This is a genomic window from Massilia sp. 01N410 (assembly GCF_056399665.1).
Genome location: NZ_JBFTRV010000013.1, coordinates 57,262 through 112,623, shown reverse-complemented (window position 1 = coordinate 112,623; position 55,362 = coordinate 57,262). Strand labels below are relative to the sequence as shown.

The following is a 55,362-nucleotide window of genomic DNA, read 5'->3' as shown; positions in this document are numbered from 1 at the left end:
CACGGTGGCGGCGATCAGGCGCTGCTGCTCGTCCGGGAAGTGCGGGTTGTTGCGCACCACGTCGCTCAGCGGATGGCGGGAGAGGATGGCAACCCCGTTATACGTCTTCTGGCCGGTGAAGGCGACCTCGTAGCCGGAGGCGTTGATCTCTGCGACGGGGAATTTGTCGTCGGTGAGCTTGGTTTCCTGGATGCAGAGCACGTCGACCGGATTGGCGGCAAGCCATTGCAGCAGGTGCGGCAGGCGCACTTTGAGGGAGTTTACGTTCCAGGTGGCAATTTTCATTAATGTGGGCGTCGAAAGATCAAACAGACCTGCATCTTAATAGCTCAACCGGCTTATGAGAACGTCTTTAGTCGATGCCTGTCGGAATTACTTACAGGACAGCGGAAATCCTTTAAAGGGAAAACGCTAACTATTTGATTTTATGAAATTTCTTCAAGGAGGAATGAATGTTGCTTTACCTCGGTTGCGAGACGGTAAGGCAATTTCAGCTACCTGTTGTATTTGTGGAGGGTTTCCTTTTGAAACCATGCGCAATTGCAATAATTTGTAGAAAATGCAATGGTGATGACGTAAAATCATTGCTCGATAAGAAAAACATATGACAGGTCTGGCAAACACGGCCTGACTGTGACAAGATGTAACAATCGGGGCAAGACGCGGAACGATTTCGTATCTTTTTTCATTCGGGAAGAAAAAGTTGCAGTAGGCCAATTTTAGTGTAGTATTTGCACATTTCTTTGAAGTCAAGTATCTCCTGGCAATTCATTGCTTTGTTAGGGTTGCCCGGGCCGGAACCGCTCCGGCCACTGGCAGGTGTGTAACGATCGCGGATCCGCAAGCAGGATTTGCACACAGCTTTTGTAAAGGACAGCAATGCGTCAAGCATTCGAAGCATGGGCCCAACGCGATGGCCACATTGTCCGGCGCCGTGAGGATAAGCCGGAAGAGTACCTGGTATATGAAACCCAGCGCCGCTGGTTGATCTGGCAGGCCGCGCTGACGCACGGCAGCAAGGCCCTCGAGGCGCAGCAGGCCCAGCAGGTGCAGAAATTCGCGCCGGCCGAGGACAAGGCCCCGGTCATGCTGGCCGACGAGGCTGCGGTGCGCAACCGCGTGCTGAACGAGGTCCTGGATGCCTTCAGTGCGCTCGACGAGAGTGCAGGCGTCGAAGGCATCGTGCGGGTCATCCAGAGCCTGAAGAAAAAGAGCCAGAGCCAGAACCAGAACCAGAGCCGCCAGGTCGCAGAACAGACCTGATGCGCTACCGCCACTACAAGGGCGGGGTCTACGAGCTGGTCTGCGAGGCCGTGCTCGAGGCGGATCATACGCCGGTGATCGTCTACCGTGGCGAGGACGGCAGGACCTGGGTCCGGCCGAAGCACGTCTTTTTCGAAACGGTCGAGGTCGACGGCGTGCGCCTGCCGCGCTTTGCCGCGGACGGTGCATGAAGAAAGTTTTATTGCTTGCGCTGGGCGCCTGCCTGGCGGGCTGCGTGGGCAGCGGCGGCATCAACGGCGACTCCCCGGAGCAGCAGGTGGAGGTGCACGCCATTCTCGAACATCGCGAAGTGACCGGCGTCGGCTGCCTGCTGGCGAACGACATCGGCCGCTGGTTCGTGGTCGCGCCCGGACGGGTGACGGTGACCCGCAGCAGCAAGCCGCTGGCCGTCTACTGCAAGCGCGACGGCGTCGGCAGCGCCGATGAGTGGTGGGGCGCCCACTACAAGGCCAACCGCCTGGTCGGCAACATCCTCTTTACCGCGGGCCTGCGCGACTATGTCGAGAACAACTACGCCTATGCTCCCACCCTGACGGTGTTCATGCGCCCGGCTAAGCCTGGCGAAGGGGAGCATGGGGTGGGGGATTCCGCTACGCCCATTTTCTGAGAAAGTGCGTCGTCCCCGCGCAGGCGGGGATCCAAGTTTATACGCATACCGCCAGCTTCAAACGTAACCAGGGCACTACGAACTTGGGCCCCCGCCTGCGCGGGGGCGACGTCGCGTGGGGCGGCGTAGCAATTACACGCGGTTCAACAGGAAAGTCGTCAGCAGCGGCACCGGACGTCCGGTGGCGCCTTTCGCCGCGCCCGACTTCCAGGCGGTGCCGGCGATGTCCAGGTGAGCCCAGGTGTAGTTGCGGGTGAAGTTCTCCAGGAAGCAGGCCGCGGTGATCGAGGCGCCGCCCGGGGTGCCGATATTGGCCAGGTCGGCGAAGTTCGACTTCAGCTGCTCGTTGTACTGCTCGCCGATCGGCAGGCGCCAGGCGGTGTCGCCGGTCTGCTTGCCGGCGTCCATCAGCTCGTCGGCCAGGGCGTTGTGCTGATCATCGTCGCGGGTGAACAGGCCCGAGGTGTGGTGGCCCAGCGAGACGATCACGGCGCCGGTCAGGGTCGCGATGTCGATCACGGCGGCCGGCTTGAAGCGCTCGGCGTAGGTCAGGGCGTCGCACAGGATCAGGCGGCCTTCGGCATCGGTATTCAGGATCTCGATGGTGGTGCCGTTCATCGCGGTGACGATGTCGCCCGGCTTGGTGGCGTGACCCGACGGCATGTTCTCGCAGGCGGCCACGATGCCGACCACGTTCAGCTTCAGACCCATCTCGCCGATCGCGCGGAAGGTACCCAGCACCGAGCCGGCGCCGCACATGTCGTACTTCATTTCGTCCATGTTCGGACCCGGCTTCAGCGAGATGCCGCCGGTGTCGAAGGTGATGCCCTTGCCGACCAGGACCACCGGCGCCTCGTTCTTCTTGCCGCCGTTGTGCTTCAGGACGATGAACTTGGGCGCTTCGTCGCTGCCGCGGGTGACCGACAGGAAGCTGCCCATCTTGAGCGCCTCGAGCTGCTTGCGCTCCAGGACTTCGATGTCGAAGCCGTGGTCGGCGGCCAGCTTCTTGGCGGTGTTGGCCAGGTAGGTCGGGGTGCAGACGTTCGGCGACAGGTTGCCCAGTTCCTTGGTCAGGTTCATGCCGTTGGCGATCGCCTGGGCCTGGGCCAGCACGGTCTTCAGCTGCGCGTTCGCCTGCGGGGCGGCGATGGCCAGCTTGCGCACGCCGGAAGGCAGGGGATCCTTCTTGCTCTTTTGCGCGTCGGTGCGGAATTCGGCCTCGTTGGCGGCAACCACGATGCTGCGGATTGCCCATGCCAGGTCGCGGTCTTTCACATTCTCCAGTGGGAATGCGATAATGGCATCCTGCGCGCCCAGCGTGGCGAAGGTCTTCAGGGCGGCGCTGACGGCGCCGGTGAAGCTCTTCTCGCTCACGGCTTCGTCGGCGCCCATGCCGACCAGCAGCACGCGGGCCGCGGTAACGCCGGCAACGCCGCGCAGCAGAAGGGTGGTGCCGGCTTTGCCGGAGATATCACCCGACTTGACGGCGGCAGCGATCTCGCCGTTCAGGTCGAGGGCTTTGGCGGCCTCCGACAGTTTCTTGTTTTCGAACACTGCGACTGCGACGCAGCCGGATTTGGCTGCGGCCAGCGTGTTTTTTGTGTCGAATGCTTTTATGCTAAAGTCCATTTGGTTCTCCGTTTGTCTATTCGAGGCCGCGGCATGCGAATCGGCGATGCGCGCGTCAGTGCCTAACCTGCAATTATAACTATCGAATGATCTTCCGACGCGCCCTACAGCGTGAATTGGCCAGCGTCGCCGGCGCAACCTTCACCGTCCTGTTTTCCATCCTCGTCACCTGGACCCTGATCACCATCCTCGGCCGGGCCGCGGGAGGCAAGGTCGCATCGGGCGACGTGCTTGCGCTGATCGCTTTTGCGGTGCTGAATTATCTGCCAACAATCCTGATCCTCACCAGCTTTATTTCGGTGCTGGTCGTGATCACGCGCAGCTACCGCGACTCCGAAATGGTCGTCTGGTTCGCCTCCGGCCAGTCGCTCACGCGCTGGATCGCGCCGGTGCTGATCTTCGGCCTGCCGGTCGCGATCCTGGTGGCGGGACTGTCGCTGGTCGCCATGCCCTGGGCCCAGCTCAAGAGCAACGAGTTCACCGAACGCTTCGAAAAGCGCGAAGACCTGCAGCGCGTCGCGCCCGGCCAGTTCCGCGAATCGGTCGCCGCCGACCGCGTGTTCTTCGTCGAAAGCTCCGCGGGGCGTTCCTCGACCGTGGTGCAGAACGTGTTCGTCAATACCATCGACCAGGGTGTGAACACCACTGTGGTCGCCAAGGAAGGCCAGATCGAACCGGACGGCAAGGGCGGCCAGTACCTGGTGCTGAAGAACGGCCGGCGCTACCAGGGCACGCCCGGCAAGCCGGACTTCCAGTCGATGGAATTCGAACGCTACCGGATGCGGGTCTCGAGCCAGGCCCCGGTGATGGGCGACCTCAAGGTCGAGAGCCTGTCGACGCCGGCCCTGATGGCGATGCCGCGCAACCAGTACGCCGATGCCGAACTCCAGTACCGCATCACCGCGCCGATCATGTGCCTGGTGCTGATGCTGCTGGCGATCCCGCTCGGCTTCGTCAACCCGCGCGCCGGCGCCTCGACCAACCTGATCCTGGCGCTGCTGATTTTCTTCACCTACCTGAACCTGACCAAGGCCGCCGAGCAGGCCGTCAAGCAGGCCAAGCTCGCCTTCGGCATGGGCTGGTGGCCGCTGCATGCGCTGGTGCTGCTGGCCGCGCTGGGGCTGTTCGCCTGGCGCCTCAACATCCACCACCGCTGGCATCCGCTGCTGCTGGCGAACGCCTGGAAGCGCCGCCGCCTCCTGCAGAGCGGCGTCGCGAAGGAGGGCGCGAAATGAAGATCCTCGAGCGCTACTTCTTCGTCAACATCGCCCAGGCCGTGGCCTTCGTGCTGGTGGCCTTCCTGGCCCTGGCCGCCTTCATGGACCTGACCGGCGAACTGCCGGCGGTGGGCAAGGGCGGCTACATGATCCAGCACGCGCTGCTCTACGTGCTGATGCTGGTGCCCGGTAATATGTACCGCGTGATGCCGATCGCGGCCCTGCTGGGCACCATCTACACGATGGCGCAGTTCGCCCAGACCTCGGAATTCACGATCATGCGCGCCTCATCGATGTCGACCCGGATGACGGCCTGGATCCTGTTCAAGATCGGCGTCGTGTTCGTGGTCGTCACCTTCATCTTCGGCGAGCTGGTCACGCCGCGCACGGCGCCGCTGGCCGAGCGCCTGCGCCTGTCGGCCAAGGGCGCCACCGTGTCGGCCGAATTCCGCTCCGGCATGTGGACCAAGGACACCATCCACGAGGGCGGACCGAAGGGCCCGGTGACCGGTTCGCGTTTCTTCAACGCGCGCCAGATCCTCCCGGACGGCCAGCTGCAGGACGTGCGCCTCTACGAGTTCGATAACAATATGCGCATGCGTGCGCTGATCACGGCCGCCAGCGCCGTCTTCGGCGGCAACCACACCTGGCGCCTGCAGAACGTGACCGAGACCCAGTTCACCAACAGCCGCACGCTGCCCGCACCGGGCGCGCCGCTGCCGAACGGCCAGACCATCCAGAACAGCTTCGGCCAGGACACCGCCGCCGTTTCCACGCGCAAGATCCCGACCCTCGACCTGGAATCGGAGATCACGCCGAAGATCCTGTCGGTGTCGCGTTCCGATCCGGAGCGCATGTCGGCCAACGAACTGGCCGTCTACACGCGCCACCTGGCCGAGAACCGCCAGGAAACCGAGCGCTTCAAGATCGCCTTCTGGCGCAAGCTGATCGGCCCGCTGTCGATCTTCGTGATGATGGCGCTGGCGCTGCCCTTCGGCTACCTGCAGGTGCGCAGCGGCGGGGTCAGCTTCAAGATCTTCGTCGGCATCATGATCGGCGTGAGCTTCATGTTGATCGACAACCTGTTCTCGCACATCGGCATGCTGTCGACCTGGCCGGCCTTCATGACGGCGGTCGCGCCCAGCCTGCTGTTCCTGCTGCTCGCGCTGGGCGCCCTGCGCTGGGTCGAGCGGCGTTAGGGAGACCATCGTGGAACCGCATTCCGATCGTGCCCTGATCCTGTTCGCCCACGGCGCCCGCGCCGCTTCCTGGGCCGCGCCTTTCCAGCGGCTGCGCGAGCTCACCGCCGGGCAGCGGCCCGACGTCGCGGTCTCGCTGGCCTTCCTCGAGCTGATGACGCCCAGCCTGCCGGAAGAGGCGGCGCTGCTCACCGCGCGCGGCATACGCGAGATCACCATCGTTCCAATCTTCCTGGGGCAGGGCGGCCACCTGCTGCGCGACCTCCCGCGCCTGGTCGAGGAACTGCGCGCCGCCCATCCCGACGTAAGCTTTTCGACAGTGCCCGCGGTCGGCGAAGACCCGGACGTGCTGGCGGCCATGGCGGCCTATTGCGTGGGCGCCCTTCCTGGTTGATCCATCTATGCTGTTCGTTAACTGACTTGCAGTCGATGCAATCTTTTTCGCTAACTGAGTTGTTTCCAGGCTAATCTTTCGTTGGTTTTCGGTGAACTTCCCGCACGGAAAACAATTTCCTCATTGAATTTAAATTTGCCGTAGGGAATCATAGCGGATATCGCCCCGCTCCTGATTCCCATGACCTCCCCCTCGACCACCATCTACGTCCGCCCGACCTGGGGCAGCCCTGCCTGGACCTATGCCGGCACCACCGTGGCATCGGGCGCATCGTCTTCCGCCGTGACGGCGGTTGCATTCGATATCGCCAGCGCCGCCGGGCAGCAGCTGTCGCGCGGCCAGCTCCAGTACAGCTACGACAACGGCAAGACCTGGAACCCGTACACGCTGCCGGTCGACGGCCAGGGCAGCTATGTCCAGGCGAGCGGCACCCTGTGGCGCTTCCTCGACGGCAGCACCGACACGACCTCGTCGAACACCTTCAGCGCCCACTACAAGCTGGCTGACGGCAGCGTGGTCTCGAGCGACAACACGGTCATCGTCGACAATGCGCCCGGTGGCCTCACCGGCGAAAACGACACGATGTTCTCGACCATGCAGGCCGGCGCGGTGGTCGACCAGCTGTCCCCGATCGACACCGGTTCGCCGACCGGCGGACGCTGGGTGATCGACAGCCAGTCGACTCCCGGCCTGTTCTCGATCGCCTACAACCCGGCCACCGACTCCTCGGCGCGCCTGGTGATCGCCGATGCCGCCCAGCTCCCGGCCACCGGCCTGTCGGCGACGGTGACGGTGCATTACTACGACCGCTACCAGCTCGACGCCAACGGCAATCCGAAAGCGGGCGAGGGCGTCGCCAGCATCCTGAGCTATACCGTGCAGGATGGCATTACGCAGGACCTGACGGGCTTCGGCAACGACCTGAAACTCGGCGCGGCCAGCAATGCCTGGGCCGCCAATCCGTCGCTGGCGACACTGTCGAACGGCGGCTTCGTCGCCGTCTGGCAGGGCGGTGACACCGCGGCCGGCGCTCCGGTGGCGGGCGGTCTGGGGGCCGGCCTGTGGGCGCAGATGCGCGATGCCAGCGGCGCCGCCACCGGTGCGGCCTTCGCGCTGACGCCGAGCGGCGACGCCAAACTCGAAGGCGAGCCGGCGGTGACGGCGCTCGGCAACGGCCGCTTCGTGGTCGCCTATTCCGTGAACGACGGCAGCGCCACCCGCATCGCCTACCGCGTGATCGAGGCCAACGGCAGCGCCGGCGCCGAACACGTGCTGGACGGGAGCGCCAGCTTTGATGCCGCCATGCCGGCGCTGACCACCCTCGCCGACGGTTCCTTCGCGGTCGGCTGGCGCAGCGGCGGCGCAGTCCACGTGCAGTTGGCCGCCGCCGACGGTTCCCTGGCCGGCGCGCAGAAAGACTACGGCGCGCTGTCCTCGGCCTTCAGCCCGAGCCTGTCGGCGCTGAAGCAGGGCGGCTATGTGGTGTCCTGGGGCGAGATCAACGACGGCAATGTGTACGCCGCCACCAGCGCCTCGAACCAGGCCTTCGTCGTCAACGGCGACGGCTACGCGGCCAGCCTGGCGACCGCGGCCCCGCTGCCGCACCTGACCACGCTCGCAAACGGCAACTTCGTGGTGGCCTGGGACAGCTATGTCAACGAGCCGCTCGGCTACTCGATGAGCGACATCTTCTTCAAGGTCTACGACAGCACCGGCCACGCGCTGGGCGCGGCGACGCAGGCGAACATGCAGTCCGGCGGCGGCCGCTACGACGCCGCGGTGACCGCGCTGCCCGACGGCGGCTTCGTGGTCGCCTGGCAGTCGCAGAGCGGCGACTACGACGGCAGCGGCATCTTCGGCCGCCGCTTCGGCGCCGACGGCAGCCCGGTCGACGTCCAGGAATTCGGGATCAACCAGATGCGCGCCGGCGACCAGACCAGTCCGGACCTGGTGGCGCTGGCCAACGGCGGCTTTGCCGCGGCCTGGGTCGACAGCCAGGCGGGCGGCGTGTCGGTCGAAGCGCGCGTCTACTCGGGGACGCCGGCCGCGCCGGTGCAGGACAGCGCACAGAATTCGCATGCCGGCGACACCGCCGGCGACCCGGCATCGACAGTCACCACGCCGGTGATCCCGGCGACGCCGGTGGTGAGCACGCCGCCGGCACCTGCCCCGGTCGTGACCGTCCCCAGCGCGCCGGCCGCGACCACCCCGGGTACGCCGGTGGCGATCACGCCGAGCCTGCCGGCGGCATCGAACCTGACCGGCACGGCCGGCAACAACATGCTGGCGGCAAGCGGCGGCGGCGGTCTGCTGGACGGCAAGGAAGGCATCGACACGGCGGTCTTCGCCAACACGCGCACCAACTACAAGCTGTGGACCGACGGTGCGAATGTCTCGGTGTACGACTACGTGAACGGCAGCACGACCATGCTGGCCAATGTCGAGCGCGTGCAGTTCAGCGACAAGACCCTGGCGCTGGACATCCAGGGCAATGCCGGCGAGGCCTATCGCCTCTACCAGGCCGCCTTCAACCGCACGCCGGACAAGGGTGGCCTGGGCTACTGGATCGATTCGATGGACGGCGGCCATACCCTGATGCAGGTGGCGAACAGCTTCATCGAGAGCGCCGAATTCCACGATAAATACGGCGCCAACCCGAACGATGCCCAATACGTGGAAGCGCTGTATGCGAACGTGCTGCACCGCACGCCGGACGCCGCCGGCTACGATTTCTGGCTGCATTCGATCCAGCTCGTATCGCGCGCCCAGGTGCTGGTCGACTTCAGCGAGAGCGCGGAGAACCAGGCGCAGGTGATCGGCGCTATCCAGAACGGCATCGACTACACGCCCTGGCACGGCTAAAAACTCCCATGGCGGCGTTGCATTTGGCTCGTCGTACTAGCGTACTGTCCTCGCCAAATGCGCCTTGCCCTGGGAGTTTTTAGTCGGGGGGACTTGTATGGTGGCGTTGCATTTGGCTCGCCGTGCTAGCGTATTGTCTTCGCGGTCCGCCGCTGCGGCGAATGCGCCTTGCCCTGGCAGTTTTTAATCTGGGGATTGGTGGGGCCGGCGTTGCAGGGCTTCGCCGATCATCACCAGCACCGGGCCGTGGGCCATGTCCAGGCCGTGGGCCAGGTCGGACAGGGTCAGGCGCAGGATGCGCTGGTCGGGGCGGCTGCAGTTTTCGATCACGACCACCGGCAGGTCGGGGCGGCGCCCCTGGCCGAGCAGGCGCTCGGCGGTGGCGGCGGCTTCGCGTCCGCCCATGTACTGCACCATGGTGTCGGTCTCGGGAAGGGCGGCATGTTCCGGCTGGTCGGGCGCGGTGCTCGAGGTGAAGAAGGCGACGCTGCGCGCCACCCCGCGCTTGGTGAGCGGCTGCCGGGTGGCCGCCGCCGCCGCCACCGCCGTGGTGATGCCGGGGACGACCTCGACTTCGATGCCGGCTTCCTCGAGGGCGCGCAACTCCTCGTCGGCGCGCCCGAACAGCATCGGATCGCCACCCTTCAGGCGCACCACCATCCGGTAGCGCCGCGCGCATTCGACCAGCTGTTCGTTGATATGGACCTGGGCGGTGGAGCGCTGGCCGGAACGCTTGCCGACCGAGATCTTCTCGGCCTCGGCGCACAGTTCCAGCATGTCGGGCGTGACGAGGGCGTCGTACAGCACGACGTCGGCCTGGGCCAGCAGGCGTGCGCCGCGTACGGTGATGAGGTCAGCCGCGCCGGGACCGGCTCCGATCAGATATACCTTTCCCAGCACTGCCATGTTTTCTCTTGGTTCCAGTTGGTAGCCGTCGTTGCAAATTATTCGCTCAAGCGAATCATACCCGCAGCCACCGTCTGATGGGTCACTTCATCGATCAGGATGAAAGCCCCGGTCGCACGAATATCCTCATACGCATCCGCAGCCAGCGGCTGCTGCACGGCCAGCTCGATGCGGGCGATGTCGTTCAGCTTCAAGCCTTCCGCCGCATGACGCTGCTGGGTGTTCACGTCGAGGATGTTCTCGATTGCCTTCACCTTGGCCATGGTCTGGCGGGTGCCGTGCTTGATCCAGTATTTGCGGCGCACGTCCAGCGGCTCGTCGGCCATCCAGCAGACGTCGGCTTTCACCTGCTTGAGCAGGGTGGCCGGTTGTGCGGCCCCGGCCAGCACGTCGCCGCGCGAGATGTCCACGTATTCGTTCAGCAGCAGGGTGATCGACTGGCCGGCCACCGCGGTCTTCAGGCCGCCGTCGAAGGTCTGGATCTCCTTGACCGTGGCTTCGACGCCAGACGGCTGCACCACCAGCTTGTCGCCCACCGAGACCTTGCCCGACTCGATGCGGCCCATGTAGCCGCGGAAGTCGTTGGCTTCGTGGCCGTTGTGGCGCGCCACCAGCTGCACCGGGAAGCGGAAGGGAGCGTCGTGGGTTTCGTCGTAGACGCTGATCGATTCCAGCAGCTCGATCAGGGTCGGGCCTTCGTACCACGGCATGTTGTCGGTCTTCTCGACCACGTTGTCGCCGGCCAGCGCCGACAGCGGGATCGCGGTGATGTCCTGCAGGCCGAGGCTGTTGGCGAATTCGGTGTAGGCGCCGACGATGCGGTCGTAGACGCTGCGGTCGTAGTTCACCAGGTCCATCTTGTTGACGGCCACGATCACGTGCTCGATCTGCAGCAGCTTGGCGATGGTCGAGTGGCGTTTCGTTTGCGTCAGCAGCTCGACGCTGCCATCGTCGCCCAGCTTCACCTTCGAGACGTCGACCAGGATGATCACGGCATCCGCGGTCGAGGCGCCGGTCACCATATTGCGGGTGTACTGCTCGTGGCCGGGCGTGTCCGCGATGATGAACTTGCGCTTCGGGGTGGCGAAGTAACGGTAGGCGACGTCGATCGTGATGCCCTGTTCGCGCTCGGCCTCCAGGCCGTCGGTCAGCAGGGACAGGTCGATGGTGTCGCCGACGGTGCGCTTGTGCTTCGAGCGCGAGACGGCGGCCAGCTGGTCGGCGAAGATGCCCTTGCTGTCGTACAGCAGGCGGCCGATCAGGGTGCTCTTGCCGTCGTCGACGGAGCCGGCCGTGATGAAGCGCAGCAGGCTGGCCTGGCCGGACAGGTCGGCGGCGTGGTTCAGTTCTTGGTTTGCAGGTGAAACAATACGGGCGTTCATCAGAAGTATCCTTGTTTTTTCCGCTTTTCCATCGACGCTTCCGAGGTCTGGTCGTCCATGCGGGTAGCGCCGCGCTCGGTGATCTGGGTGATCGCGGTTTCGGCGATGATGTCGGCCGGGGTGGCCGCGGTCGAGGCCACCGGGCAGGTGCAGGAGATGTCGCCGACGGTGCGGAAGCGCACGGTCTGGGTCTCGACCTGCTCGCCTTCGCGGGCCGGGGTCAGCGGGGTCAGCGGCACAAGCAGGCCGTTGCGCGGGATCACCTGGCGCTCGTGGGCGTAATAGATCGGCGGCAGTGCCAGCTTTTCGCGGGCGATGTACTGCCAGACGTCGAGCTCGGTCCAGTTCGAGATCGGGAACACGCGCATGTTCTCGCCCGGGTGGACGCGGGTGTTATACAGGTCCCACAGCTCGGGGCGCTGGGCCTTCGGGTCCCACTGGCCGAATTCGTCGCGGAAGGAGAAGATGCGCTCCTTGGCGCGCGCCTTTTCCTCGTCGCGGCGGGCGCCGCCGATGCAGGCGTCGAAGCCGTATTCGGCGATGGTTTCCAGCAGCGTGACCGCCTGGGCCGCGTTGCGCGAATCGGTTTGCGGATTGCGCAGGCGTACCGTGCCCTTCTTGATCGAGTCCTCGACCGAGCCGACGATCAGGCGCTCGCCCAGTTCGGCAACGCGGGCGTCGCGGAAGGCGATCACTTCGTCGAAGTTGTGGCCGGTGTCGATGTGGACCAGCGGGAAGGGGAATTTACCCGGACGGAAGGCCTTTTCGGCCAGGCGCAGCAGCACCACGGAATCCTTGCCGCCCGAGAACAGCAGGGCCGGGTTCGAGCACTCGGCCGCAACCTCGCGCAGGATGTGGATCGCTTCCGATTCGAGGGCGTCCAGGTGGCGGGAATTCACGTCGCCGAGCGCTCCCGGGCTAGGCGCCCCCGAGATGTCAATAAAATTCGTCATGATGGCTGTGCTTTTCAATGTCTTGTGTTTGTCTGCGGCTCAGGCGGCCACTGACTTGATACGAATCAGTTTGCCGTCGACCAGGTGCAGTCCGCATTCCTTCGATTCCGGATTCTCCCACCACCAGCGGCCGGCGCGGATATCTTCGCCCGGCTGGATCGCGCGGGTGCAGGGTTCGCAGCCGATCGACGGGTAGCCGCGGTCATGCAGGCTGTTGTAGGGAACGTCGTTGGTGCGGATATATTCCCACACATCCTGCTCGGACCAGTCGGCCAGCGGGTTGAACTTGGCCATGCCGTGGGTGGCGTCGTCTTCCTGCACGGCCAGCTCGGCGCGGGTGGTCGACTGGGCGCGGCGCTGGCCGGTGATCCAGGCTTTTTTTCCGTTCAGGGCGCGCCCCAGCGGCTCGACCTTGCGCACGCGGCAGCATTCCTTGCGCATCTCGACGCTATCGTAGAAGGCGTTCAGGCCGTTCTGCGCCACATACTGCTCGACCGCTTCCGGCTGCGGCCGGAACAGGGCGATCTCGACGCCATAATGGGTCTTGACCTTGTCCAGCACGTCCAGGGTTTCCTTGTGCAGGCGGCCGGTTTCCAGCGAAAAAATGCCGATCGGAAGAGCTGCCTTCAGGATCAGGTCGGTCAGGACCATGTCCTCGGCCGCCAGGCTGGAGGCGAATACGGCCGGCGAAAAATCGCGTGCGATGCGTTCCAGGATGGCGCGGGTTTCGGTGACGCGCGCGTGCAGGTCGCTCATGGTGTCTTCCTGTTGGTGCTTCAGATGCCGGCGCCGACGTCGCTGTGCTCGGGCGGCACATCGCGCTGGTGGCGGCGGAACAGTGGCAGCGGCTGGTCGACCGATGCCTGGTAGGTTTCGGAGAACACGGTCAGGCCCTTCAGCGCATCGTGGATCGAGCGGTCCTGGCGCGTCGCATAGGCGTCGAAGCCGCAGCGAACCATCTGGAACAGCTGGTCGCGCAGCACGTCGCCGATCGCACGCAGCTCGCCGGTATAGCCCAGGCGCTTGCGCAGGTTGAAGGCGATCGAATAGCCGCGGCCGTCGCTGAACTTCGGGAAGTCGACGGCGATCACGGCGAACTTGCCGAGTTCGTCCTTGACGCTGTGGGCCTGCTCGTCGGGGGCGAACCAGAGACCGAGCTGCGGACGCGCGGCCAGGGTCGCGCGCTGGGCTTCCCAGACCGCCAGGGGAACGATGATCTTGCCGTCCGGGACCGCGACGCTCTCGGGCGTTTCGCCCTCGTCGAGGCGCAGGACGGTCCAGTCGTCGGCGACGACTTCGCGGCCCTTGATGATCTGTTCGTGGTGCTGCAGCTTAGGCATATTCATCTTCTCCGACAGCCAGTTCGCCGGCCGGGATCGGCGTGGCATATACATGTTCCTTGAACGGGTTGACACCGAGACGCTGGGCGACGTCGACGAAGCGCTCGCCCTCGACGCGCTCGCGCACATAGACGTCGAGCAGACGCTGGACCACTTCCGGCATCTGCGCCGCCGAGAACGAGGGGCCGATGATCTTGCCGAGCGCCGCTGCATTGCCCTGGGCGCCGCCGATCGACACCTGGTACCACTCGGCGCCGTCCTTGTCCACGCCCAGGATGCCGATGTGGCCGACGTGGTGGTGGCCGCAGGCGTTGATGCAGCCCGAGATGTTCAGTTCGATGTCGCCGATGTCGTGCTGGTAGTCGATGTCGTCGAAGCGCTGGGCGATGGCGGCCGCGATCGGGATCGATTTCGCGTTCGCCAGCGAGCAGTAGTCGCCGCCCGGGCAGGAGATGATGTCGGTCAGCAGGCCGATGTTCGGCGTCGCCAGGCCCTTGGCCTTGGCCTGTTCCCAGATCTCGTACAGCCTGGCTTGCTCGACGTCGGCCAGTACCAGGTTCTGCTCGTGGGTCACGCGCAGTTCGCCGAAGCTGTAGCGGTCGGCCAGGTCGGCGACGAAATCCATCTGCTCGGCGGTGGCGTCGCCCGGCGGCACGCCGGTCTTCTTCAGCGACAGCACGACCGAGGCATAGCCCGCCATCTTGTGCGGCTTGACGTTGCGCTGCAGCCAGTTCTGGAAGGCGCGGTTGGATTCATGGCCGGCGCGCGGGTCGATGTTGTCCAGCGCGGCATACGGCGGCGGGTTGAAGTAGGCGGCAACGCGGTCCAGTTCCTCGCGGGTCAGGGTTTCCGGGCCACCCCTGAGGTCGGCAAATTCCTGCTCGACCATGCGCGCGAATTCCTCGGCGCCGACGGCTTTCACCAGGATCTTGATGCGGGCCTTGTACTTGTTGTCGCGGCGGCCGAACTGGTTGTACACGCGCATGACCGCCTGCGTATAGGTCAGCAGGTCCTGCCAGGGCACGAATTCGTTGATCGTGCTGCCGATGATGGGCGTACGGCCGAGGCCGCCACCAACCATGAACTTGAAGCCGACTTCGCCGGCGGCATTGCGCACCGCGGTCAGGCCGATGTCGTGCACGGCGATCGCGGCGCGGTCGGCGACGGCGCCGTTGATGGCGATCTTGAACTTGCGGGGCAGGGCGACGAACTCGGGGTGGAAGGTGCTCCACTGGCGGATGATCTCCGCGAAGGGGCGCGGATCGACGATCTCGTCCGCGGCCACGCCGGCGAACTGGTCGGTGGTCGTGTTGCGGATGCAATTGCCCGAGGTCTGGATCGCATGCATTTCCACCGAGGCCAGGTCGGTCAGGATGTCCGGGGTCTGCTCCAGCTCGATCCAGTTGAACTGAATGTTCTGGCGCGTCGTGAAGTGACCGTAGCCGCGGTCGTAGGTGCGGGCGATGTGGGCGAACATGCGCAGTTGCTTGGTGGACAGCAGGCCGTAGGGCACGGCAATGCGCAGCATGTAGGCATGGCGCTGCATGTACAGGCCGTTCTGCAGGCGCAGCGGCAGGAATTCTTCTTCGGTCAGCTCATCGCTGAGGCGGCGCCTCACCTGGTCGCGGTATTGGGCGATGCGCTCGCGTACGATGAGATGGTCGTATTGGTCGTAACGGTACATGGCATGGATCCTGGTTACGGCCGCCCGCCTCAAGGATGACGAGGGGCCCGGTAGACTATGTGGAATCTTAATAAAATGGCGTCTTATTCCAAACTACTGAGAATTTATTTGCTTATATGAGCCAGCGGCATAAGCATCCTTGTAAAATGCGTCTACGGCTTTTATCAATACAAAAAGGGCAATGAACCTACACCAATTACGCTTTGTCCGCGAGGCGGTCCGCCAAAACTTCAACCTGACCGACGCCGCCAAGGCGCTGTTCACGTCCCAGCCCGGGGTGTCCAAGGCCATCATCGAACTCGAAGAAGAGCTCGGGGTCGACATCTTCACCCGCCACGGCAAGCGCATCCGCGGCCTGACCGAGCCGGGCCGGCTGGTGCTGGAATCCGTCGAGCTGATCATGCAGGAGATCGACAGCCTCAAGCGGATCGGCAAGGAGTACGCGGCCCAGGACAGCGGCAGCTTCACCATCGCGACCACCCACACCCAGGCGCGCTACATGCTGCCGAAGGTGGTGCAGGCCTTCATGCTGAAGTTCCCGAAAGTGCGGCTGTCCCTGCTGCAGGGCAATCCGCGCCAGATCGCCGACATGGTCAAGAACGACCAGGCCGACATGGCCATCGCCACCGAGTCGATCGCCGCCGTCGACGGCCTGATCACCTTGCCGTGCTACCAGTGGGAGCACGTGCTGGTGGTGCCGCACGAACACGCGCTGACGCGCTCGAAGGCGATTTCGCTGGAAGAGATTGCCAGCTATCCGCTGATCACCTACGATGCCGCCTTCGCCGGCCGCAGCAAGATCGATCACGCCTTCGAACTGCGCAACCTGAAACCGGACGTGCTGCTGGAAGCGATCGACGCCGACGTCATCAAGACTTATGTGGAACTGGGCATGGGCGTGGGCATCATCGCCGGCATGGCCTTCGATCCCGAGCGCGACCGCAACCTGCGCGCGATCCCGGTCGGCCAGTTGTTCGGGATGAACGTCTCGCGGGTGGCGGTGAAGCAGGGCGCCTATCTGCGCAGCTATATCTATACCTTCATCGAGCTGCTCGCGCCGACGCTCAACCGCAAGATGGTCGAGTCGGCGATGCGCGGGACCGCCGATAATTACGAGCTGTAAATCATGAATCACGAAGAACACGACGACAACGAAGACCAGGAAGACCAGGAAGCGTACGAAGAGTACGACGAAGAAGACGCCGAGATGTCGGACCGCGACGCCGACCTGGCCGACGTGCGCGACCAGGTGGCCGAGCTGACGGCCGGCCACACGGTGCTGGAACTGAACGGCGAGGACGGCCAGGTGCCGGCCCTGCCCGAGGGCGCCGCCGGCTATACCGCGGTGGTGGCCGAATTCTGCTGGTCGCGCCTGAAGCGCGAGGAGCAGGATGCCTTCCTGGGCAAGCTGCGCAAGGCGGCGGCCAAGGATGCGCTGCTGGTGCTGCTGGACGACGTCTATGTCGAAGGGACCAGCAATCCGGTGGCCCGCACCGATGCCCAGGGCAATACCTACGAGGTGGTCGCCACCGAAGACGGCAGCCGGATCGAGCGTCCCAAGAGCTACCCGACCGACAGCGCGCTGCGCAAGCGCCTGGGCACTGCTGTAAAGGCGCTCAGGATCGCGCGCTGGGAATATTTCTGGGTGCTGACCGGCCGCTTGAAGTAAGGAATCGTATTCCCGGTTTTTGCGATCGGGATTACTGTATGCCGATATCAACTGTGGAGAATCGGCATGGCGCTTACCATCGGTAGCGGCCCCTTCGGCAGGGAGCCTGCAGGGCGTTTCGACGTCACACCACCCGCAACGCCCCTGCTGTTCTGGGAACCATTTCCGAAGCGCTTGCGCATCCGGCAGGGTAAAGAGATCGTGGCGGACAGCCGCAGATGCCTGGCCCTGCACCAGACCGGCCGCGTGATGCAGCTGTGCCTGCCCCGTGCGGACGTGCGGACGGAACTTCTCTCCCAGGAGGGCGAATCGAAAGACGCAAGGCTCGGCGTGGTCCGCTCCTGGTCGATCCGCAGCGCCCAAGGCGACGTGAAAGCCGCCGCCAGGTCCTTCGAGGCGCCGCCCGGCGCCGCCGCGCCCCTGCGGGATCACCTGGTGTTCGACCTGGAAAAGGTGGACGCCTGGTATCTCGACGACGACCTCGGCTATGCCCACCCGCGCGACCCCTATCACCGCTTCGACGTGCAGCGCTCTTCGCAGCACGTCGTGGTGTCCGCCGGCGGCACCGTGCTCGCCGAATCCTCGGCGCCGGCGATCCTGTACGAGACCTCCATGGCGCCGCGCTTCTATCTTCCGCCCGATGCCCTGCGCGTGGCGCTGGTGAAAAGCGCGACCGTGTCGCAGTGCCCCTACAAGGGCGACGGCCAGCACTGGCATGCCGACGTCGACGGCAGGCACATCGCGGATATGGCCTGGAATCTCACCACGCCGATGGGCGATGCGCTCATGATTCCGCGCTGGTTCAGCTTTTATCCCGACAAGGTCGAGGTCAGCGTCGACGGCGACATTCTGAAAGCGTAAAAAACGCGGCGCAGGGATCGCTCCCCGCGCCGCGTTCCTTGTCAGCCCTGGCGGCTTAGAAGCTGTGACGCAGACCCAGCGAGAACACGTCCGGATCCTTGCCCAGCGCGGTGGCGGCCGGGGCGATGGTGACCGACGACGAGCTCAGGCCGAACACGCCGCTGTTGTTGTTGTCCAGGCTGGCGTAGCTGGCGTACAGGTTGGTGCGCTTCGACAGCGAGTAGGTGTAGGCCAGTGCCCAGCTGTTGCCCTTGGCGGCGCCTTGCTTCTGCTGCTGGAAGTTCGCGTAGACGCGGTGCGCGCCGAAGGGCATCGAGCCGCCCAGGTTGTATTGCTTGTACTTGGCGGGGGCGCCTTCGCGGTCCGCTTCCATCCAGTTGGCCTTGACTTCGAAACCACCCAGCTGGTCGAACTTGTAGGCGGCGCCGATTGCCGATTCCTTGTCCTTGTCGATCGCCAGGCGGTTGATCTCGTGGTAAGCCGCGCCCACATACAGGCCGCCCAGGGTGTACTCGACGCCGACGCCTTTCAGGTCGCCCGACGGGGTGTTGGCGGTGGTCACTTCGCCGGCCGAGTAGGCGGCCAGGACTTTCAGGCCATTCCACGACGGCGATTTGTAGTTGACCGAGTTCGCCAGGCGGCGGGTCAGGCGGTTGGTGGTGAAGGCCGACAGGTTGCTGCCGTAGAAGCCCTGGCCGAAGGCGTCGGTGGCGGCGGCGATGGCGGCGATCGGCGAGTATTCGCGGCCCAGGGTCAGGCTGCCGAAGCCGCCTTCCAGACCGACCACTGCGCGGCGGCCGAACAGGGCGGAGTCGCCGGCGCCGGTGTCGATCGAGGTACCGGCTTCGAGGTTGAACATGGCCTTCAGACCATTGCCCAGGTCTTCAGTGCCGCGGAAGCCGAAGCGGCTGCTCGACTGGTTGCCCGAGTTGACCACGGTGGTGCGGCCTTCCGGGCCACCGGTGTCCTGCGACGAGATGGCGGCGTCGAGGACACCGTACAGGGTCACGTTGGTCTGGGCGGCTGCGAACAGCGGGGTGAGGGCTACCAGGGCGGCTGCCAGGCGTTTGACTTGCATTCAGAACTCTCCAGTTAGATGACGAAACAGGTGACGAAACGGGTCGCATCTTATCGAAGAGATATGTCGGTTTGATGACAGAATGAAAGATTATACGAGGTGATCGTGGACCGGCAGGACGATGTCGATCCGCGTGCCGGGCGGCTCGTCGGAGGTGATGCTGATGTCGCCGTTCATGGCCCAGACCCGCTCGCGCATGCCGATCAGGCCCAGCGATTCGGCCTTTTCCATGTCCTCGGGACGGATGCCGCGGCCATCGTCGTGGATGGTGACCAGCAGCTCGCTGTTCGAACGGAACAGGTTCATGGTGACGGCGCCGGCCTGGGCGTGGCGCGCGATATTCGTCAGCGCTTCCTGCACGATGCGGAAGATCGCCGTGCTGGCGGTATCGTCCAGGCGCAGCTCGGCTTCGTCGGCCAGCAGGGTGCAGGGGATGCAGTAGCGCTCGACGAAATCCTCGCACAGGCCCTTCAGGGCAAAGTAGAGGCCGCCTTCGTCGAGGGCGCGCGGGCGCAGGTTGGTGGCGATGCGGCGCAGCGAGGCGATCGCCGTCAGCAGGTTCTGTTCCATGCCGGCCATCAGGCGCAGGCTGTCGGCCGGGGTGCCGGCGGCCTGCTGCAGCAGGCTCAGGTCCATGCGCAGCGAGGCCAGGATCTGTCCGAGGTCGTCGTGCAGCTCGCGCGCGATGTGGGTGCGCTCTTCTTCCCGGATGGTCTGCAGGGCCGCCGACAGCTGGCGCAGCTGGTCGTGCGAGCGGGTCAGCTTTTCCTGGACCCGCTTGCGCTCCGAGACGTCGCGCATGACCACGGTGTAGAAGGGCGCGCCTTCGTTGGCGCGCGAGATCGAGCCCTCGATGGGGAAGCGCACGCCGTTGGCGCGCAGGCCGGTGGCGGCATAGTCGGTGGCGCGGCGGCCGGCGCGGCCGCTGCCGGCACGGAAGTACTCGAGCGGTTCGTCGGGGTCGGCGCTGGCCGATTCGACGTAGCGCGCCAGCGGGGTGCCGACCATGTTGCCGACGGTGGTGCCGAACAGGGTGGCGGCGGCCGGATTGGCCATGACGATGCGGTAGCGGCCGTCGACGGAGACGATGGCATCGTTGGCGTCGCGGACGATCTGGCGGCCGGCCGGCACGGTATCGAGGTCTTCGTGAGACTGGAAGCCCAGCCGGTAGCCCGCCGCGAGCCCGGTCAGGAAGCAGCTCACGAAGCAGCCCAGGGAGCAGGTGAGGGCCCAGGCGGCCGAGCAAAGGCGCTGTCGTTTCATGGATGCCCGTAAAAAGCGGCCCGCAAATGCGGGCCCGGCATCTACCTTACGCGGCGGCGCTTGAGTACGGCTTGATTTACATCTGCTTGAACAGATGCAGGAAGCTGCGGCTGACCTCGAGCTTGTCGGGGCGGCCCTTGATCAGCACCAGGTGGCGGCCGCGGATGTCGCGGGTCACGCCTTCGATCGCGTTGACGTTCACCAGGGTCGCGCGGTGGATCTGCCAGAACAGGGACGGGTCCAGTTCATCGGCGAGGTCGCGCACGGGCTTGCGGATCAGGGCCTCGAACTTCTCGGTCTGCACGCAGGTGTATTTTTCGTCGGAGCGGAAGAACAGGATCTCCTCGACCGGAATCATGCGCAGGTCCTGGCCGATGCTGGCCTGGATCCATTGCAGGTATTTCGGCTTCGGCGCGGCGATCTTCTCGGCCAGCTGCGACAGCATGGCGGTGACGGTATCGCTGACGTTGGCACTGGCGGCGGCGCCGGTGCTGGCGGGCGCCGACAGGCGCTCCTTCAGGCGTTCGGCCGTGATCTTCAGGCGCTCCGGCTCGGGCGGCTTCAGCACGTAGTCGACGGCGCCGCGCTCGAAGGCCTCGACCGCGTACTGGTCGTAGGCGGTGACGAACACGATCTGGCTGGCGTCGCCGATGTCGCGTGCCGCTTCCATGCCCGACTTGCCGGGCATGCGGATGTCGAGGAAGGTCAGGTCCGGCTTGAGCGCGGACACGAGCTGAACGGCTTCGTCGCCGTTCTTGGCCTCGCCGACGATCTCCAGTTCCGGCCACACCTGGGACAGGCGGGTACGGAGGAGGTCGCGCATCAGTCTTTCGTCATCGGCAATGATTGCTGTAGGCATGGCAAAAAGAAGTAAAGGCAGAGTGACGATTATTCAACGAAATCGGGTAGCAGGCAATCATTTTGATGCCAGCTGGTAGGGCACCTCGATGGTGGCGATCACCCCGCTCGGGATGTTGGCGGCGATGTGCAGCTGGCCGGCCTCGCCGTGCAGCAGCTTGAGGCGCTCGCGGATGTTCGACAGGCCCAGCCCGGTGCCCTTGCTCGGCACCACGCCGAAGCCGACGCCGTCGTCGGCCACCGTCACGCGCAGCTTGCTGTCGACGATTTCCGCCGTCACCGCCAGGTGGCCGCCCTCGGGCTTGCACTCCAGTCCGTGCTTGATCGCGTTCTCGACCATCGACTGCAGCATCATCGGCGGGAAGGCCGCGCTGCGCAGGCCCTCCGGCACCTGCAGGTCGACTGTCAGCCTTTCTTCCATGCGCATCTTGAGCAGGTCGAGGTAGGAGGTGACCATGTCGACCTCGCGGCCGAGGCTGGTGGTCAGGTTGGCGTCGCGCATCTGCGGGATCACGGCGCGCAGGTACTGGATCAGGGTGCGCTGCATGGCCGAGGCGCGCGGCGGATCGGTCTCGATCAGGTGCTCGACCGAGGCCAGGGTGTTGAACAGGAAGTGCGGCTCGACCTGGGCCTGCATGGCCGCCATCCGGGCTTCCGACAGCTGGCGCTGCATCGATTCGCGTTCGGCAACCGCGGTGGCGCTCTGCATTTCTGCCTCGGCGCGCTTCTTGCCGCCCATCAGGGCCTTGGTGCCGAACAGGGCCATCACCAGCAGCCAGACGAAGCTGGTGAACCAGGTCGAGGCCTGCTTGTGGTAGCTCCTGGCCTTGGCTTCGGCGGCGTCGTCGACGGCCGCCTCGATCGCGTTGGACAGCTCTTCGCCGATCTGCGGCGGCAGGTCGATATGGACTTCTTCGCCGTTCGCACCACGGATCAGCTTTGTGGTCGAGCGGCTGTCGCCCTTGCCTCGGCCGGCCGGCGCCGGCGGCTGGGGCGGCGTCGGTGGGATGGCTTCGCCGGCCTTGTCCGCCGCAGCCGCAGCCTTGTCCGCCTCCGCGGCGGCCTTGCTGGCTTCTTCCGCATGCTTGAGGGCGTTTTCGGCAATCCTGTCGGCCTGCTCGGTGGCTTTGTCCGGCGTTTCCTCGTTGCCCTTGCGCTTGGTGCGAGGATTGATGTGGATGCCGCTGTCGTCGATCGTAATGGCGGGTTCGGCCTTGCGCGCGTTGCGCTCGGCGCGCACGTTTTCTTCCTCGCCGCCGGAGAACAGCTCGTCCTGCAGGATTTGTCCGGCAACCAGCATCAGCGCGGCGAACAGGAAGAATTTCCACCACGACAACTGCGTGACCCAGGTGGCGACCGAATCGAATGCGTGATACAGCCACGATAGGGTATTGGAGAAATACTGCTGGGTCGAACGCCGGGTCTGCATGGAGCTCTTCTTGATTAACGGTAATTGGCGAGTGTAACTGCTTTTGCCCCAGCATCAGTGTTGGGATGTTGCAAATTAATTCCTTGCCGCCGCCAATGCCAGCCCCGTGCGACAGCCTGCAGGAACAGGGGAGTGGACTGCAGATCGGGTGCAAGTCGACCCTGAACCGCGGCTCGAACACGACTATCGGCATGCGGATGCTGGAATACGGCGGAGGCGGGCACGAGAATGCGGAACTTGCCCAGGTGTCGAACGAGGAATCCAGGTTTGCCAGCGTTACGACAGCTCTTGCAGAACTTGGGTCCCCGCCTTTGCGGGGAGCCGGGTCGGGCAATGCCCGGCACGACGAGCGGATGCTGCGTGAACGAGCTTACGCCGGCTGGTAACTTCGCAACATCTCCTGCGCCGCCTCCGCCCCCAGCGGCTCACTGAACAGCCGCCCCTGGAACTCGTCGCAGCCGTGCGACTTCAGGAATTCCGCCTGCGGCCGCGTCTCCACGGCCTCGCCCACGACTTCCATGTTCAAGTTGTGCCCGATGTCGATCAGGCTCTTCACCAGCGCGCCGGTGCCTTCGGCGATGCCGTGCACCGTGGTGCGCGAGAGCTTGACCTGGCTGGCTTCGAGCTGCTGCAGGTAGCCGAGGTCGCACAGGCCGGCGCCGAAGCCGTCCACGGACACGACCACGCCGAGCGCGCGCAGCTGGCGTGACAGCTCGCGTCCGAGGCCGGGATTGCGCAGCAGGCCGTCGATCGGCAGGTCGAGCTGCAGGCTGTCGGGCGGCAGGTCGTGGCGCGCGAGAAGGGCGCACAGGCACTCCACGAAGTCGCCCTGGCTGTACTCGCGGTAGGACACGTTGACGGTGACTGGCACCTTGCGCACGCCGGTCTGGCGCAGCTGGGCGGCGAAGGCGCAGGCCTGGTCCAGCACGCGCCGGCCGATCGGAACGATGACGCCGATCTCCTCGCCCTCGGTCAGGAAGCGTCCCGGCGGCAGCACGCCATGGTCCGGATGATTCCAGCGCAGCAGGGCCTCGAAGCCCATCACCTGGCCGGTGCGCAGCGAGACGCGCGGCTGGTAGAGCAGGAACAGCTCGTCCTTGTCGAGGGCGTGGTGCAGGCCTTCCTCGATCTTGCGCTTGGCGTCGTTGCTCGAGCGCATATCGGCGGAGAAGAAGTGCACGTCGTTGTGGCCGTTGCCCTTGCCGTGGTACATGGCGACGTCGGCCGCGCGCACCAGCTCGGTCGCGGTGGTGCCGTCGTGCGGATAGAGGGCCACGCCGACGCTGGCGCCGACCGGGATCTCGCGGCCGTTGAAGGACACCGGGATCGCGAAGCTCTGGCGCAGCCGTTCGACCATCCGCAGGGTGAAGCGCAGCGAGGGCTGGTTGGCCAGCACCAGCACGAATTCGTCGCCCGACATGCGCGCCACCGTGTCGCTGTCGCGCACCGAGGCCTGCAGGCGCCGCGCCACCACCTTCAGCACCACGTCGCCGGCTTCGTGGCCGAGGGTGTCGTTGATGGTCTTGAAGTTGTTCAGGTCGATCAGCACGGTCGCCACCAGCGACTTCTGGCGCTGTGCCACGTGCACCGCCTGGTCCAGCCGGTCCCACAGCAGGTTGCGGTTGGCCAGCCCGGTCAGCGGGTCGTGGTTGACCTCGTGCTCGAGGTGGGCGGTGCGCTGCATGGCCGCGGTGACGTCGTTGATGACGCCGATGAAATGGGTCACGGTGCCATGCTCGTCGTGGACCGGGGTGATGCTCAGGTCGTTCCAGAACAGCTCGCCGTTCTTGCGCAGGTTGCGCAGCACCACGTTGACCGGGCGGCAGGCCGCAATCGCCTCGCGCACTTCGGTCCGTTCACCCGCATCCATGCCGGGCGCGGCCATGAAGCGCGGATCGCGCCCGAGCGATTCCTCCGCGCTATAGCCGCTGATGCGCTCGAAGGCCGGATTGACATACTCGATCGGGTTGTCGGGACCGTCGCTGCGGGCGATCACGATGCCGTTGCTGGCCGCGTGCAGCGCGCGTTCGCGCAGGCGCAGCCTTTCCTCGCGCTGGCGCCGCTCGCCGATGTCGATGCCGACCCCGAACACGTACTCGCCGCCGTTGCAGAGCACCCGCGTGCCGCACAGCAGCACCGGGATGTCCTTGCCGTTCTTGGCAACGTAGTCGACTTCGAGTTTCATCTCGGCGCCTTCGTCCAGCACGCGGCGCAGGGCGTCCGTGAGGAGGGGGCGCTGCGGCAGGTCGAGCAGGTCGGAAGCGCGCGCGGCCGCCAGTTCTTCCGGCGCCATGCCGCTCAGGCGTTCCAGGTTGTGGTTCCAGAGCACGAAACGGCCGTCGCGGTTGAGGGCATAGAAGGTGCCGGGAAACAGGTCGACCACGGCCGACAGCGGCGTGCGTGCGACGTGTTCTGACTCCGGCGCGTCGCGTTCGACCTCGGTGGTGACGGCGACCGCACAGCCGAGCGGCCGGCCGGCGGCGTCGATTTGCGGGGCCAGCGCCAGGGTGGCGGCGAAGATGCGGCTGTCGCTGCAGCGCAGGTCGGCATTCAGCTGGGCGCCTTCGGGACGCTGGGTCAGGGCGGCCCAGCCGGCGGTCCAGGCGTCACGCGCGCTGGCGACGAACAGGCTGGTGATGGGACGGCCGAGTACGCTCGCGGCCGGCATGCCGAACAGGGTCTCGCAACCCCGGTTCCAGGTGATGATACTGCCCGCGTCGTCCGTCAGCAAGACGGCGTGGGCGGGCGGATCGGTATCGAACATGCGGCTCCCCATGCAAGGCCAACCGCCGTTGGACAGCCGTGCCGGGGAACCGTTCCGCCCAGAATATCAGGCGGCGGCCTCGGCACGCACCGGCAGGGCGACCTGGTTGTCGACGCTGAACTGGTAATCCTTGAACACGTGCTCGGCCGACAGGATCTGGTAGTGACCGTCGCCCAGCTTGTGGGTGGTGTCCTTCAGGCGGTAGGTGGTCGAGCCGCAAGTCCAGCAGTTGAAGTTGCGCATGTGGGTGCACAGGCAGGTCTTGTCGAACACGCGGATGTTCTTCGAGTCCGGATTCGCCTGCACCTCGCGGTTGTACGAGTTGATGTAGGCGCAGTTGCCGGTCGCGTCCAGCAGGTAGCCGTAGGACTCGCAACCCGGGCGGATGCCGGAGCCGATCGCCGGGGTCTGCTTCAGCATCCGCATCGGATAGCCGGTCGGCGAGACGCCGTTGACGATGATGTCTTCTTCGCTGGCGCGGAAGTATTCCTGCTTGACATCAATGGGCAGGCCGCATTCGTGGGTGACGGTGAAGCGGGTCGCCACCTGCACGCCGCCGGCGCCCTTTTCCAGGAAGCCCACGGCATCGCTGCCGGTGAAGATGCCGCCCGCGGCGATCAGCGGAATGTTCAGCTGTTCGGCGCGCATGAAGGCATGGATCTCGTCCATGATGGTGTGCAGGTCGTACTGCTGCCAGTCGTCGATGCCGAAGCCGAGGTGGCCGCCGGCCAGCGGGCCTTCGACGATCACGTAGTCCGGCAGGCGGTCGAGGCGCGAAACCTTACGCAGGAACAATTGCAGCGCACGCACGGACGAGACGATGATGCCCAGCTTGGCGTCGCGGAAGCGTGGATGGTCCTTGATCAGTTCGAACGAACCGAGGTGCAGGCCGGCCGACATGGTGATGCCGTCGATGCCCGCGTCGAGCGCCGCCGACAGGCGGGTGCGCAGGGTTTCCTTCGGCGCGTTCATGGTCAGCTTTTCCATGCAGTTCACGAAGATCAGGCCATCGCCTTTCTTCGCGTCCATGGTTGCACCCACGTGCAGACGGGTTGCCTCGGCCAGGCGGTCCAGGTCGAACTGGACCACCGATTTGTCCATGTTGTTGATGTTGAACTTGTAGAGCTTGGTCTTTTCCTTGACGAAGCTCGTATCGAACTTGCGGTCCGAAACGTCCGGGACCATCGCGTCGGAAATATGGCCAATGCCGCCGAGGCGCGCTGCCTCCATCGCCAGTTCGGAAGTCGAGATATCGACTCCCATTCCGCCGATCATGATGGGCACGTATTCCTTGTTGCCCAAACGCAGGCGGAAATCATCTACACGTTTCATTGCATTCCTTAACAACCATAGACTAATCGCCCGCCATTTTACCGCAGGAGATGGGCTTTACAGAGGGCCATTTAGCGCACGGTCGTGCGGTAACGGCCCGGTCTTCCGGGTCAGTCGCGGAAGTTGTTGAAGGCCAGCGGCAGGTCGGTCACATCCTTGCGCAGCATGGCGATCGCTTCCTGCAGGGTATCGCGATCCTTGCCGGTGATGCGCACGGATTCGCCCTGGATCGAGGCCTGGACCTTCATCTTGCTTTCCTTGATCAGCTTGGTGATCTTCTTGGCGTCCTCGGACTCGATGCCGTTGCGCACCTTCAGCACCTGCTTGACCTTGTCGCCGCCGATCTTTTCGATCTTGCCTTCGTCCAGGAATCGGACGTCGACCTTGCGCTTGGTCATCTTGTTCAGCAGGACGTCCTTGACCTGGGAGATCTGGAAGTCGGAATCGCCGAACAGGGTGATTTCCTTGTCTTTCTGCTCGACCTTGGCCGAGGTGCCCTTGAAGTCGAAGCGCGTCTCGATTTCCTTGCTCGAGTTTTCGACGGCGTTCTTGACTTCAACCATGTCTGCTTCGCAGACCACATCAAACGATGGCATTGTGTGTTCCTTTTTTTATTGGGTGACGAATGCCGATATTGTAACGGACCGTTGGCATCGGGGCGCCTGTTTCCCACTATAATCAGCGGGCCAACTCCGGACCCAGCCATGCAAGCATTGCCCATCGAACACGACATCTCCCTCCAGCACTTCAACACCTTCGGCATCGGTGCCCGCGCCAGGCGCTACCTGCGCGTGATCGACCCCGCCCAGCTGGCGGCGCTCGCCGCCGACCCCGAACTCGCCGCCTTGCCGCGCCTGGTCCTGGGCGGCGGCAGCAACCTGCTGATCACCCGCGCCGAAATCGAGCAACTGGTGCTGCACATGGCCCTGATGGGCAAGGAAATCGTCGGCGAAACGCCGGACGCCGTCCTGGTGCGCGCCCGCGCCGGCGAGAACTGGCATGGGTTCGTGCAATGGACCCTGGAACAGGGACTGGGCGGCCTGGAGAACATGTCGCTGATCCCGGGCACGGTGGGCGCCTCGCCGATCCAGAACATCGGCGCCTATGGAGCCGAGGTCAAGGACGTTTTCCATTCGCTCACCGCCTTCGATTTTGCGACCGGCAGCACGCGCACGATGGATGCCGCGGCCTGCCGCTTCGCCTACCGCGACAGCGTGTTCAAGCACGAGGACGGCCGCAGCCTGGCGGTGCTGGACGTGACTTTCGCGCTGCCGAAAGCCTGGGCGCCGAACCTGCGCTATGCCGAACTGGCCCGTGAACTCGACGGCGTGACCGGCCCGAGCCCGCGCCAGGTGGCCGAGGCCGTGATCGCGATCCGCCGCCGCAAGCTGCCCGACCCGGCGGAGATCGGCAATGCCGGCAGCTTCTTCAAGAACCCGGTGGTGCCGGGCGAGCATTGCGCCCGCCTGCTGGAACAGTGGCCGAACCTGGTCCACCACCTGCAGGCCGACGGTACGGAAAAGCTGGCGGCCGGCTGGCTGATCGACCAATGCGGCTGGAAGGGCAGATCGCTGGGCCGCGCCGGCGTCTATCCGAAGCAGGCGCTGGTGCTGGTCAACAATGGCGGCGCCAGCGGCGAGGAAGTGCTGGCGCTGGCGCGGGCGATCCAGGCGGACGTGCAGGAGCGCTTCGGGGTGCTGCTGGAGCCTGAGCCGGTGATGATCTGAGTGTGTCAGGCCGGCGGCGCCGCCGGTATCTTGAGCCCTTTGACCACCGCCGGGCGCCGCAGGAAGGCCTGCAGCACGCGGCCGACGTGGCGGAAGTTGTCGAAGCCGAGCAGCTCGCGGGCGCCATCGAGGGAATGCAAGGCGTTCACCCAGGGAAAACTCATGATGTCGGCGATCGTATAGTGCTCGCCCATGATCCAGTCGCGCCCGTCGAGCCGTTTGTCGAGCACGCCCAGCAGACGCTTCGCCTCATCCACGAAGCGGTCGCGCGGACGCTTGTCTTCCCAGTCCTTGCCGGCGAATTTCAGGAAGAAGCCCAGTTGCCCGAACATCGGCCCGATGCCGCCGTTCTGGAACATCACCCACTGGATGGTTTCGTAACGGCCGGCGGCGTCCAGCGGAATCAGCTGGCCGGTCTTGTCGGCGAGGTAGAGGAGGATGGCGCCCGACTCCCATAAAGGCAGCGGCTGGCCGCCGGGGCCGTTCGGGTCGATGATCGCCGGGATCTTGTTGTTCGGGTTCAGGGCCAGGTATTCGGGCGAGGTCTGCTCCTGTTTTTCGAAGCCCACCCGGTGCACCTCGTAGGGCAGGCCGGTTTCCTCGAGCATGATGGCGGCCTTGACGCCGTTCGGCGTCGGCATCGAATACAGCTGCAGCCGGTCCGGATGCCGCGCCGGCCACTTGCGCGTCACCGGGAAACTGTTCAGGTCCTGCATGGCGTCGCTCCACGGATGGTCACCGGGCGATGGTAGCAAAGGGCCGGCCCAAGCGCCGCGCGCCTCGCTCAGCCGGCGGCCGCCACCTGGTTGCGCCCGGCCCGCTTGGCCTCGTACAGCGCGCCGTCGGCGGCGGCGATCAGCGCCTCGATGCTGCCGCCTTCGCCCGGCAAGGCGCTGGCCACCCCGATCGACATCGTCACTGTCCCGCAGGGGGCGGCCGGATGCGGCTGGGCCAGCTGTTCGAGGTGGCGGCGGCAGTCCTCGGCCAGCTTGAGGGCGCCTTCCAGGCCGGTTTCAGGCAGCAGGATCGCGAATTCCTCGCCACCGTAGCGCGCCACCAGGTCGGCCGGACGCTTCAATTGCCCGGTCAGCACGGCGGCCGTCTTCTTCAGGCACAGGTCGCCGGCCGGATGGCCGAGGCTGTCGTTGTAGTGCTTGAAGTGGTCGACGTCGCACATCAGCAGCGCGAGCGGCGCCTGCCGGCGGCGTGCGCGCTGCCATTCGGTGTCGATCGCTTCGTCGAAGCGGCGGCGGTTGGCGATGCCGGTCAGGCCGTCCAGCGCGGCCAGCTTCCGCAGTTCGAAGTTGGCGTGCGTCAGCTCTTCCTGGCTGGCGCGCAGCGAGCGGTAGGCGGCGTCGCGCTGCAGCAGGCTGATGTAGCCGCGCGAGTGGTGACGGATGCGCGCCACCAGTTCCAGCTCATCGGGCAGCTTGACCAGGTAGTCGCTGGCGCCGACCGCGAAGCCATGCGCTTTCAGCCTGGCTTCTTCCTTGGCCGACAGCACCGCCACCGGCACCTCGCGCAGGGATGCGTCGGCGCGGTAGCCGGCAAGCAGCTGGAAGCCGTCGGCGCCCGGCATCACCAGGTCCTGCAGGATCACGGTCGGCCGCAGGGCCAGCGCGGCCGCGTGCGCGGCCTGGGCGTCGGTGACGTAATGGAAGGCGATGTCGGGATGGGCGGCGAGCATGCGCCGCACGGCTTCGACGATGATGAGCTGGTCGTCGACCAGCAGCACGCGTATCTGGTAGCTGGCGGGGTCTGGCTCGGTGTGGATGGGACTGACTGCGGACATCGGCTGAATTTGAATTGATGGAAATGCGTGCGTCATTACGCGCCGCCAATTCTATCCGATAACCACTTTGAAATATTGTCTAACGGCAAAATTTTCTGGGCAGCGTTCATCTCGGCGGCGGCGCGCGGCATGCCGTACACCGCGCTGCTGGCTTCGTCCTGGGCGATGGTCGTGTGGCCGGCCGCGCGCATCGCGAACAGGCCGGCGGCGCCGTCGCGGCCCATGCCGGTCAGCAGGATCCCGGCCGCCGTGCGTCCCCAGTGCCGCGCCACCGAATGGAAGAAGATGTCGATCGAGGGGCGGTGGATCTCGTCGCGCGGCTCGGCGTCATAGCGCAGGCGATTGCCGGGTGCCAGGCGCAGGTGGTCGGCGGTGGTCGCCACCTGCACCATGCCGCCTTCGAGGTGATCGCCGTCCGCGATCGGCGCGATCTTCGCGGGGCTTTGCTCGCCCAGCCATCGCACCAGCTGGGCGGCGAAGCTGCTGTCGATGTGCTGGACCACCACCGCCGCGGTGTCGGGCGGCGGCTGCCAGAGCGAGAACAGGCGCGCCAGCGCAGCCGGTCCGCCGGTCGAGGCGCCGATCGCCACCAGGCGCGCCACGTGCGGCACCCCGGCCGGCACCGGGGCGGGGCGGCCGGCGACCAGTTTGCCGATGGTGCGAATCTTGGCCAGCAGCTCCGCCTCGCCGCCCGGCTGGCCGAGCAGCACCGGGGTCGCGACCACGTCGAGGGCGCCGGCGCCGAGGGCGCGGAACACCTGGCCGACATTGTCCTGCGGGCGCGCGGTGACGACCAGGATCGCGCAGGGCGCATTCGCCATGATGCGGCGGGTCGCCTCGACGCCGTCGAGCAGCGGCATCTCGAGGTCCATCAGCACCAGGTCGGGCCGCAGGTCGGCGCACAGGCGCACGGCGTCGACGCCGGTGCGCGCGATCCAGGCCACCTGGTGCTCGCCGCTGGCGGCCAGTACCCGGCGCAGCGCCTCGGCCGCAATCGGCACGTCGTTGGCGATGCCGATCCTCATGACCCTTCTCCCGGCAAGGGCCCGCCGATCAAATCGCGAACGGCGTCGAGCAGGGTGGCGTCGTGGAAGGCGCCCTTGGCCAGGTAGTAATCGGCGCCGGCTTCGAGTCCGCGCGCGCGGTCTTCCGGGCGGTCCTTGTAGGACACGATCATCACCGGCAGCCGCTGCAGGCGAGGGTCCTGGCGGATCCGTTCGAGCAGTCTGATGCCGTCCATGCGCGGCATGTCGATGTCGGTGATCACGAGGTCGTAGGCGCCGGCGCGCACGCTGTTCCAGCCGTCGACGCCGTCGAGGGCGACGTCGACCCGGTAGCCGCGCGCCGCCAGCAGCTTGCGCTGCATCTCGCGCACGGTGAGCGAATCGTCGACCACCAGGATGCGGCGCGCGGCCTGGCGTCCATCCTGGCGCGCGCCGGCGCCGGCCGGCACCGGCTGCAGCGATTCGCCGGTCTCCAGCAGGCGCGCGATCGACAGCAGCATGTCGGGGACGTCGAGGATCAGCACCGGGGCGCCGTCGTCGAGCAGGGCGCAGGAGGCGACGTCGCGCAGCTTGCCGAACACCGGATCGAGCGGCTGCACCGTCAGGCTCTGCTCGCCGCGCACTTCGTCCACCACCAGGCCGTAGCGCTCGCGCGCGCCGCCGATGACCACCACCGCCAGCTCGGCGCCGGGCGTGGCGTCGCCCAGCTCGAGCACGCGACCGGCCGCCACCAGGCCCAGGTGGACGCCCTCGACCTCCAGGTACTGGCGGCCGGCCAGGGTCTGCACCGCGCCGGCCGGCACCCGCAGCACGCGTTCGGCGCGCGCGATCGGCAGGGCATAGGGCTCGCCCAGCACGTCCACCACCAGCGCGCGCACGATCGACTGGGTGACCGGCAGCACGATGGCGGTGCGGAAGCCGCGGCCAAGCGTGGACTCCACCCGCACCGTGCCGTTCTGCGCCTGCACCGCTTCGTGCACCACGTCCAGGCCGACTCCGCGGCCGGAGATCTCGTTGGCGTCCTCCTTCAGCGAAAAGCCGGGCAGGAACAGGAATTCCATCAGCTCCGGCCTCGACAGCGCCTGGGCGAAGCCGGGAGCGGCCAGCCGGCGGGCGACGGCGGCGCGGCGGATCCGTTCGGGATCGACGCCGCGGCCGTCGTCGCTCACCTCGATCGACAGCATGCCGCCGCGGTGGCGCGCTTCAAGCCGGATGGTGCCGGTGGCGGGCTTGCCGGCGGCCGCGCGTTCGGCAGGCGGCTCCATGCCGTGGTCGACCGCATTGCGCAGCAGCTGCCCCAGCGGCGCTTCGAGGCGCACCAGCACGGCGCGATCGACCAGGGTGTCGGCGCCGGTGACGTCCAGGCGCACGTCCTTGCCCAGGCTGCGCGCGAGGTCGCGCACCATGCGCGGCAGGCCGTGCAGGCCGTCGCCGAAGCGGCACATATGCAGTTCGAGCACTTCGTCGACCAGGCGGGTGGCGACGCCGGTCGCCTGCCGCTCGTAGTGCTCGGCATCGAGGATGCTGCGCTGCAGGCTGTCGCGCAGGGGACGCGCGCGCTCGTCGACCACGCGCGCGAGTTCCAGCAGGCGCGGGTCGCCGCCGGCCACGATCGCTTCGCGCAGCTGTTCGAGGGCGGCGAACATGCCGTGCTGCTGGCGCTTGTGGCGCTGCAGGGCATCGATCCAGGGACGCAGCTGGCCGGCGTGCAGGCGCGCCTGGCCGGCCAGGGTCAGGAGTTCGTTGCCGGGGTCGAGGGGCGGCGCGGCGGCGGGCAATGGCGCCGGTGCCGGAGCGGAAGCGGTGGGAACTGCGGCGGGCACAGCGGCGGGCACCTGCGCGGCGATCGGCGCCAGCGGCATGACCGCGGGTGCCTCCCGGGCGCCGGCCTGCAGTGCGTCGAGTGCGGCAAGTGCCGCCTCGACCCGGCCGCGATGCGGGCCGGCGTCGATCAGTTCGGCCTCGGACAGCGCCGCCAGATGGCGCATCAGGTCGACCGCCTCCAGCAGCACGTCGACGCCGGCCGCATCGAGGGCCAGCCGGCCCTGCTGGGCGGCGATGAACACGTCTTCCATCGCATGCGCCAGCTTCACCATCGGCTCCATGCCGACGATGGCGGCGGCACCCTTGGTCGAATGCGCGGCGCGCATCATCGCTTCCAGCGTGGCGGGGTCCTGGCCGCGCTCGCTGCGCAGCAGGCCGTCGGTGAGTACACGCGCCTGGGCCTGGGCCTCCATGCGGAACAGCTCGAGCATCGAAAAGCCGCTCAGGTCGTCGCCGAATCCCTGGTCGATGCTCATCGCAGCGTCCCCAATACTTCACGTTCCAGCATGGCGGCGTCCAGCAGGCCGGCCTCGCTGGCGCCGTCGGCGATCACGCCGGCGACCAGCGCCGCCGGCAGGTGGCCGAGGGTGGCGGCCGGCGCGCGCAGGGCCGCGGATGCGTGGCGCAGGATGCCGTGCATCTCCGCGACCGGCACCGCGACGCGCTGGCCGCGCAAGCCCAGCACCAGCAGGCGCTCGAAACTGTGGCGGCCGGCCGGCGCCGGCACCCCGGCGGTGTCGATGCCGAGCAGGGCCGCCAGCGACACCGCCGGCAGCACCCGTCCGCCGACGTTGACCACGCCGAGCAGGGCGCCGCCGGAGCGGTGCGGCAGGCGGTGCACGGGCGCCGGCGGCGCCACCGTGGCGGCCAGCGCCATCGGCACCGCCAGCCATTCGGCGCCGATGCGGAACACCATCGCGGCGGCATCGGTGGCGGCGGGCGCCGGTTCGGGCCGGGCCAGTTCGCGCGCCCAGGTCTCGCGGTAATCCGGTTCGACCGCGCGCTGGAGCTTGCGCTGGGCCGCCTCCGCGTAGACCGGGCAATTGCGGCAGTGGACGTGGCGCTCCAGCTCCGCGCAGCTGCGGTCGCCGGACACGCCGATGCGGCGCCAGCAGTCGGCGGACGACTCGCCGGGCATGGACAGCTGCGTCATCGCCGTGCCCCCGGGTCGCGCCGGCGCGCATGCACGCGGGCGGCGCGCCGGCGCAGCAGGGCGGCGTCATGCGCATCGCCGCGCTGCTCGATCAGCAGGGCCAGGCTGCACAGCGCCTCGTAGTGCTCGGGCTGCAGGAAGAGGCAGCGGCGCCAGTGGCGTTCGGCCGCGCGCGGCTGGCCGGCGCATTCGCTGGTCAGGCCGAGCAGGAACCAGGCTTCGGCCAGCTCGGGCTGGAAGGCAAGGATTTCCTGGCAGGCCCGCTCCGCGTCCGGCAGGCGGCCGGCGTCGGCCAGGCGCCGGGCCTCGGCCAGCAGCGCCGCCAGGGAGGTCGCCGCCGGCGGGCTCACCGGCGCCGTGGTCTGCCGCGCCGGCGCAGGCGCAGGCGGCATCGGCGTGGCGGGACGCGGGCGCCGCCGCACCGTCGCCATGCTCTCCTTGTGCAGGGCATAGGGATGGCGCAGCGATTGCGGAGAAAATCCCCGGCGGCAGAAGGCCGGGGCCTCGGCAAAGCCGGACAGCAGCAGGCCGTCGTCGGCCAGCAGCGCCTCGATGACGGCGGCCGCGGCGGCGCGGCCGCCATCGTCGAAATAGATCAGCAGGTTACGGCAGAACACCAGGTCGTAGCGTGCGCCGCCGTCGGGCAGGGTGGCCGGGCGCAGCAGGTTGCCCTGGCTGAAACGGACGTAGCGGCGCAGCGCATCGTCGATCAGGTAGTCGTCGCCGTCCTGGCGGAACCAGCGGTCGCGGAAGGCCAGGTCGGCGCTGCGGAAGGCGTTGCGCGTGTAGCGGCCCAGGCGCGCGCGATCGAGCGATGCGCGCGACAGGTCGACCGCGTCGATCCGGCACTGCGCGGGCGCGATGCCGTTCGATGCCAGCGTCATCGCCATCGAATACGGCTCCTCGCCGCCGGCGCAGGGAATCGACAGCAGGCGCAGCTGCCGGCCCGGATGGCTCAGCAGGCGGCGGCGGACGAAGCGCAGCGCGGTGTCGAACACGTCCGGATCGCGGAACATCCAGGATTCGGGCACGATCACGAGGTCGACCAGGGCGTCGAATTCCGGCGTGCCGGGCAGCGGCGCATAGTCCTGGCGCGCGTCCAGGCCGAGGCGCAGCATGCGCTCGCGTACGGCGCGTTCGACGGCGTCCGGCGGCAGCACCAGGCCGGTGCTGTCCTTCAGCAGCTGGCCGAGATTCATGCGCAGGCCTCGCCGAACAGCAGGGCTTCGACCTCGGGCGCCAGCAGGCGCTCCGGATCGATCAGCTGCAGCATGCCGGCGGCGCGACCGGATAGTTCGGTACCGCCGGCCGCAAGCCCGCCGAGCCAGGGGGCGGCCAGCACACCGCCGTCGCCCAGTTCGGCGCCGATGTCCGCCACCCCGGTCACGCGCTCGGCCTTCAGGCCCAGGCGCCGCAGCCGTCCGGCCGCCGCCACCTCGACCAGCAGGATGCGGGTGTCGTAGCGCACCGCATCGGGCGGCGTGCCGGCCAGGCGCGACAGGTCGATCACGGGGATGACTTCGCCGTGCAGGTCCAGCAGGCCCGGCACGTAGTGCGGCGCCCCCGGCAGCGCCTTCAGGCGCGCCACCGGCAGCACCCGCAGCACGGCGGTGAGGGGCAGGGCATAGCGTTCGCGCCCGATGTGAAACGCCAGCACCTTCATGCGCGGGTCTCAGTCATTCACGGAGAAGGTGGCGACCGACTGCTGCAGGTCGCCGGCGGCGTACTGCAGCCGGTGCACGGCCTCGCTGGTGGCCTTCAGCGACTCGACGGTCTGCTGGCTGGCGTCGGACAGCTGCATCATGGTGCCCGAGATCTGCGAGGCGCCGACGGCCTGCGACTGCATCCCCTGCAGCACCAGGTCGAAGCGCGGCGACAGCTTGCGCACCTGGTCCATCATGCCGGACAGCTGTTCGGCCACGTGGCGCGCCTCGCCGACGTTGCGGCGGATCTCTTCGGCAAACTTGTCCATGCCCATCACGCTGGCCGACACCGCCGACTGCATCTCCTTCAGCATCTGCTCGATGTCCCAGGTCGAGACCGAGGTCTGGTCGGCCAGGCGCCGGATCTCGGTGGCCACCACCGAAAAGCCGCGGCCTGCCTCGCCGGCCTTCTCGGCCTCGATCGCGGCGTTCAGCGACAGGATATTGGTCTGGTCGGCCACCTTGGTGATGGTGGTCAGCACGCTGTTGATGTTGCTGGCTTTCTCGGACAGCGCGGCCAGCTTGGCGCCGATCGAATCGGTGGCATTGACCATCTGCTGCATGGTGTGGTCCATGTGCTTCAGCTTGTCCTGGGCGTCGGCGGTGGCGTTCGTGGTGTAGTCGGCCACCTGGGTCGCTTCCTCCATCGTGCGCAGCAGCTGGGAGGTGTTGGCCGACATTTCCTTGGTGGTGGCCAGCACCTCGACGCTGGTCTGGGCCTGCTCGATGCCGGTCGCTTCCTGCTGGCGAGCGGAAGCGGCGATCTGGGTCGCCGAGCTGGCCACCTGGATGCCGGCGTGCTGCACATTGGTCAGCAGGCTGCGCAGGTTGCCGAGCATGGTCGCCAGGCCTTCGCCGAGGCGGCCGATGGCATCCTCGCCGCGGATCTCCACGTTGCCGGTCAAGTCGCCGCGTGCGGCCTTCGAAACCACGCCGAGCAGGGCGTCGACCTTGGCGCGCAGTTCGCGGCCGTCGGCCAGTTCCTTGGCGTGGCTGTCTTCGATGGACTGGGCCATGCGGTTGAATTCGAGGGCCACCTGGCCCAGTTCGTCGCCCGAGAGCACCTCGGCGCGCGCGCCGCGGACACCGTCGCCCAGCCTGCGGGCGGCATCGGCCAGGGCCGCCAGCGGACGCGAGACGGCGCGTACCAGCACGGTGCCGATCAGGATCGCCAGCAGCACGCAGATCAGCGCGCCCACGCTCAGCAGCGCGCGCATCGACTGGCGCAGCGCGCTCGTGTCTTCCCTGCGCTGCTCCAGCAGGCGGTTCTCTTCGGCGGCGATATCGTCAAGGATCTCGCGCATGCCGGCCACGCTGGCGGTGCCGGCCAGCACCGCGGCTTCCGTCTGCGCCTGGACCGCCGCCGGGTTGCCGGCGGCGCGGCGGCGCAACTCGATCTGCGGCGCGATCGCCTTGTCCATCCAGGCGACCAGCACGGGATCGAGCTGGTGCAGGCGCTCTTTCTGGGCCGGATTGTCGGCGGTCAGCGCCAGCGCGCGGCGCACGTGGCTGCGGGCGCGTTCGTACTCGCTGCGGATCGGCGCGACCAGGTTGTCGTTGCCGGTCAGGAGATAGCCGCGGGTCGCGCTCTGCACCTGCAGCACCGAGGTCGCGATGTGGTTGGTCTCCAGCAGCACCTCGAGGGTATGGCGGTCCCACGCATTCGCCTCGGACAGCCGCGCGAAATTGTTATAGGCCAGGATCAGCAGGAACAGGATGATCGCGACGATGGCGCCGAAGCCGATCGTCAGTTTTTTCTTGATGCTCAGGTTTCGCAACATATCCGCAGGGGTTAGAGGTCCGTAGGGGGCAGAGCCCGGTTCTCTCGGTTGGGCTCTGACCCCGAAGTCGCGAACGCCGGAATCTCCAAGAAAATAAGGCCCAGCCTCAAATGTAACATTTAGCCGAGCTCAGGTGGAAACAAAAGTGCGCTAGCGCAACAAACCGGCGTCCGAGGGCAAGGCCGGCAAACCATGCCGGCGCCGCGCCTGCAGGCACTTGTCGTCACCGATCTGCACCTCGCGGCAGGGATCGGGCTGTTCGTAGACGCCGCAGGCAAACGAGCCGTCGCCGGACTGGCGCAGGGCCGCGCAGCCCGGTTCCCTTGCGTTGGTGCCGGCCATGCAGGCCAGGCAGGGGTGTCGCTCGTATCGCTCATGTCGGCCGGAGGTTGAACACAAATGGTAGCGCGCGCGCCGCGTCCTGGAACGCTTCGTGGAATCTTGGTTTGTTAACGCAAATGATAATGATTCGCGTTTACATAAATGGAATTGTTGTTAAAGTCCCTGGCGTTCCAACACCCCTTCCATAACAAAACAAGCAAAGACCATGAAGAGCCCGATCACCAGCCGCAAGCATCCCTCCGTCCTCCGCCCCGCCGCCAGCGCCGCCCTGGCGATGATGCTGCCGCTCGCCGCCCAGGCCGCGGACGGCGCCGCCACTGCCGCCGCCGACGAGGGCCGCTCGCCCCAGCGCGTCCACGTTCACGGCGAACGCGAGAACGACTTCAAGGCGGCCCAGTCTGCGTCCGACAAGTACACCCAGCCGCTGCTGGACACGCCGCAGACCGTCGTCGTCATCAAGAAGGAGCTGATCGAGCAGCAGGGCGCCGTCACCCTGGCCGAGGCGCTGCGCAACACGCCGGGCGTCGGCACCTTCTTCCTCGGAGAGAACGGCAATACCAGCACCGGCGACGCCATCTACATGCGCGGCTTCGACAGCTCGGGCAGCGTGTTCGTGGACGGCATCCGCGACATCGGCTCGATCTCGCGCGACGTCTTCAACATCGAGCAGATCGACGTGCTGAAAGGCCCGGCCGGCACCGACACCGGACGCGGCGCGCCGACCGGTTCGATCAACCTAGCCACCAGGCAGCCGCTGCTCAGGAATTTCGGCGACGCCAGCCTGAGCGCCGGCAGCGCGGACCGCCTGCGCGGCACCGCGGACATCAACCGCGTGCTCGACGGCCGCCGCGGCATCGCCATGCGCCTGAACCTGCTCGACCAGGACAACGGCAACCCGGCGCGTGAGGAGGTCAAGGACAAGCGCTGGGCGATCGCGCCTTCGCTCGCCTTCGGCCTGCGCGGCCCGACCCGGCTCTATCTCGACTACCTGCACGTGAAGCAGGACAACCGCCCCGACGGCGGCGTGCCGACCATCGGGCTGCCCGGCTACGGCAGCCCGGATCCCAAGCGTCCGTGGCTGGCCGGGGCGGCCCCGGTCGATCCGCAAAACTTCTACGGTGCGCTGTCGGACTTCGACCGGGTGCGGGCCGACATGTTCACCGCCATCGTCGAGCACGAGTTCGGCCCGCGCATGCGCCTGCGGAACACCAGTCGCTACGGCAAGACCAGGCAGTTCTACCTGCTCAGCGCCTTCATGGGCAACACCGCGAACATCGTGACGCCGGTCCAGGCCGCCCCCTCCGGCTGGACCTTGGCCCGCACCACGCGCACCATCAAGGACCAGGAAAACACGGTGCTGGCCAACCAGACCACCCTGACCACGGAGCTGGACACGGGCCGGCTGCACCACACCCTGGTGAGCGGTCTCGACCTCGCCAACGAGAAGCAGAGCAACTGGAGCCATACGGGTGGCGGCACCTTGCTGCCGGCGAATCTCTATCACCCGGATCCGGCCTCGCCGGTGACTGGGCTGAACCTGGTCCGCAGCGGCGCCCGCACCCAGGGCGAGACGGCGACCGCCGCAGCCTGGCTGCTCGACACCATCCGGCTGGGCGAGCGCTGGCTGCTCGGCGCCTCGGTGCGGGTCGATCATTTCGATACCACCTATGACGCGGTCGCCTTGTCGACCGCGGCCGCGAACCCGACCCTGCCGGTCGGCACCCCGGTCCTGACCCATGTCGAGCTGACGGACAGCCTGGTGAGCGGCAAGCTCTCGCTGCTGTACAAGCCGACTGCCAACACCAGCGTGTACGCGCTGTGGGCCAACTCCAGGCAGCCGCCGGGCTCGAACCTGGCGCTCAGCACCGGCGCCAACAGCGCCTCGAACCCGATCTTCGACCCGCAGGTGAGCACCACTACCGAGCTGGGCGCCAAATGGGAACTGATGAACAAGCGCCTCGGCCTGAACGCGGCCGTGTTCCGCACCGAGGTGAAGAACGAGGTCGAGCAGGACCCGGTCGACCTGAAGTACTACCAGACCGGCCGCAAGCGCGTGCAGGGCGTGGAGCTGAGCGCGATCGGTGAGATCACGCGCAACTGGTCGGTCAGCGCCGGCTATGCCTGGCTGGACACCAGCGTCGAATCCGGCAAGCTGGTCACGGCGATCGGCAGCAATGCCCTGAGTTATACGCCGAAGTCGTCCTTCACCAGCTGGACCACCTACAGCTTCCCGTCCGGCTTCAAGATCGGCGGCGGCGTCCGCTATTCCGGCCGCCTGCTGCGCGGCACCGACGGCGCGGTCGGCACGCCGTCCTATACCGACGATTACTGGGTGGCGGATGCGATGGCGTCGTATGCGATCAAGCGCGGGATCGAGTTACGCGTGAACGTGGTCAACCTGTTCGACAAGCGCTATGTGGCGGCGATTAACAAGAGCGGGTACCGGTATACGCCGGGGGCGCCGCGTTGGGGGAGTGTGACGGCCAACTTCCACTTCTGACGAGTGCCCGTCGTCCCGCGAAGGCGGGGACCCAAGTTTGCTTGCATTTCGACTGCTCACGCAGAACTTGGATCCCCGCCTGCGCGGGGACGACGGTGGCGGGGGACTACTGACCGCGCTTGGCGCGAGCCTTGGCCGCGATCCGCATGCGCAGCGCGTTCAGCTTGATGAAGCCACCGGCATCCGCCTGGTTGTAGGCGCCGCCGTCTTCGTCGAAGGTCGCGATGTTCATGTCGAACAGCGAATCGGTCTTCGAGTCGCGCGACACGACGATCACGTTGCCCTTGTAGAGCTTGACGCGGACCCAGCCGTTCACGCTTTGCTGGGTGTGGTCGATCAGGGTCTGCAGCGCGACGCGCTCCGGGGCCCACCAGTAGCCGTTATAGATCAGCGAAGCGTAGCGCGGCATCAGGTCGTCCTTCAGGTGCGCCACTTCGCGGTCCAGGGTGATCGATTCGATCGCGCGGTGGGCTTTCAGCATGATGGCGCCGCCCGGGGTTTCGTAGCAGCCGCGCGACTTCATGCCGACGTAGCGATTTTCAACCAGGTCGAGCCGGCCGATGCCGTGCTTGCCGCCCAGGCGATTCAGCTCGGTCAGCACCTGCGCCGGAGTCATCTTGACGCCGTTCAGGCCGACGATGTCGCCGCGCTCGTATTCGATGTCCAGGTATTCCGGCTGGTCGGGGGCCGCTTCCGGCGACACGGTCCAGCGCCACATCGATTCCTCGGCTTCCGCGCTCGGGTTTTCCAGGTGGCGGCCTTCGAAGGAGATGTGCAGCAGGTTGGCGTCCATCGAGTAGGGCGCGCCGCCGTTCTTGTGCTTCATGTCGATCTCGATGCCGGCGTCTTCCGCGTACTTCAGCAGCTTCTCGCGCGACAGCAGGTCCCATTCGCGCCATGGGGCGATGATCTTGACGTCCGGCTTCAGCGCATAGGCGCCCAGCTCGAAGCGCACCTGGTCGTTGCCCTTGCCGGTGGCGCCGTGCGAAATGGCGTCGGCGCCGGTTTCGTTGGCGATCTCGATCAGGCGCTTCGCGATCAGCGGACGCGCGATCGAGGTGCCCAGCAGGTATTCGCCTTCATAGACGGTGTTCGCGCGGAACATCGGGAACACGAAGTCGCGCACGAATTCTTCGCGCACGTCGTCGATGTAGATGTTTTCCGGCTTGATGCCGAACTTGATGGCCTTGGCGCGCGCCGGTTCCAGCTCTTCACCTTGTCCCAGGTCGGCGGTGAAGGTAACGATTTCGCAGTTGTAGTGATCCTGCAGCCATTTCAGGATGACCGAGGTATCGAGGCCGCCGGAGTAGGCGAGGACTACTTTTTTAATGTCGCTCATGGGAGTTCCAGTGATGTGAGGCGTGGAGGGATGTTGTGGTCAGCCGGCTCGGGCACCAGGCCCGCGCCGACGATCAGACTTCGTTGCGGTAAAAAATCAGCTTGGTGGATGGATCACTTGTCCTCGATACGGCCCAGCAGCAGGTACTCGATCAGCGCCTTCTGCACGTGCAGCCGGTTCTCGGCTTCGTCCCACACCACCGATTGCGGGCCGTCGATGACTTCGGCCGCCACTTCCTCCCCGCGGTGGGCGGGCAGGCAGTGCATGAACAGCGCGTCGGGTGCGGCACGCGCCATCTTGGCGCCGTCCACCATGAAGCCGTCGAAGGCTTTCAGGCGTTCGGCGTTTTCCTTTTCGTAGCCCATGCTGGTCCACACGTCGGTGTTCACGAGGTGCGCGCCCTGGCAGGCATCCGATGGGTTCTCGAAGAAGGTGTAGTTCTTCGTCTTGACGAGAGCCGGATCGATGTCATAGCCCTTCGGGGTCGACACGTTCAGGTGGAAGCCGAATACCTCGGCCGCCTGCAGCCACGAGTACAGCATGTTGTTGGCGTCGCCGATCCAGGCCACCGTCTTGCCGGTGATCGAACCGCGGTGCTCGAAGAAGGTGAACACGTCGGCCAGCACCTGGCAGGGGTGGTGCTCGTTGGTCAGGCCGTTGATCACCGGCACGCGCGAATTCGCGGCGAAGCGCTCGATGATGTCCTGGCCGAAGGTGCGCACCATGATGATGTCGCACATGCGGCTCATGACCTGGCCGGCGTCTTCCACCGGCTCGCCGCGGCCCAGCTGGCTGTCGCGGGTGTTCAGGTAGATCGCGGCGCCGCCCAGCTGGTGCATGCCGGCTTCGAAGCTCAGGCGGGTACGGGTCGAGCTCTTTTCGAACACCATCACCAGGGTGCGGTCGACCAGCGGGTGGTAGACCTCGTAGGCCTTGAACTTGCGCTTGATGACGGCCGCGCGCTCGATCACGTACTCGAACTCGTCGCGGGTGAAGTCGGAGAATTGCAGGAAGTGCTTGATGGGAGTCTGGACAGCCATGTTAGGTCGGGAATACGGGGATCTTCTGAATTATATGCCATCAATACAAGGTCTGTTCAGACTCATGTAGTAATTGCGCATACAGCGCGTGGCGGATCGGCGCGATCTTGCCCTCCGCGACCGCCCCGAGGATGGCGCATTGCGGCTCTGCCAGGTGGCGGCAATTGTAGTATTTGCAACCGCCCAGGAAGGGCTTGAACTCGACGAAGGCGCGTTCCAGCATGCCTTCCGTCAGGTGATACAGGCCGAATTCCTGGAAGCCGGGCGAGTCGATGATGTTGCCGCCGGTGTCGCCGGGCAGGCGGTACAGCCGGGTAAACGTCGTCGTGTGCTTGCCGGTGTCCAGGGCTTCGGAGATCTCGCGCACCGCGATGTCCGCATCCGGCACCAGCAGGTTGATCATCGAGGACTTGCCCATGCCGGACTGGCCGATGAAGATCGAGGACTCCCCCAGCAGCAGCGGCATCAAGGTCGCCACGGTGCCTTCCGGATCGGCCTTGGCCGAGACTTCGTGCAGCGGGTAGCCGAGATTGGCGTACAGCGCGGCGCGCTCGCGGGCGCGCGGCAGCAGCTCTTCGACGTCGACCTTGTTGAGGATGAGGTGGGCCTCGACGCCGGCCGCCTCGCAGGCCACCAGGGCGCGCGAGACCAGGTCGTCGGCGAAGCTCGGCTCGGTGGCGACGACGATGAAGAGGCGCGTGATGTTCGCCGCCAGCAGCTTCGACTTGTACTGGTCGGAGCGGTAGAGCAGGGTGGTGCGCTCGGCGATCTTCTCGATCACCGCCTGGTCGTTCGAGGTGCGCTTCAGATGCACGATGTCGCCGACCGCGACGTTGGTCTTCTTGCCGCGCGTGACGCACTGCAGGAATTCTCCATCGACCTCGGCCAGGTAGTGGCGGCCGTGCGCCGCGACGATGGTGCCGGTCAGGGCCTCGTTTTTGTTCATGCCCTTGCTCATGCGCCGGCCCGTCCGGCGTACAGCGCGTCGGCTTTCGCAGCGCAGATGAAGTCGTTTTCGCTGAGGCGGTGGCCGGCGGAGTGCGTGGTCCAGGAAACCGTGCAGCGGCGGTAGCCCACCTGCAGGTCCGGATGGTGGTCTTCGCGATGCACCATGAAGGCCAGCGCGTTCACGAACTCGATGGTCTCGTGGTAGTCGCGGAACAGGAACTCGCGCACCAGGCGGTGGCCGTCGACATGCCAGTCGGGCACTTGCGCCAGCAAACTGGCAGCGGCGGCATCGTCCAGCGCCGCGGCGTCGTGGATGCAGTGGCCTTGGTTCAGGGGCAGCGCCTTGTTCATGCGGGCTCCATGCCGGCCGTGCCGGAGAGCGCACCCGCTTCAGCCAGGTGCCGGATGCGGATCGAGGCCGGCGGATGCGAATCGTAGAAGGCCGAGTGCAGCGGGTCCGGCGTCAGGGTCGAGGCATTGTCCTCGTACATCTTGACCAGGGCCGAGACCAGGTCGCGCGCATCGCTGTGGCTGGCGGCGAAGGCATCGGCTTCGAACTCGTGCTTGCGCGAGGTGATCGAGGTCAGCGGCGCAAACGGGAAGGTGAATACCGGCAGCACCAGCATGAACAGCAGCAGCGCCATCGCATCGTTGTTCTGGCCCAGCAGCGGAATGACGCCCAGGCCGGTGTAGAACCATACCTGGGTCTTCAGCCAGCCCAGCAGGGCCAGGAAGACCAGCGACAGCGCGAATGCGACCACGATGCGCTTGATGATGTGCTTGAGTTTGAAGTGGCCCAGTTCGTGGGCCAGCACGGCTTCGATCTCGGCGGGCGCGAGGCGTTCCAGCAGGGTGTCGAAGAAGACGATGCGCTTGTTGGCGCCGAAGCCGGAGAAGTAGGCGTTGCCGTGCGCCGAGCGCTTGCTGCCGTCCATCACGAACAGGCCTTTCGAGGCGAAGCCGACGCGCGCCATCAGGCCTTCGATGCGGCTTTTCAGGCTGTCGTCGGCAAGCGGCGTGAACTTGTTGAAGAGCGGCGCGATGACGGTCGGGTAGATCACCATCATCAGCAGTTGGAAGCCGCTGAACACCAGCCAGGCGTACAGCCACCACAGGGGGCCGGTGCGCTCCATCAGGAACAGCACCACCCACAGCAGCGGCAGGCCGATCACGGCGCCGACCAGCGTGCTCTTGACCATGTCCGCCAGCCACAGCTTGAGCGTCATCTTGTTGAAGCCGAAGCGCTGCTCCAGCACGAACTGGAACCAGTAGGTGAAGGGCAGGTCGAGCAGGCCGGCGATGGCGGCGTAGGCGACGACCAGGCCGATCTGGTGCGCCATGCCCGGGCCCAGCAGGTGCAGCAGCGCGGTCGACAGCGCTTGCAGCCCGCCCAGCAAGGTGAAGCCGATCAGCACCAGGCCGCTCCAGACCGCGTGGATCAGGCCGAAGCGGGTCTTGGCGACCGTGTAGTCGGCGGCCTTGCGGTGGGCGTGCAGGGGGATGCGGTCGGCAAATTCGGCCGGCACCCGATCACGGTGACGCAGGACGTGGCGGACGTGCCGGCTGGCCAGCCAATACCGCAACACCAGGGTCAGCATGAAAAAAATGACGAACAAAACCGAAAACGCGAATGAAAGCATCGTGTGCCTGTGAGAAAATCCTGTTTTTCGGGGTCAGAGCACGAACTTAGCGCCTGTGCTCTGACCCCGACTGACTAGAGTCACCTACCAAAGAACAGATTATGTCACAAGCCAACGAAACCCAAACCCCGACCGTTACCCCGCGCCCGAACGACATGAACCTCGTCTGGCTCGACATGGAAATGACCGGCCTCGATCCGGACAACGACCGCATCATCGAAGTCGCGGTGGTCGTCACCGACGCCGAGCTGAACATCCTGGCCGAAGGCCCGGTGTTCGCCATCCACCAGAGCGACGAGACGCTGGACAAGATGGACGCCTGGAACAAGGGCACCCATGGCAAGTCGGGCCTGATCGACCGCGTGAAAGCCTCGACCGTGAACGAAGCCCAGGCCGAAGAGCAGCTGATCGCCTTCCTGAAACAGTGGGTGCCGGCCAATAAATCGCCGATGTGCGGCAATTCGATCTGCCAGGACCGCCGCTTCATGGCGCGCGGCATGCCGAAGCTGGAAGCCTTCTTCCACTACCGCAACCTGGACGTCTCGACCCTGAAGGAACTGTGCCGCCGCTGGAAGCCGGAACTGGCATCGGGCTTCAAGAAGGCGCAAAAGCATACCGCGTTGGCCGACATCGTCGAGTCGATCGAAGAACTGCGCTACTACCGCGAGCACTTCATCAAGCTGTAAGTTGTGAATCGCCCACAGAGGGCATGACACAATGTTGAAATCGTGAATCGTCTCGCCATGAATTATGGAATAATCGATCATGGCTGACATTCTGCGCATTACCGCCGGGCTGGGCGACAGCGAGACGCGGCGCCTGCTCGGCGCGCACGACTGGCAATCGTCGCCGCTCGGCCCGCCGGATTCCTGGCCGCCCGAACTCGCCACGGCCGTGTCGATGGTCCTCAGCTCGACCTTTCCGATGTTCCTGGCCTGGGGGGCGCAGCAGGTCTTCCTCTACAACGACGCCTATATCCCGGTTCTCGGCAACAAGCATCCGTCCGCCTTCGGCGAGCCGTTCCACCGTGTGTGGTGGGAGATCTGGCACGACCTCGGACCGATCGCCGGGCGCGCCCTGGCGGACCAGTCCTCCTTCCTCGAGGACATGCCGCTGACCATGGAGCGCAAGGGCTATACCGAGCAGACCTATTTCACTTTCTCGTATTCGCCCCTGCACGACGGCGAGGGCAGGGTGATGGGCATGTACTGCACCTGCATCGAGACCACCGCCCGCGTCGAGGCCGAACGCCGCGCCGCCTTCGAGCTGGCGCTGTCCGACGCGCTGCGGCCGCCGGGCTCCAGCGAGGAGGCGATCGCCACCGCCAGCGCCTTGCTTGGCAAGGAGCTGGGCGTGGAGCGGGTGATGTACGGCGAGGTCGACGACGAGCGCAACACCTTCTACGTGCCGCGCGACTGGACGCGCCACGGCAGGTCCAACCTGTCCGGCAATACCTTCGCGATCGACGCCTTCGGCGAAGACGTGGCCAGGGCAGGGCGCGCCGGCGAGATCATCGCCATTACCGACGTGCGCATCGATCCGCGCACCGCCGCCCACCAGAAGGCCTACCTGATGGCCATGGGCGTGACCGCCAGCCTGCTGGTGCCGCTGGTGAAGTCGGGCCGCCTGGTATCCTTCCTGGCGCTGGGCCACAAGCATCCGCACCGCTGGAGCGAGGCCGAGATCGCGCTGGCGCGCAGCCTGTCGGAGCGCCTGTGGACCGCGGTCGACCTGGCGCGCGCCCACGAGGCCCTGCGCGCGGAGCGCGACCGCAGCCAGATCATCCTCGATTCGATTGCCGAGGGTTTTGGCCTGCTCTCATCTGACTGGACCGTCCTCGAGATGAACGCCGAGGGGCTGCGTCTCGGCAGCCGCACCGCCGAGCAGGTGATCGGGTGCAATCACTGGGAGATCTGGCCCGAATCCGTGGATAGCGAGCTCGGACGCATGTATCGCCGGGCCATGTCCCAGCGCATTGCCGGCAGCGCCGAATACCGGCATCGCTTGCCGGGAGGGGAGGTGCGCACCTACGAGGTGAGGGCCTACCCGACCAGCAACGGCGGCCTCGTCAGCTTTTTCCTCGACATCACCGACCGCAAGAAGGCCGAGGAAAAGCTGCGTGCGGCCGACCAGCGCAAGGACGAATTCCTGGCCATGCTGGCGCACGAGCTGCGCAACCCGCTGGCGCCGATCAGCGCCGCCGCCGACCTGCTGAAGATCGGCCGCCTCGACGAGAACCGGGTGCGCCAGAGCAGCGCCATCATCGGGCGCCAGGTGAAGCACATGACCAGCCTGGTGGACGACCTGCTGGACGTGTCGCGCGTCACGCGCGGGCTGGTGACCCTGGCGCGGGCGCCGGTGGCGGCGCGCACCATCGTCGACGAAGCGATCGAGCAGGTGCGCCCGCTGTTCGAGGCCCGCCGCCAGGCCCTGTCGGTGCGGCTCGACGATCCCGAGGCCACGGTCCTCGGCGACAAGGCGCGCCTGGTGCAGGTGCTGGCCAACCTGCTCAACAACGCGGCCAAGTACACGCCGGAGGAGCGCCGCATCGACGTCGAGGCCCGGACCCGTGGCGAGCACCTCGAGCTGGAGGTGCGCGACGAGGGGATCGGCATGGAAGCGGGACTGGGCGACCGCGTGTTCGAGCTGTTCGCCCAGGGCCAGCGCTCGGCCGACCGCTCGCAGGGTGGACTGGGGCTGGGCCTGGCGCTGGTCAAGCACCTGGTTGAGCTGCATGGAGGCACCGTCGAATGCGCGAGCGCCGGACCGGGCCGCGGCAGCAGCTTCGTCGTGACCCTGCCGCTGATGCAGTCCGCGGCGCACAGCGAGGAGCCGGGTGCCGCCGCGCCGCAGCAGCAGGGACAGCCGCTGCGCCTGCTGGTGGTGGACGACAACGTCGACGCCGCGGCCACCCTGGCGATGCTGCTGGAAGCCTGCGGCTACGAGGCGATGGTGGAGAACGATTCGCTGCGCGCCCTCGAGCGCGCGTGGCGGGAGTGTCCGGACGTGGCCCTGCTGGACATCGGCCTGCCGGAAATGGACGGCAACGAGCTGGCGCGCCGCCTGCGGGCCGATCCGCGCACCCACGCGATGCTGCTGGTGGCGGTGACCGGCTACGGCCAGGAACAGGACCGCCGCGCCGCCCTCGAAGCCGGCTTCGACCACCACATGGTCAAGCCGGTCGACCTCGACAAGCTGGCAGCGATCCTGGCCGGCGTGGCCGGCTCCTGATCAGCGCATCTGCGTATAGTTGACTGGCACCCAGCGGTAGCCCTTGCCCTGGGTCTGCAGGTGGCCCAAACCCGGGAACTGCAGGTGGGCGCCGCCGATCAGGTAAGCTTTTTTCGCGGCGTCGTCGAACACCTTCTTGCGGGCGGCGTAGGCCGCCTTCTCGTCGCTGTCGAAGGCGACCGTCACTTGCGGATTGTCCATCTGCACGGCCGCCACGTGGATCAGGTCGCCGATCAGCACCAGCTTCTGGCCGCGGCTCTCGACCACATAGGTCGTGTGGCCCGGGGTGTGGCCGTGTTCCGCCAGCGCCGATATGCCAGGCACCAGCTGGCCGTCGGCCTCGATCGCCTTGAACTTGCCGGCCTTGACGTAGGGGTTCAGCGAGGCCATCGCGCCCTGGTAGTCGGCTTTCTCGTCGGCCGGGGCCTTGTCCATGTTCGCCTGGCTCAGCCAGCGGTCGGCATCGGGCTTGCCGGCGCGGACCACGGCGTTCGGGAAGTTGCGCTGGCCGTCGTGGGACAGGCCGCCGACGTGGTCGCCGTGCAGGTGGGTGATATAGATCTCGTCGATCTGTTCCGGCTGGTAGCCGGCGGCCTTCAGGTTCTGCAGGAATTTGCCCACGGTCGGGCCGAACAGGGCGCCGGCGCCAGTGTCGACCAGCACCAGCTTGCTGCCGGTGTTGATCAGGAAGGCATTGTCCGAGGTTTCCAGCGGCAACTTCAGGTGGTTCTTTTCCAGCGCGGCGCGGGTGAGTTCCGGCTTCTGGTGCAGGATCTGGTCGACCGGCAGGTCGAAGGTGCCGTCATTGATCGGGGTGACTTCGAAGTCGCCGACCATGATGCGGTAGTAGCCGGGAGCCGGGGTCTTGACCATCGGCGCGGCAGCGTGGGCGGCGGACACCAGCGCGGCGGCGGCAGCGATGGCGGAAAGGGTCTGCTTGAGCGGTTTCATCAAGTTCTTGTCCTCAAGATGGATAGACAATGGCGCGGTGTGCGTATTGCCTATCGTACATGATTGCTCCGCGTTATGCTTGCCGCCGCGACAAGGGATTACGCCGCAGCACACGGCGTTCGTGTTCCTCGGCATGCAGGCCGGCGGTCGCCTTGATCAGGTCGCTGCGGCTGACGATGCCCAGCAGCCGCGGCTCGCCGGCGCTGGCCACCACCGGCAGGCGTTCGATGCCGTGCACGGCCAGGCGGGTGGCGACGATGCGGCAGGTCTCGCCGGCCAGCGCCACCGGCGGCCTGTTGATGCCGAAGAGCCGGCCCACCGGGGTGTCAGGCGCCTGGCCGTTGAGCGCATCACGGTCCAGCATGCCGACCAGCTGGCCGGCGCGCGTGACCGGGAAGCCGCGGTGCTTCTGGCCGGGGCCGAAGTGGGACGCCAGCACCTCGGCCACGGTGGCATCGGCATCGACGCTCTGGACCTGGCTGGTCATGACTTCGGCCACGCTGTGGCGCTCGAGCGGGTCGATACCGTATTCGCGGTAGATGTGGTGGCCGCGGCGGGCGATCTTCTCGGTCAGGATCGAGCGGCCCATGGTCAGCACCGTGAAGCCGTAGGCGCCGGCGGCGGCGGCCAGCAGCGGCAGCAGGGCATTCGAATCGTGGGTCAGCTCGAAGGCGAACACCACCGCCATCACCGGCGCGCGCATCATGCCGCCCAGGGTGGCGGCCATGAAGACCAGCGGCCACAGGGCCGGTTCGGCGCCCGGCAGCCAGGGCGAGAGCAGGGAACCGAGGCCGGCGCCCAGCATCAGCAGCGGGGCCAGCACGCCGCCCGAGGTGCCGGAGGCCAGCGCGATCAGCCAGATCACGAACTTGACGGCCAGCAGGGCCAGGACCGCGCCCAGCGCCAGGTGGTTGTGCAGCAGGTCGCCGATCACGTCATAGCCCACGCCCAGGGCGCGCGGCTGGAAGTAGCCGCCGATGCCGACCGCGAGGGCGCCCAGCGCCGGCCACCACATCCAGTGGATCGGAAGACGGTGGAACCAGTCCTCGACCTTGTACAGCATGGTCGACATGGTCCACGACAGTGCGCCGCACAGGATGCCGGCCGCCACGCAGGACAGCAGCGCAACCGGCGCCACCGGCATGGTCTGCAGCGGGAACAGCGGGCCCGCTTCCATCGCCAGCGGGCGCAGGAAACCGGCCACCGCGCAGGCCACCGCCACCGGCAGCAGGCTGCGCGGACGCAGTTCGAACAGCAGCAGCTCGACCGCCATCAGCACCGCCGCCACCGGGGTGCCGAACACCGCCGTCATGCCGGACACGGCGCCGGCCACCAGCAGCGACTTGCGCTCGCCGCCGGTCAGGTGGAAGTGCTGGGCGATCAGGGAGCCGATCGCGCCGCCGGTCATGATGATCGGGCCTTCGGCGCCGAAGGGGCCGCCGCTGCCGATCGCGATGCCGGAGGCCAGCGGCTTCAGCACTGCGACCTTCGGCGACATCGCGCTGTCCTTGAACAGGATCGCCTCGATCGCCTCGGGGATGCCGTGCCCGCGGATCTGCTCGGTGCCGTAGCGCGCGATCAGGCCGATCACGATACCGCCGATGACCGGCACGATGATGACCCAGGCGCCCAGGCCGTGGTTGGCGGGCGAGAGATCGGCCAGCGAGAAGCGCTGGTAGAAGAACAGGTCGGTGAAGAAGCGGATCAGGAGCAGCAGCACGTGTGCGGCAAGCACGGCGAGGCCGCCGATGACGGCGGCGATCGCCGCGATCAGCAGCAGGCGCAGGTCGCCGGAAAAGTCGCGGCGGTCGGGCAAATGAAGGTGAGCGGACATCGTGGGACTCAATCGAGGTTGGGAATCGTGAATACGCCTTGCAGGGCGCGCAGTTCGGCGCGGTGGATCTCGGCCAGGCGCGTCAGGATGGCTTCGCCGTGCGGCAGCAGGTGCACTTCGACGCGGCGGCGGTCGTCGGCGTTCGCGCGCCGTTCGACCAGGCCGCCGGCTTCGCAGCGCGAGACCAGCGCCACCACCCCGTGCGGCTTGGCCTGCAGGCGCTCGGCCAGCTCGCCGACGGTCGCCCATTCGCGTCCCTTGAAGCCCTTGATGTGCAGGAGCAGCAGGTATTGCAGGGGCGTGATGCCCTCGGCCTGGACGGCGTTTTCGGAGAAGTGCTCGTAGCGCCGCATCTGGTAGCGGAATTCGGAGAGCGCGGCGAAGTCGGACTTGGCAAGCGGGGAGGGGGGAGCTTTCACTGCTTTCACTGAAGGGGGCGTGGCAAGGAGAAGCCGAATAATATATCATATTGTGATGTTTTTTTTGTAGAAGTTTTATCTTGGACCAGACTTTGCAATGGATGCGCGCCTTCGTGCCGCAACGTAATTCCGTACCGCGTCCCGAAAGGATGCGCTCCGTGGCAGGCGCCCTGATCGGCCTGCTGCTCACCGCCGGGCTCAGCATGCAACTGCTCGGCAGCGCCACCCTGCCGGCGGCCCTGGTGGCGCCGATGGGCGCCTCGGCCGTGCTGCTGTTCTGCGTGCCGGCCAGTCCGCTGGCCCAGCCTTGGTCCGTCATCGGCGGCAATACCATCTCGGCCCTGGTCGGCATCGCCTGCGCCAAGGCGATCGGCAATCCGCTGCTGGCGGCGCCGCTGGCGGGTTCGCTGGCGATCCTCGTGATGTTCCTGCTGCGCTGCCTGCATCCGCCCAGCGGCGCGGTGGCGCTGACCACGGTGCTGGGCGGCCCGGCCGTGCACGCGGCCGGCTTCGGCTTCGCCTTCGTGCCGGTGTGCCTGAACTCGACCCTGATCGTGCTGGTCGCGCTGGTCTTCAACAACCTGACCGGGCGCCGCTATCCGCACACCCAGCAGTCGATGCTGAAGAACGTGCACGCGACCCGCGACCCGGTGCCGACCGCGCGCCTCGGCTTCACGAAAGAAGACCTGGACGCCGCGCTGGCGCGCTACGGCCAGGTGCTGGACATCAGCCGCGACGACCTCGAAGAGATCCTGCTCGAGACCGAAGTCCAGGCCTACGGCCGGCGCTTCGGCGTCGTCACCTGCGGCGCGATCATGTCGAAGGACGCGGTGACGGTCCGCCCCGGCATGCCGCTGGCCGAAGCCTGGCGCCTGCTGCGACAGCACGGCCTGCATGCGCTGCCGGTGCTGGACAAGGCGCAGCGCGTGGTCGGCATGGTCGGCCAGAACGATTTCCTGCATCATGCGGGCCTGGACGATTACCAGACCCTCGGCGAACGCCTGCGCGGCCTGTTCAACCACCTGCTGGGCGTGCGCAGCCGGCCGGGCAAGGTGGTCGAGATCATGCACCGCCAGGTGAAGACGGTCGGCATCGACGAACCGATCGCCGAGCTGGTGCCGCTGATGACCAACCAGGGCCTGCACCATATCCCGGTGGTGGACGAACGCGGCGTCTTTGCCGGCATCGTCAGCCAGTCGGATATGCTGGCGGCAATGTACGAAAGCCGCCTGACCGCCCCGGCCTGAACGGAAATACGGGAACGCCGCGGCCGCGGCCTGCATCCAATCGGCAGCACTTTGCTTCTTAATCGGCATCACGTCAGGGAGAACGCCATGCAGCCAGCAGTCGACGACGATTCGGACGCCGCCATCCGGCAGCGCGTGGTGGATGGCGAGCAGGCCGCCTTCGCGCGCCTGATGCGGCGCCATAACCGGCGGCTCTACCGCGTGGCGCGCAGCATCCTGCGCGACGATGCCGAGGCCGAGGATGCGCTGCAGGACGCCTATATCCAGGCCTACCGCGCCTTGCCGGACTTCCGCGGCGAGTCCTCGCTCGCCACCTGGCTGACCCGCATCGTGATGAACGCCGCCCTGATGCGCCGCCGCAGCGCGGGCCGGATGGCCGAGGTCATCGAGCTGGGCGCCGAGCCGGCCATGGACGCGTTCTGCGCCGCGCGCGAAGCGGGCGAGCCCGGGCAGCCGGAGCAGGCCGCGCTGCGCGCCCAGGCCCGGGGCCTGATCGAAGCCAAGATCGATGCGCTGCCGGAAGCCTTCCGCACCGTGTTCGTGCTGCGCGCGGTCGAGGAACTCAGCGTCGACGAAACCGGACAGCTGCTCGGCATTCCCGAAGCCACCGTGCGCAGCCGCTACTTCCGCGCGCGGGCCATGCTGCGCGAGGCGCTGGCGCGGGAGCTCGACTTCGCGCTCGACGATGCCTTCGGCTTCGACGGCGAACGCTGCGACCGCATCGTCGCCAGCGTCATGCGCCGGCTGGGCGAGGACGCAGTGAGCTGAAGATTCCGGGAACGCGGCGCGGGTTTGCTGCATCGAATGGCATGTTCCACTTCCCAATATCAATGGAGACTGCCATGAAGACGATGCTCGCCCAGTTACTTCCGCTGCTGCTGTTGCCCCTGATGCCGCTCGCCCACGCCGCCAATCCCAACGATGCGCAGATCGCCGCCATCGTGGTTGCCGCCAATACGGTCGACATCGATGCCGGCAAGCTGGCCGAATCGAAGACCAGGAACAAGGACGTGCGCGCCTTTGCCCAACGGATGGTGGCCGACCATTCGGGCGTCAACAAGCAGGCGGTGGCGCTGGTCAAGAAACTGCACGTGACGCCGGAAGCGAACGACACCAGCAAATCCCTGACTCAGGGCGGAGAAACCACGCGCGACCGCCTGAAAGGCATGTCGGGCCACGACTTCGACAAGGCCTATGTCGACAACGAGGTGAGCTACCACGAGACGGTGCTGGATGCGCTCGACAAGACCCTGATCCCGAACGCGTCCAATGCCGAGCTGAAGGCGCTGCTGGCCAAGGTGCGGCCGGCCTTCGTGGCCCACCTGGAGCATGCGAAGCACATCCAGGCGGAACTGAAATGAAATCCGTGGTGGTGGCGCTGGGCCTGATGGCCTGGGCCGCGGCCGCCGGCGCGGCTGATCATCGTGTGGTCATCGAGGGCATGGCCTTCACGCCGAAGGTGGTGGCCGTGCAGCCCGGCGACACCATCACCTGGGTGAACAAGGACATCTTCGTCCACAACGTCACCGCGGCGGCCGCCGGCATCAAGTCGGGCGACCTGAAGCCGGGGCAGAGCTGGCGCCACACGGTGCGCCGGGGAGTATCCTTCGATTACCTCTGCAGCCTGCACCCCGTGATGACGGGGCGGGTGGAGGTGGAAGCTGAGGGGAAAGCGCTCAGGCCTGCTCGGCCCCGCAGCACTTCTTGAATTTCTTGCCGCTGCCGCAGGGGCAGTCGTCGTTGCGGCCGACCTTCGGCTCCTCGCGGCGCACGGTCTCGACGGCGGCCTTGCGGCGCGGCAGCCAGTAGCGGTGGATGCCGGGCAGGTTGGCTTCGATGTCCAGGGCCAGCTTGTGGGCCAGGCGCGGATCCTCGACCTCGGCCAGCTCGCTTTCCTCGATCTCGTCGGCGCCCAGCAGGTAAATCGGGCGCATCAGCGGACCGGCTTCCGAGTCCCAGATCTCGTCCCAGGAGCCGGGACGCAAGTCCATGCCTTCCCAGAAGCCCCAGCACCAGGCTTCGGCGTCGATCAGGGTTTCGCCCTCGACTTCGTGCTCGACGTAGAGCGGCTCGAATTCCTTGGGCGCGACCTCGAAGGTGATCAGCACTTCGTTCATGAAGCGCATGATCAGGTTGACGATGCGCTGCTCTTCCTTCGGGTTCTTCCACTTGGGCG

General features: G+C 66.5%; 51 protein-coding genes (2 of these 51 cut by a window edge). 18 read left to right on the top strand and 33 right to left on the bottom strand.

The features are described from left to right. Nucleotides 1-285: the beginning of an exodeoxyribonuclease III gene (xth, locus tag AC1DOP_RS17885; protein ID WP_442121690.1), read on the bottom strand. 480 nt of this gene lie to the left of the window's left edge; 285 of the gene's 765 nt are visible here — the first part of the coding sequence; its start codon is at nt 283-285; its stop codon lies off the left edge, out of view. Nucleotides 286-879: 594 nt separating this feature from the next. Between xth and AC1DOP_RS17880 the strand changes: the two genes are divergently transcribed. The 3 genes from AC1DOP_RS17880 to AC1DOP_RS17870 are packed head-to-tail and all read left to right on the top strand — an operon-like array spanning nt 880 to nt 1,891. Continuing rightward, a complete protein-coding gene (locus AC1DOP_RS17880) occupies nt 880-1,263 on the top strand; it encodes a phiTE_015 family protein (RefSeq protein ID WP_477252533.1) in 384 nt (127 codons plus the stop codon). After that, nucleotides 1,263-1,454, top strand: a complete 192-nt coding sequence (locus AC1DOP_RS17875) for a DUF1653 domain-containing protein (RefSeq protein WP_477252532.1) — start codon at nt 1,263-1,265, stop codon at nt 1,452-1,454. Before AC1DOP_RS17880 ends, AC1DOP_RS17875 begins: the two co-directional genes overlap by 1 nt. Next, nucleotides 1,451-1,891 (top strand): hypothetical protein, encoded by a 441-nt coding sequence (locus AC1DOP_RS17870; protein WP_477252530.1) that lies wholly within the window; start codon nt 1,451-1,453, stop codon nt 1,889-1,891. The genes AC1DOP_RS17875 and AC1DOP_RS17870 overlap by 4 nt, the downstream gene beginning before the upstream one ends. Nucleotides 1,892-2,023: 132 nt before the next feature. Here the strand turns inward: AC1DOP_RS17870 and AC1DOP_RS17865 are convergent, their stop codons facing one another. Continuing rightward, nucleotides 2,024-3,520: a leucyl aminopeptidase gene (locus AC1DOP_RS17865; RefSeq protein ID WP_442121686.1), complete on the bottom strand. Its 1,497-nt coding sequence runs from the start codon at nt 3,518-3,520 to the stop codon at nt 2,024-2,026. Nucleotides 3,521-3,606: 86 nt separating this feature from the next. On the opposite strand from AC1DOP_RS17865, the gene lptF reads away from it, so the two are divergent. From lptF to AC1DOP_RS17845, 4 genes are all read left to right on the top strand, one after another. After that, entirely contained in the window at nt 3,607-4,755 is a 1,149-nt protein-coding gene (gene lptF / locus AC1DOP_RS17860) for an LPS export ABC transporter permease LptF (protein WP_442121685.1), read from the top strand. Further along, on the top strand, nt 4,752-5,936 hold the full coding sequence (gene lptG / locus AC1DOP_RS17855; RefSeq protein ID WP_442121684.1) for an LPS export ABC transporter permease LptG: 1,185 nt from the start codon (nt 4,752-4,754) through the stop codon (nt 5,934-5,936). The genes lptF and lptG overlap by 4 nt, the downstream gene beginning before the upstream one ends. A 10-nt stretch (nt 5,937-5,946) precedes the next feature. Beyond that, a complete protein-coding gene (locus AC1DOP_RS17850) occupies nt 5,947-6,330 on the top strand; it encodes a sirohydrochlorin chelatase (RefSeq protein ID WP_442121683.1) in 384 nt (127 codons plus the stop codon). A 180-nt stretch (nt 6,331-6,510) separates the two neighbouring features. Then, nucleotides 6,511-9,192: a DUF4214 domain-containing protein gene (locus AC1DOP_RS17845; RefSeq protein WP_477252526.1), complete on the top strand. Its 2,682-nt coding sequence runs from the start codon at nt 6,511-6,513 to the stop codon at nt 9,190-9,192. 183 nt (nt 9,193-9,375) lie between these two features. Here the strand turns inward: AC1DOP_RS17845 and cobA are convergent, their stop codons facing one another. From cobA to AC1DOP_RS17815, 6 genes are read right to left on the bottom strand one after another with little or no spacing between them, the layout of a single operon-like run. After that, nucleotides 9,376-10,098 (bottom strand): uroporphyrinogen-III C-methyltransferase, encoded by a 723-nt coding sequence (gene cobA / locus AC1DOP_RS17840; protein WP_477252524.1) that lies wholly within the window; start codon nt 10,096-10,098, stop codon nt 9,376-9,378. Between the two features lie 38 nt (nt 10,099-10,136). Then, nucleotides 10,137-11,480, bottom strand: a complete 1,344-nt coding sequence (locus tag AC1DOP_RS17835; RefSeq protein WP_442121680.1) for a sulfate adenylyltransferase subunit 1 — start codon at nt 11,478-11,480, stop codon at nt 10,137-10,139. Then, entirely contained in the window at nt 11,480-12,433 is a 954-nt protein-coding gene (cysD, locus tag AC1DOP_RS17830) for a sulfate adenylyltransferase subunit CysD (protein ID WP_442121679.1), read from the bottom strand. The genes AC1DOP_RS17835 and cysD overlap by 1 nt, the downstream gene beginning before the upstream one ends. A 39-nt stretch (nt 12,434-12,472) precedes the next feature. After that, nucleotides 12,473-13,213, bottom strand: a complete 741-nt coding sequence (locus AC1DOP_RS17825) for a phosphoadenylyl-sulfate reductase (RefSeq protein ID WP_442121743.1) — start codon at nt 13,211-13,213, stop codon at nt 12,473-12,475. Continuing rightward, nucleotides 13,210-13,773, bottom strand: a complete 564-nt coding sequence (locus AC1DOP_RS17820; protein ID WP_442121678.1) for a DUF934 domain-containing protein — start codon at nt 13,771-13,773, stop codon at nt 13,210-13,212. Before AC1DOP_RS17820 ends, AC1DOP_RS17825 begins: the two co-directional genes overlap by 4 nt. Beyond that, entirely contained in the window at nt 13,766-15,457 is a 1,692-nt protein-coding gene (locus AC1DOP_RS17815) for a nitrite/sulfite reductase (RefSeq protein ID WP_477252521.1), read from the bottom strand. The genes AC1DOP_RS17820 and AC1DOP_RS17815 overlap by 8 nt, the downstream gene beginning before the upstream one ends. Nucleotides 15,458-15,638: 181 nt before the next feature. On the opposite strand from AC1DOP_RS17815, the gene AC1DOP_RS17810 reads away from it, so the two are divergent. The 3 genes from AC1DOP_RS17810 to AC1DOP_RS17800 all read left to right on the top strand — a co-directional run bounded on the left by AC1DOP_RS17810 (nt 15,639) and on the right by AC1DOP_RS17800 (nt 17,987). Continuing rightward, nucleotides 15,639-16,580, top strand: coding sequence for a CysB family HTH-type transcriptional regulator (locus AC1DOP_RS17810; RefSeq protein ID WP_442121676.1), 942 nt, complete (start codon nt 15,639-15,641; stop codon nt 16,578-16,580). A gap of 3 nt (nt 16,581-16,583) precedes the next feature. Continuing rightward, entirely contained in the window at nt 16,584-17,126 is a 543-nt protein-coding gene (locus AC1DOP_RS17805) for a class I SAM-dependent methyltransferase (RefSeq protein ID WP_442121675.1), read from the top strand. 66 nt (nt 17,127-17,192) lie between these two features. Continuing rightward, nucleotides 17,193-17,987 carry a DUF427 domain-containing protein gene (locus AC1DOP_RS17800; protein ID WP_442121674.1) on the top strand — a complete coding sequence of 265 codons (795 nt, stop codon included), beginning with the start codon at nt 17,193-17,195 and terminating at the stop codon, nt 17,985-17,987. A gap of 55 nt (nt 17,988-18,042) precedes the next feature. Here AC1DOP_RS17800 and AC1DOP_RS17795 read toward each other — a convergent pair whose 3' ends face one another. From AC1DOP_RS17795 to AC1DOP_RS17765, 7 genes are all read right to left on the bottom strand, one after another. Next, nucleotides 18,043-19,065: a porin gene (locus AC1DOP_RS17795; protein WP_442121673.1), complete on the bottom strand. Its 1,023-nt coding sequence runs from the start codon at nt 19,063-19,065 to the stop codon at nt 18,043-18,045. Between the two features lie 90 nt (nt 19,066-19,155). Next, complete coding sequence (locus AC1DOP_RS17790) at nt 19,156-20,328, bottom strand: PAS domain-containing sensor histidine kinase (RefSeq protein WP_442121672.1); 1,173 nt, start codon at nt 20,326-20,328, stop codon at nt 19,156-19,158. Between the two features lie 76 nt (nt 20,329-20,404). Continuing rightward, nucleotides 20,405-21,187 (bottom strand): LytR/AlgR family response regulator transcription factor, encoded by a 783-nt coding sequence (locus AC1DOP_RS17785; protein WP_442121671.1) that lies wholly within the window; start codon nt 21,185-21,187, stop codon nt 20,405-20,407. A gap of 57 nt (nt 21,188-21,244) precedes the next feature. After that, the gene (locus AC1DOP_RS17780; RefSeq protein ID WP_477252517.1) at nt 21,245-22,615 is read right to left on the bottom strand and encodes a sensor histidine kinase; all 1,371 of its coding nucleotides are present in this window, start codon (nt 22,613-22,615) and stop codon (nt 21,245-21,247) included. 370 nt (nt 22,616-22,985) lie between these two features. Further along, a complete protein-coding gene (locus AC1DOP_RS17775; RefSeq protein ID WP_477252515.1) occupies nt 22,986-25,379 on the bottom strand; it encodes a sensor domain-containing protein in 2,394 nt (797 codons plus the stop codon). Nucleotides 25,380-25,445: 66 nt separating this feature from the next. After that, the gene (locus AC1DOP_RS17770) at nt 25,446-26,711 is read right to left on the bottom strand and encodes a nitronate monooxygenase (RefSeq protein WP_477252513.1); all 1,266 of its coding nucleotides are present in this window, start codon (nt 26,709-26,711) and stop codon (nt 25,446-25,448) included. Between the two features lie 110 nt (nt 26,712-26,821). Beyond that, nucleotides 26,822-27,307, bottom strand: coding sequence for a YajQ family cyclic di-GMP-binding protein (locus AC1DOP_RS17765; protein WP_442121667.1), 486 nt, complete (start codon nt 27,305-27,307; stop codon nt 26,822-26,824). A gap of 108 nt (nt 27,308-27,415) precedes the next feature. On the opposite strand from AC1DOP_RS17765, the gene murB reads away from it, so the two are divergent. Then, nucleotides 27,416-28,438 (top strand): UDP-N-acetylmuramate dehydrogenase, encoded by a 1,023-nt coding sequence (murB, locus tag AC1DOP_RS17760; protein ID WP_477252511.1) that lies wholly within the window; start codon nt 27,416-27,418, stop codon nt 28,436-28,438. Nucleotides 28,439-28,443: 5 nt separating this feature from the next. On the opposite strand, the gene AC1DOP_RS17755 is transcribed toward murB, so the two are convergent. The 9 genes from AC1DOP_RS17755 to AC1DOP_RS17715 form a co-directional block, all read right to left on the bottom strand. After that, nucleotides 28,444-29,154 (bottom strand): glutathione S-transferase family protein, encoded by a 711-nt coding sequence (locus tag AC1DOP_RS17755; RefSeq protein ID WP_477252509.1) that lies wholly within the window; start codon nt 29,152-29,154, stop codon nt 28,444-28,446. Nucleotides 29,155-29,222: 68 nt separating this feature from the next. Further along, the gene (locus AC1DOP_RS17750; protein ID WP_442121664.1) at nt 29,223-30,230 is read right to left on the bottom strand and encodes a diguanylate cyclase; all 1,008 of its coding nucleotides are present in this window, start codon (nt 30,228-30,230) and stop codon (nt 29,223-29,225) included. Between the two features lie 35 nt (nt 30,231-30,265). After that, complete coding sequence (gene cheB / locus AC1DOP_RS17745; protein ID WP_477252507.1) at nt 30,266-31,255, bottom strand: chemotaxis-specific protein-glutamate methyltransferase CheB; 990 nt, start codon at nt 31,253-31,255, stop codon at nt 30,266-30,268. After that, nucleotides 31,252-33,534: a hybrid sensor histidine kinase/response regulator gene (locus AC1DOP_RS17740; RefSeq protein ID WP_442121662.1), complete on the bottom strand. Its 2,283-nt coding sequence runs from the start codon at nt 33,532-33,534 to the stop codon at nt 31,252-31,254. The genes cheB and AC1DOP_RS17740 overlap by 4 nt, the downstream gene beginning before the upstream one ends. Then, on the bottom strand, nt 33,531-34,211 hold the full coding sequence (locus AC1DOP_RS17735; protein WP_442121661.1) for a chemotaxis protein CheW: 681 nt from the start codon (nt 34,209-34,211) through the stop codon (nt 33,531-33,533). The genes AC1DOP_RS17740 and AC1DOP_RS17735 overlap by 4 nt, the downstream gene beginning before the upstream one ends. Continuing rightward, entirely contained in the window at nt 34,208-35,410 is a 1,203-nt protein-coding gene (locus tag AC1DOP_RS17730) for a CheR family methyltransferase (RefSeq protein ID WP_442121660.1), read from the bottom strand. Before AC1DOP_RS17730 ends, AC1DOP_RS17735 begins: the two co-directional genes overlap by 4 nt. Then, nucleotides 35,407-35,874: a chemotaxis protein CheW gene (locus tag AC1DOP_RS17725; RefSeq protein ID WP_442121659.1), complete on the bottom strand. Its 468-nt coding sequence runs from the start codon at nt 35,872-35,874 to the stop codon at nt 35,407-35,409. Before AC1DOP_RS17725 ends, AC1DOP_RS17730 begins: the two co-directional genes overlap by 4 nt. Before the next feature lie 9 nt (nt 35,875-35,883). Continuing rightward, complete coding sequence (locus AC1DOP_RS17720; protein ID WP_442121658.1) at nt 35,884-37,695, bottom strand: methyl-accepting chemotaxis protein; 1,812 nt, start codon at nt 37,693-37,695, stop codon at nt 35,884-35,886. A gap of 150 nt (nt 37,696-37,845) precedes the next feature. Further along, on the bottom strand, nt 37,846-38,037 hold the full coding sequence (locus tag AC1DOP_RS17715) for a hypothetical protein (protein ID WP_477252503.1): 192 nt from the start codon (nt 38,035-38,037) through the stop codon (nt 37,846-37,848). Between the two features lie 205 nt (nt 38,038-38,242). On the opposite strand from AC1DOP_RS17715, the gene AC1DOP_RS17710 reads away from it, so the two are divergent. Then, nucleotides 38,243-40,537 carry a catecholate siderophore receptor Fiu gene (locus AC1DOP_RS17710; RefSeq protein WP_477252501.1) on the top strand — a complete coding sequence of 765 codons (2,295 nt, stop codon included), beginning with the start codon at nt 38,243-38,245 and terminating at the stop codon, nt 40,535-40,537. Nucleotides 40,538-40,643: 106 nt separating this feature from the next. On the opposite strand, the gene AC1DOP_RS17705 is transcribed toward AC1DOP_RS17710, so the two are convergent. The 5 genes from AC1DOP_RS17705 to AC1DOP_RS17685 all read right to left on the bottom strand — a co-directional run bounded on the left by AC1DOP_RS17705 (nt 40,644) and on the right by AC1DOP_RS17685 (nt 45,504). Then, nucleotides 40,644-41,876 (bottom strand): argininosuccinate synthase, encoded by a 1,233-nt coding sequence (locus AC1DOP_RS17705; protein WP_442121655.1) that lies wholly within the window; start codon nt 41,874-41,876, stop codon nt 40,644-40,646. A 113-nt stretch (nt 41,877-41,989) separates the two neighbouring features. Further along, the gene (gene argF, locus AC1DOP_RS17700) at nt 41,990-42,916 is read right to left on the bottom strand and encodes an ornithine carbamoyltransferase (protein ID WP_477252498.1); all 927 of its coding nucleotides are present in this window, start codon (nt 42,914-42,916) and stop codon (nt 41,990-41,992) included. Between the two features lie 40 nt (nt 42,917-42,956). Then, entirely contained in the window at nt 42,957-43,862 is a 906-nt protein-coding gene (rsgA, locus tag AC1DOP_RS17695; protein WP_477252496.1) for a ribosome small subunit-dependent GTPase A, read from the bottom strand. Nucleotides 43,863-43,870: 8 nt separating this feature from the next. Further along, complete coding sequence (locus tag AC1DOP_RS17690) at nt 43,871-44,215, bottom strand: 4a-hydroxytetrahydrobiopterin dehydratase (protein ID WP_477252494.1); 345 nt, start codon at nt 44,213-44,215, stop codon at nt 43,871-43,873. Then, a complete protein-coding gene (locus AC1DOP_RS17685; protein ID WP_442121651.1) occupies nt 44,212-45,504 on the bottom strand; it encodes a M48 family metallopeptidase in 1,293 nt (430 codons plus the stop codon). Before AC1DOP_RS17685 ends, AC1DOP_RS17690 begins: the two co-directional genes overlap by 4 nt. Nucleotides 45,505-45,605: 101 nt before the next feature. On the opposite strand from AC1DOP_RS17685, the gene orn reads away from it, so the two are divergent. Continuing rightward, complete coding sequence (gene orn, locus AC1DOP_RS17680; RefSeq protein WP_477252491.1) at nt 45,606-46,190, top strand: oligoribonuclease; 585 nt, start codon at nt 45,606-45,608, stop codon at nt 46,188-46,190. A gap of 79 nt (nt 46,191-46,269) precedes the next feature. Further along, entirely contained in the window at nt 46,270-48,735 is a 2,466-nt protein-coding gene (locus AC1DOP_RS17675) for an ATP-binding protein (RefSeq protein ID WP_477252489.1), read from the top strand. Here AC1DOP_RS17675 and AC1DOP_RS17670 read toward each other — a convergent pair whose 3' ends face one another. The 3 genes from AC1DOP_RS17670 to AC1DOP_RS17660 form a co-directional block, all read right to left on the bottom strand. Next, on the bottom strand, nt 48,736-49,686 hold the full coding sequence (locus tag AC1DOP_RS17670; protein WP_477252591.1) for an MBL fold metallo-hydrolase: 951 nt from the start codon (nt 49,684-49,686) through the stop codon (nt 48,736-48,738). A gap of 73 nt (nt 49,687-49,759) precedes the next feature. Beyond that, entirely contained in the window at nt 49,760-51,520 is a 1,761-nt protein-coding gene (locus AC1DOP_RS17665) for a chloride channel protein (RefSeq protein WP_477252487.1), read from the bottom strand. 8 nt (nt 51,521-51,528) lie between these two features. Further along, nucleotides 51,529-51,873 carry a MarR family winged helix-turn-helix transcriptional regulator gene (locus AC1DOP_RS17660; RefSeq protein ID WP_442121742.1) on the bottom strand — a complete coding sequence of 115 codons (345 nt, stop codon included), beginning with the start codon at nt 51,871-51,873 and terminating at the stop codon, nt 51,529-51,531. A 146-nt stretch (nt 51,874-52,019) separates the two neighbouring features. On the opposite strand from AC1DOP_RS17660, the gene AC1DOP_RS17655 reads away from it, so the two are divergent. The 4 genes from AC1DOP_RS17655 to AC1DOP_RS17640 all read left to right on the top strand — a co-directional run bounded on the left by AC1DOP_RS17655 (nt 52,020) and on the right by AC1DOP_RS17640 (nt 54,894). Further along, nucleotides 52,020-53,186 carry an HPP family protein gene (locus AC1DOP_RS17655; protein ID WP_477252485.1) on the top strand — a complete coding sequence of 389 codons (1,167 nt, stop codon included), beginning with the start codon at nt 52,020-52,022 and terminating at the stop codon, nt 53,184-53,186. A gap of 87 nt (nt 53,187-53,273) precedes the next feature. Then, complete coding sequence (locus AC1DOP_RS17650; protein WP_442121645.1) at nt 53,274-53,954, top strand: RNA polymerase sigma factor; 681 nt, start codon at nt 53,274-53,276, stop codon at nt 53,952-53,954. Between the two features lie 74 nt (nt 53,955-54,028). Beyond that, on the top strand, nt 54,029-54,547 hold the full coding sequence (locus tag AC1DOP_RS17645) for a DUF4142 domain-containing protein (RefSeq protein WP_442121644.1): 519 nt from the start codon (nt 54,029-54,031) through the stop codon (nt 54,545-54,547). Continuing rightward, complete coding sequence (locus AC1DOP_RS17640; protein WP_442121643.1) at nt 54,544-54,894, top strand: cupredoxin domain-containing protein; 351 nt, start codon at nt 54,544-54,546, stop codon at nt 54,892-54,894. Before AC1DOP_RS17645 ends, AC1DOP_RS17640 begins: the two co-directional genes overlap by 4 nt. Here AC1DOP_RS17640 and AC1DOP_RS17635 read toward each other — a convergent pair. Beyond that, nucleotides 54,863-55,362, bottom strand: partial view of a UPF0149 family protein gene (locus tag AC1DOP_RS17635; RefSeq protein ID WP_442121642.1) — the 3' portion only. Its footprint extends 190 nt past the window's final position; 500 of the gene's 690 nt are visible here — the last part of the coding sequence; the start codon falls outside the window, past its right edge; the stop codon is at nt 54,863-54,865. The genes AC1DOP_RS17640 and AC1DOP_RS17635 overlap by 32 nt on opposite strands.

What these genes read in the sequence shown, in the direction of transcription:
- AC1DOP_RS17880 (WP_477252533.1), top strand. Translation starts at nt 880, where the DNA reads ATGCGTCAAGCATTCGAAGCATGGGCCCAACGCGATGGCCACATTGTC.
- AC1DOP_RS17875 (WP_477252532.1), top strand. Translation starts at nt 1,263, where the DNA reads ATGCGCTACCGCCACTACAAGGGCGGGGTCTACGAGCTGGTCTGCGAG.
- AC1DOP_RS17870 (WP_477252530.1), top strand. Translation starts at nt 1,451, where the DNA reads ATGAAGAAAGTTTTATTGCTTGCGCTGGGCGCCTGCCTGGCGGGCTGC.
- AC1DOP_RS17865 (WP_442121686.1), bottom strand. Translation starts at nt 3,520, where the DNA reads ATGGACTTTAGCATAAAAGCATTCGACACAAAAAACACGCTGGCCGCA.
- lptF (WP_442121685.1), top strand. Translation starts at nt 3,607, where the DNA reads ATGATCTTCCGACGCGCCCTACAGCGTGAATTGGCCAGCGTCGCCGGC.
- lptG (WP_442121684.1), top strand. Translation starts at nt 4,752, where the DNA reads ATGAAGATCCTCGAGCGCTACTTCTTCGTCAACATCGCCCAGGCCGTG.
- AC1DOP_RS17845 (WP_477252526.1), top strand. Translation starts at nt 6,511, where the DNA reads ATGACCTCCCCCTCGACCACCATCTACGTCCGCCCGACCTGGGGCAGC.
- cobA (WP_477252524.1), bottom strand. Translation starts at nt 10,098, where the DNA reads ATGGCAGTGCTGGGAAAGGTATATCTGATCGGAGCCGGTCCCGGCGCG.
- AC1DOP_RS17835 (WP_442121680.1), bottom strand. Translation starts at nt 11,480, where the DNA reads ATGAACGCCCGTATTGTTTCACCTGCAAACCAAGAACTGAACCACGCC.
- cysD (WP_442121679.1), bottom strand. Translation starts at nt 12,433, where the DNA reads ATGACGAATTTTATTGACATCTCGGGGGCGCCTAGCCCGGGAGCGCTC.
- AC1DOP_RS17820 (WP_442121678.1), bottom strand. Translation starts at nt 13,773, where the DNA reads ATGCCTAAGCTGCAGCACCACGAACAGATCATCAAGGGCCGCGAAGTC.
- AC1DOP_RS17815 (WP_477252521.1), bottom strand. Translation starts at nt 15,457, where the DNA reads ATGTACCGTTACGACCAATACGACCATCTCATCGTACGCGAGCGCATC.
- AC1DOP_RS17810 (WP_442121676.1), top strand. Translation starts at nt 15,639, where the DNA reads ATGAACCTACACCAATTACGCTTTGTCCGCGAGGCGGTCCGCCAAAAC.
- AC1DOP_RS17805 (WP_442121675.1), top strand. Translation starts at nt 16,584, where the DNA reads ATGAATCACGAAGAACACGACGACAACGAAGACCAGGAAGACCAGGAA.
- AC1DOP_RS17800 (WP_442121674.1), top strand. Translation starts at nt 17,193, where the DNA reads ATGGCGCTTACCATCGGTAGCGGCCCCTTCGGCAGGGAGCCTGCAGGG.
- AC1DOP_RS17795 (WP_442121673.1), bottom strand. Translation starts at nt 19,065, where the DNA reads ATGCAAGTCAAACGCCTGGCAGCCGCCCTGGTAGCCCTCACCCCGCTG.
- AC1DOP_RS17790 (WP_442121672.1), bottom strand. Translation starts at nt 20,328, where the DNA reads ATGAAACGACAGCGCCTTTGCTCGGCCGCCTGGGCCCTCACCTGCTCC.
- AC1DOP_RS17785 (WP_442121671.1), bottom strand. Translation starts at nt 21,187, where the DNA reads ATGCCTACAGCAATCATTGCCGATGACGAAAGACTGATGCGCGACCTC.
- AC1DOP_RS17780 (WP_477252517.1), bottom strand. Translation starts at nt 22,615, where the DNA reads ATGCAGACCCGGCGTTCGACCCAGCAGTATTTCTCCAATACCCTATCG.
- AC1DOP_RS17775 (WP_477252515.1), bottom strand. Translation starts at nt 25,379, where the DNA reads ATGTTCGATACCGATCCGCCCGCCCACGCCGTCTTGCTGACGGACGAC.
- AC1DOP_RS17770 (WP_477252513.1), bottom strand. Translation starts at nt 26,711, where the DNA reads ATGAAACGTGTAGATGATTTCCGCCTGCGTTTGGGCAACAAGGAATAC.
- AC1DOP_RS17765 (WP_442121667.1), bottom strand. Translation starts at nt 27,307, where the DNA reads ATGCCATCGTTTGATGTGGTCTGCGAAGCAGACATGGTTGAAGTCAAG.
- murB (WP_477252511.1), top strand. Translation starts at nt 27,416, where the DNA reads ATGCAAGCATTGCCCATCGAACACGACATCTCCCTCCAGCACTTCAAC.
- AC1DOP_RS17755 (WP_477252509.1), bottom strand. Translation starts at nt 29,154, where the DNA reads ATGCAGGACCTGAACAGTTTCCCGGTGACGCGCAAGTGGCCGGCGCGG.
- AC1DOP_RS17750 (WP_442121664.1), bottom strand. Translation starts at nt 30,230, where the DNA reads ATGTCCGCAGTCAGTCCCATCCACACCGAGCCAGACCCCGCCAGCTAC.
- cheB (WP_477252507.1), bottom strand. Translation starts at nt 31,255, where the DNA reads ATGAGGATCGGCATCGCCAACGACGTGCCGATTGCGGCCGAGGCGCTG.
- AC1DOP_RS17740 (WP_442121662.1), bottom strand. Translation starts at nt 33,534, where the DNA reads ATGAGCATCGACCAGGGATTCGGCGACGACCTGAGCGGCTTTTCGATG.
- AC1DOP_RS17735 (WP_442121661.1), bottom strand. Translation starts at nt 34,211, where the DNA reads ATGACGCAGCTGTCCATGCCCGGCGAGTCGTCCGCCGACTGCTGGCGC.
- AC1DOP_RS17730 (WP_442121660.1), bottom strand. Translation starts at nt 35,410, where the DNA reads ATGAATCTCGGCCAGCTGCTGAAGGACAGCACCGGCCTGGTGCTGCCG.
- AC1DOP_RS17725 (WP_442121659.1), bottom strand. Translation starts at nt 35,874, where the DNA reads ATGAAGGTGCTGGCGTTTCACATCGGGCGCGAACGCTATGCCCTGCCC.
- AC1DOP_RS17720 (WP_442121658.1), bottom strand. Translation starts at nt 37,695, where the DNA reads ATGTTGCGAAACCTGAGCATCAAGAAAAAACTGACGATCGGCTTCGGC.
- AC1DOP_RS17715 (WP_477252503.1), bottom strand. Translation starts at nt 38,037, where the DNA reads ATGGCCGGCACCAACGCAAGGGAACCGGGCTGCGCGGCCCTGCGCCAG.
- AC1DOP_RS17710 (WP_477252501.1), top strand. Translation starts at nt 38,243, where the DNA reads ATGAAGAGCCCGATCACCAGCCGCAAGCATCCCTCCGTCCTCCGCCCC.
- AC1DOP_RS17705 (WP_442121655.1), bottom strand. Translation starts at nt 41,876, where the DNA reads ATGAGCGACATTAAAAAAGTAGTCCTCGCCTACTCCGGCGGCCTCGAT.
- argF (WP_477252498.1), bottom strand. Translation starts at nt 42,916, where the DNA reads ATGGCTGTCCAGACTCCCATCAAGCACTTCCTGCAATTCTCCGACTTC.
- rsgA (WP_477252496.1), bottom strand. Translation starts at nt 43,862, where the DNA reads ATGAACAAAAACGAGGCCCTGACCGGCACCATCGTCGCGGCGCACGGC.
- AC1DOP_RS17690 (WP_477252494.1), bottom strand. Translation starts at nt 44,215, where the DNA reads ATGAACAAGGCGCTGCCCCTGAACCAAGGCCACTGCATCCACGACGCC.
- AC1DOP_RS17685 (WP_442121651.1), bottom strand. Translation starts at nt 45,504, where the DNA reads ATGCTTTCATTCGCGTTTTCGGTTTTGTTCGTCATTTTTTTCATGCTG.
- orn (WP_477252491.1), top strand. Translation starts at nt 45,606, where the DNA reads ATGTCACAAGCCAACGAAACCCAAACCCCGACCGTTACCCCGCGCCCG.
- AC1DOP_RS17675 (WP_477252489.1), top strand. Translation starts at nt 46,270, where the DNA reads ATGGCTGACATTCTGCGCATTACCGCCGGGCTGGGCGACAGCGAGACG.
- AC1DOP_RS17670 (WP_477252591.1), bottom strand. Translation starts at nt 49,686, where the DNA reads ATGAAACCGCTCAAGCAGACCCTTTCCGCCATCGCTGCCGCCGCCGCG.
- AC1DOP_RS17665 (WP_477252487.1), bottom strand. Translation starts at nt 51,520, where the DNA reads ATGTCCGCTCACCTTCATTTGCCCGACCGCCGCGACTTTTCCGGCGAC.
- AC1DOP_RS17660 (WP_442121742.1), bottom strand. Translation starts at nt 51,873, where the DNA reads ATGCGGCGCTACGAGCACTTCTCCGAAAACGCCGTCCAGGCCGAGGGC.
- AC1DOP_RS17650 (WP_442121645.1), top strand. Translation starts at nt 53,274, where the DNA reads ATGCAGCCAGCAGTCGACGACGATTCGGACGCCGCCATCCGGCAGCGC.
- AC1DOP_RS17645 (WP_442121644.1), top strand. Translation starts at nt 54,029, where the DNA reads ATGAAGACGATGCTCGCCCAGTTACTTCCGCTGCTGCTGTTGCCCCTG.
- AC1DOP_RS17640 (WP_442121643.1), top strand. Translation starts at nt 54,544, where the DNA reads ATGAAATCCGTGGTGGTGGCGCTGGGCCTGATGGCCTGGGCCGCGGCC.